The sequence below is a fragment of the Geodermatophilus ruber genome (genome assembly GCF_900114385.1).
GTDB classification, from domain to species: Bacteria; Actinomycetota; Actinomycetes; order Mycobacteriales; family Geodermatophilaceae; genus Geodermatophilus; species Geodermatophilus ruber.
Genome location: NZ_FOSW01000010.1, coordinates 114,785 through 172,001, shown reverse-complemented (window position 1 = coordinate 172,001; position 57,217 = coordinate 114,785). Strand labels below are relative to the sequence as shown.

General features: G+C 73.2%; 48 protein-coding genes (2 of these 48 cut by a window edge). 14 read left to right on the top strand and 34 right to left on the bottom strand.

Annotated features, from left to right (window positions below; all coding sequences use genetic code 11):
- The 3 genes in view from BMZ50_RS16515 to BMZ50_RS16505 are tightly spaced (at most 1 nt apart) and all read left to right on the top strand, a layout consistent with a single transcriptional unit that may run on beyond the window.
- A protein-coding gene (locus BMZ50_RS16515; protein WP_245753682.1) for a (2Fe-2S)-binding protein crosses the window boundary here: on the top strand, positions 1-582 show its 3' portion. 6 nt of this gene lie to the left of the window's left edge; 582 of the gene's 588 nt are visible here — the last part of the coding sequence; the start codon falls outside the window, past its left edge; its stop codon occupies positions 580-582.
- Between the two features lies 1 nt (position 583).
- Positions 584-2,905, top strand: a complete 2,322-nt coding sequence (locus tag BMZ50_RS16510; protein WP_091326674.1) for a xanthine dehydrogenase family protein molybdopterin-binding subunit — start codon at positions 584-586, stop codon at positions 2,903-2,905.
- A complete protein-coding gene (locus BMZ50_RS16505) occupies positions 2,902-4,317 on the top strand; it encodes an amidohydrolase family protein (RefSeq protein ID WP_091326764.1) in 1,416 nt (471 codons plus the stop codon). The genes BMZ50_RS16510 and BMZ50_RS16505 overlap by 4 nt, the downstream gene beginning before the upstream one ends.
- A gap of 96 nt (positions 4,318-4,413) precedes the next feature.
- Here the strand turns inward: BMZ50_RS16505 and cofC are convergent, their stop codons facing one another.
- The 7 genes from cofC to BMZ50_RS16470 all read right to left on the bottom strand — a co-directional run bounded on the left by cofC (position 4,414) and on the right by BMZ50_RS16470 (position 12,614).
- Positions 4,414-5,088, bottom strand: a complete 675-nt coding sequence (cofC, locus tag BMZ50_RS16500; RefSeq protein ID WP_091326671.1) for a 2-phospho-L-lactate guanylyltransferase — start codon at positions 5,086-5,088, stop codon at positions 4,414-4,416.
- Entirely contained in the window at positions 5,085-6,137 is a 1,053-nt protein-coding gene (gene dmpG / locus BMZ50_RS16495; RefSeq protein ID WP_091326667.1) for a 4-hydroxy-2-oxovalerate aldolase, read from the bottom strand. The genes cofC and dmpG overlap by 4 nt, the downstream gene beginning before the upstream one ends.
- Positions 6,134-7,084: an acetaldehyde dehydrogenase (acetylating) gene (locus BMZ50_RS16490; RefSeq protein ID WP_091326664.1), complete on the bottom strand. Its 951-nt coding sequence runs from the start codon at positions 7,082-7,084 to the stop codon at positions 6,134-6,136. The genes dmpG and BMZ50_RS16490 overlap by 4 nt, the downstream gene beginning before the upstream one ends.
- A complete protein-coding gene (locus BMZ50_RS16485) occupies positions 7,081-7,908 on the bottom strand; it encodes a 2-keto-4-pentenoate hydratase (RefSeq protein ID WP_245753681.1) in 828 nt (275 codons plus the stop codon). Before BMZ50_RS16485 ends, BMZ50_RS16490 begins: the two co-directional genes overlap by 4 nt.
- A complete protein-coding gene (locus tag BMZ50_RS16480; protein ID WP_245753680.1) occupies positions 7,905-10,487 on the bottom strand; it encodes a bifunctional FO biosynthesis protein CofGH in 2,583 nt (860 codons plus the stop codon). The genes BMZ50_RS16485 and BMZ50_RS16480 overlap by 4 nt, the downstream gene beginning before the upstream one ends.
- A gap of 8 nt (positions 10,488-10,495) precedes the next feature.
- Positions 10,496-11,578: an LLM class flavin-dependent oxidoreductase gene (locus BMZ50_RS16475; protein WP_091326662.1), complete on the bottom strand. Its 1,083-nt coding sequence runs from the start codon at positions 11,576-11,578 to the stop codon at positions 10,496-10,498.
- A gap of 307 nt (positions 11,579-11,885) precedes the next feature.
- Positions 11,886-12,614, bottom strand: coding sequence for a GntR family transcriptional regulator (locus BMZ50_RS16470; protein WP_218146302.1), 729 nt, complete (start codon positions 12,612-12,614; stop codon positions 11,886-11,888).
- 93 nt (positions 12,615-12,707) lie between these two features.
- On the opposite strand from BMZ50_RS16470, the gene BMZ50_RS16465 reads away from it, so the two are divergent.
- The 3 genes from BMZ50_RS16465 to BMZ50_RS16455 all read left to right on the top strand — a co-directional run bounded on the left by BMZ50_RS16465 (position 12,708) and on the right by BMZ50_RS16455 (position 16,137).
- Complete coding sequence (locus tag BMZ50_RS16465; RefSeq protein ID WP_091326659.1) at positions 12,708-13,916, top strand: CaiB/BaiF CoA transferase family protein; 1,209 nt, start codon at positions 12,708-12,710, stop codon at positions 13,914-13,916.
- Between the two features lie 43 nt (positions 13,917-13,959).
- The gene (locus BMZ50_RS16460) at positions 13,960-15,120 is read left to right on the top strand and encodes an acyl-CoA dehydrogenase family protein (protein WP_091326657.1); all 1,161 of its coding nucleotides are present in this window, start codon (positions 13,960-13,962) and stop codon (positions 15,118-15,120) included.
- Positions 15,121-15,192: 72 nt separating this feature from the next.
- Positions 15,193-16,137 carry a 3-carboxyethylcatechol 2,3-dioxygenase gene (locus tag BMZ50_RS16455; RefSeq protein WP_091326654.1) on the top strand — a complete coding sequence of 315 codons (945 nt, stop codon included), beginning with the start codon at positions 15,193-15,195 and terminating at the stop codon, positions 16,135-16,137.
- Between the two features lie 39 nt (positions 16,138-16,176).
- On the opposite strand, the gene BMZ50_RS16450 is transcribed toward BMZ50_RS16455, so the two are convergent.
- Positions 16,177-16,923 (bottom strand): SDR family oxidoreductase, encoded by a 747-nt coding sequence (locus BMZ50_RS16450; protein ID WP_091326652.1) that lies wholly within the window; start codon positions 16,921-16,923, stop codon positions 16,177-16,179.
- Positions 16,924-16,979: 56 nt separating this feature from the next.
- The gene (locus tag BMZ50_RS16445) at positions 16,980-17,834 is read right to left on the bottom strand and encodes an alpha/beta fold hydrolase (protein WP_091326650.1); all 855 of its coding nucleotides are present in this window, start codon (positions 17,832-17,834) and stop codon (positions 16,980-16,982) included.
- Between the two features lie 335 nt (positions 17,835-18,169).
- Between BMZ50_RS16445 and BMZ50_RS16440 the strand changes: the two genes are divergently transcribed.
- The gene (locus BMZ50_RS16440; RefSeq protein WP_091326647.1) at positions 18,170-19,282 is read left to right on the top strand and encodes an LLM class flavin-dependent oxidoreductase; all 1,113 of its coding nucleotides are present in this window, start codon (positions 18,170-18,172) and stop codon (positions 19,280-19,282) included.
- Between the two features lie 54 nt (positions 19,283-19,336).
- On the opposite strand, the gene BMZ50_RS16435 is transcribed toward BMZ50_RS16440, so the two are convergent.
- From BMZ50_RS16435 to hpaB, 7 genes are all read right to left on the bottom strand, one after another.
- The gene (locus BMZ50_RS16435; protein WP_091326645.1) at positions 19,337-20,350 is read right to left on the bottom strand and encodes an AraC family transcriptional regulator; all 1,014 of its coding nucleotides are present in this window, start codon (positions 20,348-20,350) and stop codon (positions 19,337-19,339) included.
- A 98-nt stretch (positions 20,351-20,448) separates the two neighbouring features.
- Positions 20,449-21,306, bottom strand: coding sequence for an alpha/beta fold hydrolase (locus BMZ50_RS16430; protein WP_091326644.1), 858 nt, complete (start codon positions 21,304-21,306; stop codon positions 20,449-20,451).
- Complete coding sequence (locus BMZ50_RS16425; RefSeq protein ID WP_091326642.1) at positions 21,303-21,920, bottom strand: cysteine hydrolase family protein; 618 nt, start codon at positions 21,918-21,920, stop codon at positions 21,303-21,305. The genes BMZ50_RS16430 and BMZ50_RS16425 overlap by 4 nt, the downstream gene beginning before the upstream one ends.
- A 53-nt stretch (positions 21,921-21,973) precedes the next feature.
- Positions 21,974-23,047 carry an LLM class flavin-dependent oxidoreductase gene (locus BMZ50_RS16420; protein ID WP_091326640.1) on the bottom strand — a complete coding sequence of 358 codons (1,074 nt, stop codon included), beginning with the start codon at positions 23,045-23,047 and terminating at the stop codon, positions 21,974-21,976.
- A 59-nt stretch (positions 23,048-23,106) separates the two neighbouring features.
- On the bottom strand, positions 23,107-24,045 hold the full coding sequence (locus BMZ50_RS16415) for a 3-carboxyethylcatechol 2,3-dioxygenase (RefSeq protein WP_091326638.1): 939 nt from the start codon (positions 24,043-24,045) through the stop codon (positions 23,107-23,109).
- A gap of 34 nt (positions 24,046-24,079) precedes the next feature.
- Positions 24,080-24,637 carry a flavin reductase family protein gene (locus BMZ50_RS16410; RefSeq protein WP_218146301.1) on the bottom strand — a complete coding sequence of 186 codons (558 nt, stop codon included), beginning with the start codon at positions 24,635-24,637 and terminating at the stop codon, positions 24,080-24,082.
- Entirely contained in the window at positions 24,634-26,127 is a 1,494-nt protein-coding gene (gene hpaB, locus BMZ50_RS16405; RefSeq protein WP_091326635.1) for a 4-hydroxyphenylacetate 3-monooxygenase, oxygenase component, read from the bottom strand. The genes BMZ50_RS16410 and hpaB overlap by 4 nt, the downstream gene beginning before the upstream one ends.
- A 132-nt stretch (positions 26,128-26,259) precedes the next feature.
- Between hpaB and BMZ50_RS16400 the strand changes: the two genes are divergently transcribed.
- The 3 genes from BMZ50_RS16400 to BMZ50_RS16390 all read left to right on the top strand — a co-directional run bounded on the left by BMZ50_RS16400 (position 26,260) and on the right by BMZ50_RS16390 (position 29,905).
- Entirely contained in the window at positions 26,260-27,036 is a 777-nt protein-coding gene (locus tag BMZ50_RS16400; protein WP_218146300.1) for a GntR family transcriptional regulator, read from the top strand.
- Between the two features lie 175 nt (positions 27,037-27,211).
- Positions 27,212-28,540, top strand: coding sequence for a bifunctional 3,4-dihydroxy-2-butanone-4-phosphate synthase/GTP cyclohydrolase II (locus BMZ50_RS16395; RefSeq protein WP_091326633.1), 1,329 nt, complete (start codon positions 27,212-27,214; stop codon positions 28,538-28,540).
- Between the two features lie 87 nt (positions 28,541-28,627).
- On the top strand, positions 28,628-29,905 hold the full coding sequence (locus tag BMZ50_RS16390) for an LLM class flavin-dependent oxidoreductase (protein WP_091326630.1): 1,278 nt from the start codon (positions 28,628-28,630) through the stop codon (positions 29,903-29,905).
- Positions 29,906-29,951: 46 nt separating this feature from the next.
- On the opposite strand, the gene BMZ50_RS16385 is transcribed toward BMZ50_RS16390, so the two are convergent.
- The 5 genes from BMZ50_RS16385 to BMZ50_RS16365 are packed head-to-tail and all read right to left on the bottom strand — an operon-like array spanning position 29,952 to position 35,653.
- Positions 29,952-30,419, bottom strand: coding sequence for an NUDIX hydrolase (locus tag BMZ50_RS16385; RefSeq protein ID WP_091326628.1), 468 nt, complete (start codon positions 30,417-30,419; stop codon positions 29,952-29,954).
- Positions 30,420-30,431: 12 nt separating this feature from the next.
- On the bottom strand, positions 30,432-31,043 hold the full coding sequence (locus BMZ50_RS16380) for an isochorismatase family protein (RefSeq protein ID WP_091326750.1): 612 nt from the start codon (positions 31,041-31,043) through the stop codon (positions 30,432-30,434).
- The gene (locus BMZ50_RS16375; RefSeq protein WP_091326625.1) at positions 31,040-32,914 is read right to left on the bottom strand and encodes a hydantoinase B/oxoprolinase family protein; all 1,875 of its coding nucleotides are present in this window, start codon (positions 32,912-32,914) and stop codon (positions 31,040-31,042) included. Before BMZ50_RS16375 ends, BMZ50_RS16380 begins: the two co-directional genes overlap by 4 nt.
- Positions 32,915-32,918: 4 nt before the next feature.
- The gene (locus BMZ50_RS16370; protein ID WP_091326623.1) at positions 32,919-35,003 is read right to left on the bottom strand and encodes a hydantoinase/oxoprolinase family protein; all 2,085 of its coding nucleotides are present in this window, start codon (positions 35,001-35,003) and stop codon (positions 32,919-32,921) included.
- On the bottom strand, positions 35,000-35,653 hold the full coding sequence (locus tag BMZ50_RS16365) for a GntR family transcriptional regulator (protein ID WP_281245443.1): 654 nt from the start codon (positions 35,651-35,653) through the stop codon (positions 35,000-35,002). The genes BMZ50_RS16370 and BMZ50_RS16365 overlap by 4 nt, the downstream gene beginning before the upstream one ends.
- A gap of 138 nt (positions 35,654-35,791) precedes the next feature.
- Between BMZ50_RS16365 and BMZ50_RS16360 the strand changes: the two genes are divergently transcribed.
- Positions 35,792-36,679 (top strand): isocitrate lyase/PEP mutase family protein, encoded by an 888-nt coding sequence (locus tag BMZ50_RS16360; protein ID WP_091326618.1) that lies wholly within the window; start codon positions 35,792-35,794, stop codon positions 36,677-36,679.
- A 30-nt stretch (positions 36,680-36,709) separates the two neighbouring features.
- Here the strand turns inward: BMZ50_RS16360 and BMZ50_RS16355 are convergent, their stop codons facing one another.
- The 12 genes from BMZ50_RS16355 to BMZ50_RS16300 form a co-directional block, all read right to left on the bottom strand.
- The gene (locus BMZ50_RS16355) at positions 36,710-36,973 is read right to left on the bottom strand and encodes a hypothetical protein (RefSeq protein ID WP_143087202.1); all 264 of its coding nucleotides are present in this window, start codon (positions 36,971-36,973) and stop codon (positions 36,710-36,712) included.
- Positions 36,974-37,314: 341 nt separating this feature from the next.
- On the bottom strand, positions 37,315-37,818 hold the full coding sequence (locus BMZ50_RS16350; protein ID WP_091326614.1) for an LppU/SCO3897 family protein: 504 nt from the start codon (positions 37,816-37,818) through the stop codon (positions 37,315-37,317).
- Between the two features lie 290 nt (positions 37,819-38,108).
- A complete protein-coding gene (locus BMZ50_RS16345) occupies positions 38,109-38,960 on the bottom strand; it encodes an alpha/beta fold hydrolase (protein ID WP_091326611.1) in 852 nt (283 codons plus the stop codon).
- Between the two features lie 81 nt (positions 38,961-39,041).
- Positions 39,042-40,088, bottom strand: coding sequence for a sugar ABC transporter substrate-binding protein (locus tag BMZ50_RS16340; RefSeq protein WP_091326608.1), 1,047 nt, complete (start codon positions 40,086-40,088; stop codon positions 39,042-39,044).
- A 123-nt stretch (positions 40,089-40,211) separates the two neighbouring features.
- The gene (locus BMZ50_RS16335) at positions 40,212-41,342 is read right to left on the bottom strand and encodes an ABC transporter permease (RefSeq protein WP_091326606.1); all 1,131 of its coding nucleotides are present in this window, start codon (positions 41,340-41,342) and stop codon (positions 40,212-40,214) included.
- Positions 41,339-42,967 carry a sugar ABC transporter ATP-binding protein gene (locus BMZ50_RS16330; RefSeq protein ID WP_091326604.1) on the bottom strand — a complete coding sequence of 543 codons (1,629 nt, stop codon included), beginning with the start codon at positions 42,965-42,967 and terminating at the stop codon, positions 41,339-41,341. Before BMZ50_RS16330 ends, BMZ50_RS16335 begins: the two co-directional genes overlap by 4 nt.
- A 5-nt stretch (positions 42,968-42,972) precedes the next feature.
- Entirely contained in the window at positions 42,973-43,779 is an 807-nt protein-coding gene (locus BMZ50_RS16325) for an alpha/beta fold hydrolase (protein ID WP_091326602.1), read from the bottom strand.
- Positions 43,772-44,215 carry a RidA family protein gene (locus tag BMZ50_RS16320; RefSeq protein ID WP_177212837.1) on the bottom strand — a complete coding sequence of 148 codons (444 nt, stop codon included), beginning with the start codon at positions 44,213-44,215 and terminating at the stop codon, positions 43,772-43,774. Before BMZ50_RS16320 ends, BMZ50_RS16325 begins: the two co-directional genes overlap by 8 nt.
- A gap of 81 nt (positions 44,216-44,296) precedes the next feature.
- On the bottom strand, positions 44,297-45,754 hold the full coding sequence (locus BMZ50_RS16315; protein ID WP_091326598.1) for a metal-dependent hydrolase family protein: 1,458 nt from the start codon (positions 45,752-45,754) through the stop codon (positions 44,297-44,299).
- Positions 45,755-45,869: 115 nt separating this feature from the next.
- Positions 45,870-46,559, bottom strand: coding sequence for a GntR family transcriptional regulator (locus BMZ50_RS16310; protein ID WP_091326596.1), 690 nt, complete (start codon positions 46,557-46,559; stop codon positions 45,870-45,872).
- Positions 46,556-47,461 (bottom strand): fumarylacetoacetate hydrolase family protein, encoded by a 906-nt coding sequence (locus tag BMZ50_RS16305; RefSeq protein WP_218146299.1) that lies wholly within the window; start codon positions 47,459-47,461, stop codon positions 46,556-46,558. Before BMZ50_RS16305 ends, BMZ50_RS16310 begins: the two co-directional genes overlap by 4 nt.
- A 48-nt stretch (positions 47,462-47,509) precedes the next feature.
- On the bottom strand, positions 47,510-48,655 hold the full coding sequence (locus BMZ50_RS16300; RefSeq protein WP_091326594.1) for an FAD-dependent oxidoreductase: 1,146 nt from the start codon (positions 48,653-48,655) through the stop codon (positions 47,510-47,512).
- Positions 48,656-49,021: 366 nt separating this feature from the next.
- Here BMZ50_RS16300 and BMZ50_RS16295 point away from each other — a divergent pair, with 366 nt between their 5' ends.
- Together BMZ50_RS16295 and BMZ50_RS16290 are read left to right on the top strand one after the other, a co-directional pair.
- Complete coding sequence (locus BMZ50_RS16295; RefSeq protein WP_091326592.1) at positions 49,022-55,072, top strand: DUF4011 domain-containing protein; 6,051 nt, start codon at positions 49,022-49,024, stop codon at positions 55,070-55,072.
- A gap of 76 nt (positions 55,073-55,148) precedes the next feature.
- The gene (locus BMZ50_RS16290) at positions 55,149-55,628 is read left to right on the top strand and encodes a hypothetical protein (protein ID WP_091326591.1); all 480 of its coding nucleotides are present in this window, start codon (positions 55,149-55,151) and stop codon (positions 55,626-55,628) included.
- Between the two features lie 122 nt (positions 55,629-55,750).
- Here the strand turns inward: BMZ50_RS16290 and BMZ50_RS16285 are convergent, their stop codons facing one another.
- Positions 55,751-56,545 carry an enoyl-CoA hydratase/isomerase family protein gene (locus BMZ50_RS16285; RefSeq protein ID WP_091326589.1) on the bottom strand — a complete coding sequence of 265 codons (795 nt, stop codon included), beginning with the start codon at positions 56,543-56,545 and terminating at the stop codon, positions 55,751-55,753.
- Positions 56,546-56,663: 118 nt separating this feature from the next.
- On the opposite strand from BMZ50_RS16285, the gene BMZ50_RS16280 reads away from it, so the two are divergent.
- On the top strand, positions 56,664-57,217 hold the 5' portion of the coding sequence (locus BMZ50_RS16280; RefSeq protein ID WP_143087201.1) for a serine/threonine-protein kinase. The gene runs 553 nt beyond the window's last position; 554 of the gene's 1,107 nt are visible here — the first part of the coding sequence; it begins with the start codon at positions 56,664-56,666; the stop codon falls past the right edge of the window.

Here is a 57,217-nt window from a genome sequence, read left to right as displayed (position 1 = left end):
GTGCCGCCCACCACCGCACCCACCGAACCGACCAGCGCGCCGGGCACGACCGGCCGGGGAAGCGAGCAGACGATGCATGTGGAGGACCGCCCGGCAGTGGCGACCCCGGCCGCGGAGAAGTCGATCCGGGTCACGGTCAACGGGACCGTGCACGAGCGCACCGTCTCGGTCCGACGCTCGCTGGTGGAGTTCCTCCGCGAGGACCTCGGCCTGACCGGCACGCACGTGGGCTGCGAGCACGGCGTGTGCGGGGCCTGCACGGTCCTGATGGACGGCGAGCCGATCCGGGCCTGCCTGATGTTCGCCGTCCAGGCCGACGGCGCGGAGTTCACGACGGTCGAGGGGCTGGCCGAGGGCGACCGGCTGCACCCGATCCAGCAGGCGTTCTGGGACCACCACGGCCTGCAGTGCGGCTTCTGCACGCCGGGCATCCTGCTCACCACCTACGACTTCCTGCGGGACAACCGCGGCGCCGACGAGGCCGAGATCCGGGAGGCGGTGTCCGGCAACCTCTGCCGGTGCACCGGCTACCAGGGCATCGTCCGCTCGGTCCAGGCCGCCGACGAGACCTGGGAGCGCTGACATGGGCGTGCAGACCATCGGCGCGAACGTCAAGCGCCTCGAGGACCCCCGGCTGCTGCGCGGCGAGGCCGCCTACGTCGACGACATCCAGGTGCCGGGGCTGCGGCACATGGCGGTGCTGCGCAGCCCGCACGCGCACGCCCGGGTGCTGTCGGTCGACGTCGGCGCCGCCCGCGCGCTGCCCGGCGTCGACGACGCCTTCTCCGCCGCCGACCTGGGCGCGCAGCCGCCGGCGATCCCGGCGCTGTTCGCGATGGACACCTTCCACCCGGCCCCGCAGTACCCGCTGGCCACCGACACCGTCCGGTTCGTCGGGGAGCCGGTGGCCGTCGTGGTGGCCGAGAGCCGGCACGTCGCCGAGGACGCGCTCGAGCTGATCGAGGTCGAGTACGAGCCGCTCGAGGCGGTGGTCGACGCCTACGCGGCCATCCAGCCCGGCGCGCCCGTGCTGCACGCCAACGCGCCGGACAACGTCGCGGCGCGGCAGGTCTACCAGACCGGCGACGTCGACGCGGCCTTCGCCGCCGCCGACCGGGTGATCCGCGAGCGGCTGGACATGCAGCGCTACACCGGCATCCCGATGGAGACCCGCGGCGTCGTCGCCTCGCGGGACGCCGTCACCGGGGAGCTCACCGTCTGGAACTCCACCCAGTGGCCGCACACGGTGCGCACGATCCTCGCCGGGATGCTCGCCATGCCGGCCCGCGCGATCCGGGTGATCACCCCCGACATCGGCGGCGGGTTCGGGGTCAAGGCCGACTTCAACTCCGAGGACTTCCTCGTGCCCTTCGCCGCGGTCCGCACCGGCAAGCCGGTCAAGTGGATCGAGGACCGCAACGAGCACTTCCTGTCCATCGCCCACTCCCGCGAGCAGATCCACGAGGTGGAGATCGCGCTGCGCGACGACGGCACGATCCTCGGCCTGCGGGCCCGGCACATCACCGACTGCGGCGCCTACCAGCGGCCGCTCGGCGTGATCAACGCCTCGCTCTCCGCCACCAGCCTCGGCGGGGTCTACCGGGTGCCGAACTACCGGGTCGAGGCGGTCTGCGCCTCCACCAACAAGGCCCCGGCCTCGCCCTACCGCGGCGCGGGCGCGCCCGAATCGACGTTCGCCCGGGAGCGGCTGCTCGACATCGTCGCCCGCGAGCTGGGCATCGACCGCGCCGAGCTGCGCCGCAGGAACCTGCTCACCCCCGAGGAGCTGCCCTTCGACACCGGGCTGGCGTCGGCGGAGGCGGCGGTGGTGCTCGACAGCGGCGACTTCCCGGCCGGGCTGGACAAGGCCCTGGAGATGATCGACTACGCCGGTTTCCCGGCCCGCCAGCGGGCGGCCCGGGACGAGGGCCGGCTCGTCGGCCTGGGGATCTGCGTCTACCACCAGATCACCGGACCCGGCCCGTTCGAGGGCGGCAGCGTGCGGGTGGACCCCACCGGCGAGGTCACGGTCGTCTCCGGCGCCGCCCCGATGGGTCAGGGCACCGCCACGATGCTGGCCCAGATCGCCGCCGACGAGCTGCAGGTGCCGTACGACTCGATCAAGCTCGTGTTCGGCGACACCGGCCGGCTGCCCTTCGGGATGGGCACCTACGCCAGCCGCAACGCGGTCATGGCGGGAACGGCCCTGGTGCTGGCCGCCCGCAAGGTGCGGGACAAGGCCGAGGAACTGGCCGCGCACCTGCTCGAGGCCGACCCGGCCGACCTGGTGCTCGAGGACGGCGCCTTCTCGGTCAAGGGCGTCCCGGCGTCGTCGGTGAGCTGGGCGCAGGTCGCCGCGGCCGCCAGCCCCGGCGGCAGCCGCCCGGCCGGCATGGAGCCGGACCTGGAGTCGGTGCAGTACTTCGAGAACCTGGCCGCGCCCTACTCCTACGGCATCCACATCGCCGAGGTGGAGGTCGACCCGCACACCGGCTACACGACCGTCGGCCGGTACGTGGTGGTCAACGACGCCGGGACGATCGTCAACCCGCGCAACGCCGAGGGGCAGATCGTCGGCGGGGTGGCCCAGGGCCTGGGCGGGGCGCTGATGGAGGAGCTGGTCTACGGCGAGGACGGCCAGCCGCAGTCGACGTCGTTCATGGACTACCTGATCCCCGGTTCGCTGGACGTGCCCGACGTCGAGATCGGCCACCTGGAGTCGAAGTCCCCGCTCAACCCGCTGGGCGTCAAGGGCATGGGCGAGGGCGGCGCGATCGGCGCCCACTCGGCGGTGGCCAACGCCGTCGCCGATGCGATCGAGCACCTGGGCGTCACGGTCACCCGCACCCCGCTCAAGCCGGCCGCGGTGTGGCAGCTGCTCCGGTCGGCGGGGGCGTCGGCATGACCTGCGCGGGGGGCCCGGTCACCGTCCTCTTCGGCGCGACCGTCGTCACGATGGACGACGCCCGGCGGGTGCTGACCGACGGGGCGGTGGCGTTCTCCGCCGAGGGCACGATCCTCGCCGTCGGGCCCTCCGCCGAGGTGCTCGCCGCCCATCCGGACGCCGACGTCGTCGACTGCGCCGGGAAGGTGGTGCTGCCCGGCTTCGTCAACACCCACACCCACCTGTTCCAGACCCTGCTCAAGGGGCTGGGCGATGACCGGGTGCTGTCGGACTGGTTCCTGACGATGACCGGTCCCTCGGCGGTGCAGCTCACCCCCGAGGACTGCTATGCCGGCGCGCTGCACGGCTGCGCGGAGGCGCTGACCACCGGCACCACCACGCTGCTGGACTTCATGTACGTGCACCCGCGGGCGGGGCTCGGGGACGCGGTGGCCGCGGCCATGAGCGACGTCGGCATCCGCGGGGTGATGGCCCGGGGCTACATGACGTCCGGGGCCGACGTCGGCGCCCCGCCGGAGCTGGTGCAGCCGCTGGACGCCGCGCTCGCCGACGCCGCGCGGCTGATCGACGAGTGGAACCGGCCCGGGTCGCGGGTGACCGTGGGGCTGGCGCCGTGCATGAGCTGGACGGTGGACGAGCCGACGCTGCGGGAGACCCGCGCCCTGGCCGACGCCACCGGGGCGCTGGTCACCATGCACCTGGCCGAGTCGCCGTTCGACGTCGAGGAGTCGATCCGCCGGTACGGGATGCGCGACGTGCCGTTCGCCGCGCACACCGGGCTGCTGGGCCCCGACCTGCTGGCGGCGCACTGCGTGCAGGTCGACGTCCGGGACCTGGACCTGATCCAGGAGTCGGACACGAAGGTCTCGCACAACCCGTGCTCCAACCTCTACCTCGGCTCGGGGTTCGCGCCGGTGCCGGCGATGCAGCGGCGCGGCATCACGGTGGGGCTCGCCTCGGACGGCCCGGCCTCCTCGTCGAACCACTCGATGCTGCAGGCCATGAAGTTCGCGGCGCTGATCCACAAGGGGGTGCACCGCGACCCGGAGATCATGACGGCGGAGAAGGCGCTGGAGATGGCCACCATCGACGGCGCCCGCGCCCTGGGGATGGCCGACTCGATCGGCTCGCTGGAGGCCGGCAAGCGGGCCGACGTGGTCGTGCTGGACCTGTCCAACCTGTGCGCGACGCCGGTGCACGCCGCGGTGTCCTCGCTGGTCTACAGCCAGCGCGGGGACGAGGTCGACCGGGTCTACGTCGACGGGCGGCTGGTGGTCTCCGGCGGCGCCCTGACCACGGCGGACGAGGCCGACGTGCGGGCCCGGTCCGCGGCCGCGGCCGCCGGGCTGACCGCCCGGGCCGGCACCGACCGCCTCGCCGTCCGGCCGTGGCGGTCGATGGTGGGCGCCTGACCGGTCACCCGGAACGCCCCCGTGCCGGTCGCGATGCACTCCCGCTGTGACGCCGCGGCCGGCACGGGCCCGGACGAACGCGCGGGCCGACCGGCGTCAGGCCCCGTACACGAGGGCCGCACCGGTCGAGGGCCGGTCCGGGTGACCGTCGAGCCACTCCCGGGTCCGCCGGCCACAGGGGCGGTGGCGCAGGGCGCGCAGATCGGCCGATCGATCGACGTCGGCGCGCACCGTAGGCGCCGGGACACCGAGCGGGTGCGCTCCCCCCGCCTGGTGGGCAGCGGCGGAACCGGGGCCGTATCGGGGCTCGAGTCGGTGCCCCGCACGAGCGGTGAGCAGCGTGGTCCCGACTCCCCCGGCATCGGCGAGGAAGGCCCGGGGATGGGCCGTCGCCGCCGACAGGGCGAGTTCGAGGTCGGCCGGGTCCAGCCCGGGCAGGTCTGCGGGGAGCACCGCGAGCCCGAGCCCGACCCCGGCGTCCGGCCCGGCAAGCAGCTCCGCGGCCCGGCCGACCGCGAGGTTGAGGACTCCGCCGCCGAGATCCGGGAGGACGGCGGCGCCCATCCCCACCGCCTCCGCCGCGACGAGCGGGTCCGCCGTGATCACGTGCACGCCGCCGACGCCGCCGGCCCGGCCGGCCGCCTCGACCGTGTCCAGGGCGAAGGCCAGCGCCAGCGCCGACGTGTCCCGGCCGGTGGACGCCCGCAGGCGGGACTTCGCCCGGTCCAGCGCCTTGACCGGCACGAGCACCGTCCAGCCGGGCAGGATCACCGCGGAGCGGCGGCCGCGCCTGCAGAGGGCTCCGCGCCGGTCGGGCGGGCGGCGACGAGATCGAGGGCGACGTCGACGATCATGTCCTCCTGGCCGCCGACCAGCCGCCGGCGGCCGATCTCGACGAGGACGTCGCGGGTGTCCAGGCCGTACTGCGCCGCGGCCTTCTCCGCGTGGCGCAGGAAGCTGGAGTACACCCCGGCGTAGCCCAGCGTCAACGTCTCCCGGTCCACCTGCACCGGCCGGTCCTGCAGGGGGCGGACCAGGTCGTCGGCGGCGTCCTGCAGGGCGAACAGGTCGCAGCGGTGGTCCCAGCCCTGGATCGAGGCGACGGCGATAAGCGGCTCGATCGGGCAGTTCCCGGCACCGGCGCCCAGGCCGGCCAGCGAGGCGTCGACCCGGTACACGCCCTCCTCCACCGCGACCACGGAGTTGGCCACCGCCAGGGAGAGGTTCTGGTGGGCGTGCACGCCGATCTGCGTGCCCTCGTCCAGGACGTCGCGGTAGGCGCGCACCCGCTCGCGGACGCCGTCCATCGTCAGCCGGCCGCCGGAGTCGGTGACGTAGACGCAGTGCGCTCCGTAGGACTCCATCAGCTTGGCCTGCCGGGCCAGCTCGGCCGCCGGCGTCATGTGGCTCATCATCAGGAAGCCGGAGACGTCCATGCCCAACTCGCGGGCCTTGCCGATGTGCTGCGCGGCGACGTCCCCCTCGGTGGAGTGGGTGGCCACCCGCACCGAGGTCACGCCGAGAGCGTGGGCGCGCTCGAGGTTCCCGATGGTGCCGATGCCCGGCAGCAGCAGGGTGGTCAGCCGCGCGTTCTTCACCACCTCGGCGGCGGCGGAGATCCACTCGTCGTCGGTGTGGCTGCCGGGCCCGTAGGTCAGGCTCGCGCCGGCCAGCCCGTCGCCGTGGGCCACCTCGATCGCGTCGACGCCGGCGGCGTCCAGCGCCGCGGCGATGGCCCGGACCCGGTCGACGCCCACGCGGTGCCGGACGGCGTGCATGCCGTCCCGCAGGGTGACGTCCTGGACGTAGATGCTGGTCATGAGCGGGTCTCCAGGAGCTGGGACGTGCCGGCGGCGATCCGCTCGGCCACCTGCAGAGCAGCCGAGGTCATGATGTCGAGGTTGCCGGCGTAGGCGGGCAGGTAGTGCGCGGCGCCCTCGACCTCGAGGAACACCGACACCTGCAGGCGGTCGACCGCGGGGGCGTCGTCCCCCAGCAGGGTGCGCAGCGACTCCGACGCCGGCAGCGGGGTGAACTGCACGGCCTGCTTGAGCCGGTAGCCGGGGACGTAGGCCTGGACCCGGGCGACCATCTCCTCCACCGAGGCGGTGACCGCGTCGCGGTCGCAGTCGTCGACGACGCACAGCACCGTGTCCCGCATGATCAGCGGCGGATCGGCCGGGTTGAGCACGATGATCGCCTTGCCGCGGGCCGCCCCGCCGACGACCTCGATCGCGCGCGCGGTGGTCTCGGTGAACTCGTCGATGTTGGCCCGGGTCCCCGGCCCGGCCGAGCGCGAGGAGATCGAGGCGACGATCTCCGCCCAGTGCACCGGCGCCACGGCGGCCACGGCGGCCACGACCGGGATCGTGGCCTGCCCCCCGCAGGTCACCATGTTCACGTTCCCCTCGGCCAGGTGCTGGTCGAGGTTGACCGTCGGCACGACGTAGGGGCCGATGGCGGCGGGCGTGAGGTCGATCAGCCGCTTCCCGTAGGGGGCCAGCGCCTCGGCGTTGGCCACGTGCGCCCGGGCCGACGTGGCGTCCAGGACGATCCCGATCTCCTCGAAGCCGGGCATCGCGATGAGCCCCTGCACGCCGTCAGCCGTCGTCCGGACGCCGGCGCGCCGGGCGCGGGCCAGGCCGTCGGAGTCCGGGTCGATACCGACCAGCGCGGCGACCTCGAGCTCCTCGGACAAGCGCTGGATCTTGATCATCAGGTCGGTGCCGATGTTGCCCGAGCCGACGATGGCGACCTTCGTGGTCACGGTGTCCCCCTATCGGTGAACGTGACGGTGACCGGCCCGAGTCCGGACACCTCGGCTGAGTAGGTCGCGCCGGGCCGGACCGGCACCATCGGGCCGAGGGCACCGGAGAGCACGACGTCCCCCGCGCGCAGCGGCGCACCCAGGTCCCGCGCGGCGGCCGCCAGCCAGGCCAGCGCGGCCAGCGGATCGCCCAGGCAGTCAGCGCCGGTCCCGGAGGAGACCTCCCGGCCGTCTTCCAGCATCGACATCTGCACTGCACGCAGGTCCAGGTCCTCCAGCGGCACCGGGTCGCCCCCGAGCACGAACCGGCCGCTGGAGGCGTTGTCGGCCACGGTGTCCACCAGGCTGATGTCCCATCCGGCGATGCGGCTGTCCACGATCTCCAGCGAGGCCACCACCCGGTCCACCGACGCGCGGACACGTTCGGGGGCCAGGTCCTCGCCGTCGAGGTCGGCGCCCAGGACCAACGCCACCTCGGCCTCGATCCGCGGCTGCAGCAGCCGGGCGACGTCCACGGTGCTGCCGTGGGGAACGGCCATGTCGTCGAAGAGCACGCCGAGGTCCGGGGTGTCGACGCCCAGCTGCGCCTGCACCTTCGGGTTGGTCAACCCGATCTTGCGGCCGATGATCCGCCGCCCGGCGGCCAGCCCACGGGCGGTGAGGACCTGCTGCACCGCATAACCGGCCTCCAGGCTCATCGGGAGCAGGTCGCGCACCGGCGCGCAGGGGACACCGGAGTCGGCGGCCTGTTGCAGGCGGGCGGCGGCGGCGTTGATGACCGGCGCGCCGGGGAGGTCGGCGGACGGCGGGCGGCGGGCGGTCACGAGTTGCTCTCCACGGGGACGAGGGGCAGCACCCTGGGCAGGCGCCGCTGGGCGGACAGGCGTTCGGCCGGCACGGGGCCGTACGTGGTGGTGCGCTGCCGGGTCGGGCGGCCGATCCCCGCGGCGATGGCCTCCAGCTCCGGGACGGTCCGCTCGGAGCCGTGCGCCGAGCCCGCCATCCGGCTGATGGTCTCCTCCATCAGCGTGCCGCCGAGGTCGTTGGCGCCCCCGGTGAGCAGGCGCTGCACCCCGCCGTCGCCGAGCTTGACCCAGGAGCACTGGATGTTGTCGATCCGGCCGTGCAGCAGCAGCCGGGCGACGGCGTGCACCGCCCGGTTCTGCGCCTCGGTCGGGCCGGGCCGGGCGATGCCGGCGAGGTACAGCGGGGCGTTGCCGTGCACGAACGGCAGGGGCACGAACTCGGTGAAGCCGCCGGTGTCGTCCTGCAGCGCGGCGAGCGTGCGCAGGTGCGCGACCCAGTGGGCGGGGGTGTCGACGTGGCCGTACATCATCGTGGCCGAGGAGCGGATGCCCAGCCGGTGAGCGGTGCCGACCACCGCCAGCCAGGTCGCCGCCGAGAGCTTGCCCTTGGTGAGCACCCAGCGGACGTCGTCGTCGAGGATCTCCGCGGCGGTGCCCGGGATCGTGTCCAGCCCGGCCTCCTTCGCCGCGACGAGGAAGTCGGCGACCGACAGCCCGGTGCGGGTGGCGCCGTTGACGATCTCCATCGGGGAGAACGCGTGCAGGTGGATGCCCGGCTGCCGCTTCTTCACCTCGCGGGCCAGGTCGAGGTAGGCGGTGCCGGGCAGGTCGGGGTGGATGCCGCCCTGCATGCAGATCTCCGTCGCCCCGGCCGCCCAGGCCTCGTCCACCCGGTCGCCGACCTGCTGCATCGAGAGGGTGTAGGCGTCGGCGTCGGTGCGCCGCTGGGCGAAGGCGCAGAACCGGCAGCCGGTGTAGCAGACGTTGGTGAAGTTGATGTTCCGGTTCACCACGTAGGTGACGTCGTCGCCGGTGACGTCCCGGCGGACGGCGTCGGCCAGCGCGGCCAGGGCCTCCAGCGCGGCCCCGTCGGCGGTCAGCAGCGCCAGGTACTCCGCGTCCGACAGCCCGGCCGGGTCGGTCTCGGCGTGCCGCAGCGCGGCCCGGACGTCGGCCGGCAGCGGCGCCGCGGCCGCCCCGGTGCGGGCCGCGTGACCGCGGACGGTGTCCCAGTCGCCGTAGACGGTGTCGAAGTCGCCGCGCCGGTCGTCGGTGCGACCGGAGGTGTCGACCTCGGCGTGCAGGTCGACCCGGCCAGTGCCCGTGGCGCCGAACTCGGGCTCCTGCCAGGGCAGACCGACCGGCACGGCGTCCTGGCGGGCGAGCCCGTCCGGCCCGGCGAGCGCGGCGACGTGCGCGGCCACCCGCGGGTCCAGCCAGGGCTCGCGCTGGTAGGGCGGGTACACCGTGAGCCGCTCCCGCAGGGTGAACCCCGCCTCGGCGGTCCGCGCCGCCAACTCCTCCAGGTGGGGCCACGGGCGCTCGGGGTTCACGTGGTCCGGGGTCAGCGGCGACACCCCGCCCCAGTCGTCGATCCCCGCGTCGAGCACCGTCCGGTACTCCTCGCCGATCAGGTTGGGCGGGGCCTGGATGCGCACGTCGGGCCCCAGCAGCAACCGGGCGACGGCGATGGTGGCGGCCAGGTCCTCGAGGTCGGCGTCGGGGTGCGCGCGCATCGCGGTGTCCGGCTTGGCCCGGAAGTTCTGGACGATCACCTCCTGCACCCCGCGGTAGGCGCGGGCGATCTCGCGCAGCGTGAACAGGGCGTCGACCCGCTCGGCCAGGGTCTCGCCGATCCCGACGAGGATGCCGGTCGTGAACGGGACGGCGGTACGACCGGCATCGTGCAGGACCTGCGTGCGCACGGCCGGGTTCTTGTCCGGCGAGCCGAAGTGCGGGCCGCCCGGCTCGGACCACAGCCGCTCGGCGGTCGTCTCCAGCATCATCCCCATCGAGGGCGCCACCGGCTTGAGCCGGGACAGCTCCTCCCAGGAGAGGACGCCGGGGTTGAGGTGCGGCAGCAGGCCGGTCTCCTCCAGCACCGCGATGGCGCAGGCCCGCAGGTACTCCAGGGTGCTGGCGTACCCCCGCTCCTCCAGCCACGTCCGCGCGACGTCCCACCGGTCCTCGGGCCGGTCCCCGAGGGTGAACAGCGCCTCCTTGCAGCCGGCCGCCGCCCCCGCGCGGGCGATCTCCAGCACCTCGTCGCGTTCGAGGAAAGGTGCCGGCACCCGGTGCGGGACGGTGGCGAAGGTGCAGTAGTGGCAGCGGTCCCGGCACAGCCGGGTCAGCGGGACGAACACCTTCCGGGAGTAGGTGATGACGCCCGGCCGGCCCGCGGCGAGCAGGCCGGCGTCGCGCACCCGGGCGGCGCTGGCCGACAGCTCGGCCAGCGCCTCCCCCCGTGCGGTGAGCAGCAGCTCGGCTTCGGTGCGGTCCAGGGCGACCGAGTCGCGGGCCCGGCGCAGCACCCGGCGCATCGCGCTGGGCGTGGGCCGCAGGTCGGTGCCGGCGAGCCGGTCGGGGTGTGCGTCCACGGCGCCCGTCAGATCCGGGCGAGGATCGATGACCCGATGTCGGCGATGTCCCGGCGGGCGGTGAACGGGTTGTAGAGGAACACGCTGAGCGCGTCGAGCCCGCTCTCCATCATGAGTTGGGCCTTCTCGAGGAGGTCGTCCGGCGACCCGTACAGGGTCCAGAAGTCGAGGATGTCCTGGGACATGTAGGGCATGTGCCGCTCGTCGAAGCCCTTGGCGTAGGTGTCCCACTGGTCCAGGTGGCTGGCGGCGCCCATCTCCTCGGGGGCGCCCATGATCGTGTTCTGGACCATGGCGATCGACTTGTCGACGATGTCCGCGCCGATCTCCTCGCGGAACTTCTTGAGGTAGCCCATGTCGCTGATCGTCGAGCCCATCGGCGCCGTGGTGCCGAAGCCCTTGGTGAGGGCGTCCTCCCAGGTCTCGCCGTTGCGCAGCTGGTAGAAGAAGGTGAGCCCGATCAGCTTCACGCTGCCCGGCGGGCGCCCCGCCGCGGCGACCTCCCGCTCCAGCTCGCGCCGGACGATCTTGATGAAGTTCGGGTTGGGTCCGACGCAGTAGAGGATCGCGTCGGCGTACCGGGCGGCGTTGGCGACGCCCTTGGGCCCGCCGGCGGCGATGTAGACCGGGAAGTCGGGATCGGTGCGGAAGAAGCCGGCGTCCGGGGCGCCCAGCAGTTGCGCCGCCTTGGTCTCGCCGCGCCACGTGTGGTCGGCCCGGCCGCCGCGCACCAGCGCGGAGATCACCTGCACCGCCTCGGCGAGCTCCTCCGGCTTGGCGCTCTTGCGGCCCATGGCGTGCAGCGCCGAGTTCGCCGTCCCGAGGCCGAGGAAGGCCCGCCCCTCGGAGACCAGGTTCAGCGTCGCCAGCGAGTTGGCGACCGAGGGCGGGATCCGGGTGAGCGGGTCCAGCACGTACGGGCCGAGCTTGATCGTGGAGGTCTCCCGCGCGGCCAGCGCCAGGAACTGGAAGGGGTCACTGGAGTGCAGCGGCCCCTGCCCCGCGCCGTAGTGGGTGATTCCCACGTCCTCGGCCAGCTTGACCTGGTCGAGCCCTTCGATGTGCGCGAGATTGCCGACGATGAAATCCACGTGCGCCTCTTCTCGGATCGGGTGCGGACAGGCAGGTCTCAGCCGCGCGGGAGCCCCGGGCGAGCTCGTCGAACAGGTCGCTGTGCGTGGTCGGGGCCCGGACGTCGAGCCGGTCGAGGGACCGGTCCCGGACCGGAGCCCCGCTCGTGGAGGGCACAGTAGAATGCTGGCATGCCAGTGACAAGAGGGTGATCTCCGCCACGCTCGAGCGGATCCCTCCGGCCCCCGCGGCCGCGGTCGGGATCAGGCGCGGCCGGGTCCGCCCCGGCGGGCAGGGCAGCTCCCCGCCACCCGGCGCCGGCGGAGCTCAGGCCGGGTCGTCGCCCCAGAAGCCCCGGCTCTCGAGGTGGGCGACCAGCAGCCGGCCGGCGTGGTTCACGTGGCTGCGCATGGCACGGCGGGCTTGCTCCGGGTCGCGCCGGCGCAGCGCGTCGATGATCGCGCCGTGCTCGGCGACGGACGCCCCCTGCCACCCCTGGATGCCGGCATAGAAGCGACGTGGGGCGTACCGGGCCAGGCTGCCCAGGACCCACGTCAGCTTCGGCGAGGCCGCCCCGCGGTAGATCGCCCGGTGGAACTGGAAGTTGAGTTCCTCCATCTCCTCCGTCGCGCCCCGCCGGGCGGCCTCCTCCAGCTGCTCCTGCAGCGCGGTGAGCCGGTCGACGACCTGCGGCGCCAGGCGCTCGGCGGCCCGGCCGGCCAGCTCCGCGGCGACGTCGGCTTGCACCTGGAAGAGGTCGGCCACGTCCTGCCGGCTCAGCGGGGCGACGACGAAACCGCGCCGGGCCTCGAGGCTGACGAACCCCTCGCCGCGCAGCGACAGCAGCGCCTCGCGCACCGGCGTGGCGCTGACCCCGAGCTCGTCGGCGATCCGCTCCAGCCGGAGGAACTCGCCCTCGCGCACCTGCCCGGACATGATCAGGTCGCGGATGTAGGACGCCACCTCGTCACTGAGGTGGGCGCGCGTGCGCTTGCGGAAGTCCGACGCCGAGGGCAGACCGTCCTGCCCCGACGGGTCGGGCGCACCTGGCTCCACGTCGGTCCTCCCCCAGCAGGCGGGCCCGGGGTCGCGCACCGGGAGGCCCCACTATCCCACGGAGCAATCTTTTATATTGTATGGTGCGCGACCATGGCCGGACCGCGGGTCACCCTGCCCCTGACCGGGCTGGTCGTCGTGACCATCGAGCAGGCCGTCGCCGCCCCGCTGGCCACCCGCCACCTGGCGGACCTCGGCGCGCGAGTGATCAAGATCGAGCGACCCGGGCGCGGGGACTTCGCCCGGGACTACGACACGACCGTCCACGGCCTGTCCAGCCACTTCGTGTGGCTGAACCGCTCGAAGGAATCGGTGGCGCTCGACCTCAAGCGGCCCGGGTCCCGGTCCGCCGTGGAGCGGCTGCTCGATCGCGCCGACGTGTTCGTGCAGAACCTCGCCCCCGGGGCGGCGGAGCGCCTGGGGCTCGGCTCGGAGACGGTCCGGGCCACTCGGCCGCGCCTGGTCACCTGCGACGTCTCGGGATTTGGGGCGGAGGGCCCGCACGCCGACCGCAAGGCCTACGACCTGCTGGTGCAGGCGGAGGCCGGGCTCCTGTCGGTCACCGGGACGCCGCAGCACCCGGCCAAGGCGGGGATCCCCGTGGCCGACATCGCGGCGGGAACGTACGCCTTCAGCGGCATCCTCGCGGCGCTCTACGAGCGCGAACGGACCGGCACCGGCCGGGCCGTGCGGGTGTCCCTCTTCGACTCCCTGGCCGAGTGGATGGGCTTCCCCTTCTACTACGGCGCCTACGGCGGGCAGGCGCCGGTGCGCAACGGTGCCGCGCACGCCGCGATCGCCCCCTACGGCCCGGTCCGCACCGGCGACGGGGAGCAGGTCGTCCTCGCCGTCCAGAACGACCGTGAGTGGGCCCGGTTCTGCGCCGTCGTGCTCGAGGACCCGGCGCTGGCCACCGACCCCCGGTTCGCGACGAACAGCCGGCGCGTGCAGCACCGGACCGAGCTGCAGGAGCGGATCGATCAGCGCCTCGGCCGGCTGCCCGCCGGGACCGTGGAGGACCTCCTGGACCGCGCCTCCGTGGCCCACGCGCGCATCGCGGACGTGACCGCCCTCGGCGACCACCCGGTCCTCACTGCACGGCACCGCCTGCGCGAGGTCGCCTCCCCGGCCGGCCCGCTGCGGGCGCTCGAACCTCCCCTGACCGGCCCCGACCGGCCGGCTGCCATGGGGCCGGTGCCGGAGGTGGGCGAGCACAGCGTCGCCGTGCTGCGCTGGGCCGGGCTGGACGAGCCGGAGGTCGCGGCGGCCCTCGGCCCGGCAGCTCCCCGGCCGGCGCCATGACCACCGCGCACCCCCCTCCCCACCCACGACCAGGAGATTCCGGATGCCCCAGCTGAGCGAGGACGAACGGGCCATCGTCGCGACGGTCCGCCGCTTCGTGGAACGCGAGGTGGTGCCGGTCGCGACCGAGCTCGAGCACAGCGACACCTACCCCGAAGCCCTCATCGAGCAGATGAAGGAGCTGGGCGTCTACGGGCTCGTCGTGCCCGAGCGCTTCGGTGGCCTCGGCGTCTCGACGGCGTGCTTCGCCGCGGTCACCGAGGAGCTCGCCCGGGGCTGGATGAGCCTGGCCGGGGCCATGGGCGGGCACAGCGTCGTCGTCAGCCTCCTCACCCGGTTCGGCACCGAGGAGCAGCAGCAGCGCTACCTCCCGTCCCTGGCGACCGGGCAGCTGCGCGCCACCATGGCCCTCACCGAGCCCGACGGCGGTTCGGACCTGCAGAACATGCGGACCGTCGCCCGCGCCGACGGCGACGGCTACGTCGTCAACGGCACCAAGATGTGGATCACCAACGCCCGCCGGTCGGGGCTGGTCGCGCTGCTGTGCCGGACCGATCCGGACGCCCGGCCCGCTCACCGGGGCATGAGCATCCTGCTGGTGGAGCAGGGGCCGGGCATGAGCGTCTCCCGCGACCTCGCCAAGCTGGGCTACAAGGGCGTCGAGACCTGCGAGATCGCCTTCACCGACTGCCGTGTGCCGAGCACCCAGCTGCTCGGCGGGGTGGCCGGTGCCGGCTTCGCGCAGATGATGCGCGGGCTGGAGCTCGGCCGGATCCAGGTCGCCGCCCGGGCCAGCGGGGTCGCCCGCGCGGCCTTCGACGCGTCCCTGGCCTACTCCCAGCAGCGGGTGGCCTTCGGGGTGCCGATCTGGCAGCACCAGTCGATCGGCAACTACCTGGCGGACATGGCGGTGAAGCTGGAGGCCGCGCGGATGCTCATCACCGCCGCGGCCGAGCGCCTGGACACCGGCGCCCGGTGCGACCTGGAGGCCGGGATGGCCAAGCTCTACGCCTCCGAGGTCTGCCTGGAGCTCTGCCAGCAGGCGGTGCGCATCCACGCGAGCAACGGCTACGCCGCCGAGTACCCCGTCGAACGCTTCTACCGCGACGCCCCGCTGATGGTCGTCGGCGAGGGGACGAACGAGATCCAGCGTTCGATCATCGCCCGCCGGCTGGTCGAGCGGGGCGGACTGCCGTACGCATGACCCCGCCCCACCACACCTGACACCGCCGACAGCCGCTCCCGCCGGAACGGCTGGGAACCGGAGCGCACCGCCATGTCCCTAGCTCTCTGCGCCCTGTCGCACACCCCGGTCATGGGCGTCCACCAGCCCGCCGACGACGTCGTCGACCGGGTGCAGGCGGCGATCGACGACGCCCGGAAGTTCGTGGTCGAGTTCGACCCCGAGCTCGTCGTGGTCTTCGCCCCCGATCACTACAACGGCTTCCTCTACGACCTCATGCCGTCGTTCTGCATCGGGGCCGCCGCGACGGCGGTGGGCGACTACGGGACCTCGGGCGGCCCCCTGCCGGTGGACGGCTCGGCGGCACGGGCCTTCACCGCGGCAGCGCTGGAGCGCGGGGTCGACGTGGCCTTCTCCGAGCGCATGACCGTCGACCACGGCTGCGTGCAGCCGCTGGACCTGCTCTTCGGCGGCATCGATGCGGTGCCGGTCGTGCCGGTGTTCATCAACTGCGTCGCCGAGCCGCTGGGCCCGGTGGGTCGCGCCCGCCTGCTCGGCGAGGCGATCGGCTCCGCCGCGGTCACGCTGGACCGCCGGGTGCTGCTGCTGGGCTCCGGCGGCCTGTCCCACGACCCGCCGGTCCCGCGGCTGGCCGAGGCCCCACCCGAGGTGGCCGAGCGGCTGATCGCCGGCCGCAACCCGACCCCCGAGCAGCGGGCCGCCCGTCAGGCGCGCGTGTTCGACGCCGCGCTGGCCTACGCGGCCGGGACGACGGACCTCATGCCGCTCAACCCCGAGTGGGACCGGCGGTTCCTCGCGGTCATGGCCTCCGGGGACCTCGCGCAGATCGACTCGTGGAGCAACGAGTCGTTCGTCGAGCAGGCCGGGCACTCCTCCCACGAGGTGCGCACCTGGCTCGCGGCCCACGCCGCCCTGTCCGCCCAGGGCTCCTACGAGGTCCGCTCCAGCTTCTACGAGGCCATCCCGGAGTGGCTGGCCGGCTTCGGCGTCACCACCGCGCAGCCGCGGCGGAGCTGAGCGGCCGGCCCCGGGCTCCCCCGAACCGCCCGCCGAGACCTACTGCAGGCCGCCGTAGAGCCCGCCGTCGACGGGGACGGCGGCCCCGGTGAGGTACCCGGCCGACCGCGAGCAGAGGAAGGCCACCACGGCGCCGAAGTCGGCCGGTTCGCCGACGGCGTTCGCCGGCACGTCCGCCGCGAGGTCTGCCAGCCGCTCCCCGGCCCAGGACTCGAGCCGTTCGGTGCGGTGGTAACCGGGCTGGACCGTGTTCACGGTGACGCCGTCCGGGGCGACCTCCAGGGCGAGGGTCTTCAGGAACGCGGTGAGACCCGACCGCCCGGTGTTGGACAGGATCAGGTCCGGGAACGGCTGCCGCACCCCCACCGACGTGATGGCCACGACCCGACCCCAGCCCCGGGACTGCATGCCGGGCACGGCCGCCTTGCACATCCCGACCGCGCTCAGCACGTGATTCTGCAGCGCGGGCCCGTACGCCTCGAGCGCCGTGGACCCGAAGGTCCCGGCCGGCGTCCCCGGCACGTTGACGACCAGGATGTCGACCTGGCCGAGGGCCCGCTGCGCCTCGTCCACGAAGCCGGTCGCACCCTCGGGCGTGCTGACGTCGGCCTCGATCGGCACGACCTCGCCCCCGATGGCGGCGGCAGCCTTCTCGACGCGCTCCCTCTGCCGCCCGCAGATCGCCACCTGCACGCCCTCGGCCGCGAGCGCCTGCGCCGCCGCGAAACCGAGCCCGCTGGTCGACGCGGCGACGGCCGCGCGCTTGCCGGCAATACCCAGGTCCATGGTCCACCCGTCTGCAGAAGGAAACTGTTCGAGCCGCTGATCGAGCGCCGGAGGACCTAGTCCAGCGTCGAGCGCAGGAACTCCAGGTGGAGGGCGTTGAACCGCTCGGGCTGCTCGTAGTGCGGCCAGTGGCCGGCGTCCTCGATCATCTCGAACCGGGCCCCGGGGATGGAGTCCGCCCAGAAGTGCCCCTCGGCGATCGTGCTCGTGGGGTCCTCGGCGGTCCACACGACCAGCGTCGGGGCCTGGATGCGGCCCAGCCGCTCCTCGGTCATGAGGTTCTGGGTGCGGACGTCCATGTCCTGCAGGACGAGGATGTTTCCGACGTTCTGCTTCATCTCCGGCTGCTGGTAGATCGCGTGCCGGATGGCGACCAGCTCATCGGTCACGCTGGTCTCGGGATCGGCCATCAGCCACTCGATCCTGCGGCGGGTACCGATCGGGTCGCTGTTCTCCACCGCGGCGAGCGTCGACGTGCGGATCTGGTCCATCACCTCGGGCTTCGCCACGGTGCCGCCAGGAGCGAGCAGCGAGAGGGAACGCACGCGGTCGGGGTGCTCGGCCGCCGCCCAGGCGGCGACCCAGCCACCCAGGGACTGCCCCGCCAGGTGCGCACGGTCCACGCCGCAGGCGTCCAGGTAGCCCAGCAGGTGCTCCACGTAGGCCGGGATCGTGTACGGCCGGTCCGGCTTGCCGGTGTAGCCGTGGCCGAGCATGTCGATGGCGTGCACGGTGAAGTGCTCCGCGTGCGCGGCGATGTTGCGGCTGAAGCCGTCGAGGTGCCCGCTGGTCCCGTGCAGGAAGACCAACGGCGGGCCGGACCCCGCCCGCAGGCTCCGGGTGGGGATGCCGTCGACATCGACGGAGCTGACGCTGAACTCCAGCCCCGTCAGGTCGGTCCACACGGTCATCGGTGATCTCCAGCTCTGGTCGGGGGCGACGTCGAGCGACCCGCGGCCACCCGGAGGGAAGGGCTCCGGCGTTCGCTCGCCACGCAGCCGCGGGCGGCCGGTTCATGGCCTGCCCTGCTCGCGCCAAGTTAGGCGGCGGCGTCGTCGTGGTCAAGTATTTTATACGAACCTGACCACAGGCCCCCCACCTGCGCTTTTCTGACCCCCGGACATGCCCGGAACCGGCTGCGCAGGGCGACCGGAACCGGCGTTTTTCGGCTCGGCTCCGGCGGCGACCCGCGGCTACCGTGCGCCCGGCTCAACCCCGCCGACCGGCACCGTCGACAGGAGACACCGTGGTCAAGTCCTGGATGTTCGACATCTTCAACTACCCCTACGACAAGCGGGCGGAGAACTTCAGCCCGGAGCTCTGCTCGCAGCTGTACGACTGGCACTTCGACACCTGGGTGGGCGCCGAGGACCAGGGCTTCGACGGGGTCTTCTTCAGCGAGCACCACTTCACCGCCTACACGGTGAGCCCGTCGCCGAACCTCCTCGTCGCGGCGGTGGCCGCGCGGACCAAGAACATCCGCCTGGGCGTGATGGCCAACATCATCCCGTTCCACGAGCCGCTGCGGCTCGCCGAAGAGGCGGCCATGCTCGACTACCTCACGCACGGCCGTCTGGAGGTGGGCCTGGGCCGCGGCGTGGATGAGCTGGAGTTCCAGAAGGCCGGCATCCCGATGGAGGAGACCCGCCCCCGGTTCGAGGAGGGCATGCAGCTCATCCACGAGGCATGGCACAACCCGTCGTTCACCCACCACGGCCGCTTCTGGGACTACGACGACGTCGCGGTCTGGCCGAAGCCGATCCAGCAGCCGAACCCGCCGGTGTGGATCACCGCGCTCAGCCCGGCGACGACCGAGTGGGCGGGCGCCCAGGGCTACAAGATGGCCCACACCTTCCTGCCGGTCCCGGACACCAAGGACATGTTCGACCGGTACCGCAAGGCGGCCCGCGAAGCCGGCAACTCGACGGCGCCCGACCGCGTCGCGGTGATGCGCAACATCTTCGTGGCCCCGACCGACGCCGAGGCCAACGACCTCGCCGAGCCGGCCCTGGACCACCTGTTCGGCCTCTTCCGGACGCACGCCATCTTCGAGGACCTGGACAACGTCCCGAAGGGCTACGAGTACTACCAGTCCTTCTTCCGCCCGTTCGTCCAGGACAATGTGAGCTGGAAGGACCTCAACGACGCCGGGATCATCTGCGTCGGGTCGCCGGAGACGGTGCGGGACAAGCTCGTCGCCCAGGCCGAGGAGCTCGAGTGCGGCAACATCATCGTCTGGGGCACGTTCGGCAACCTCACCGAGCAGCAGACGAAGCGCTCGTACGAGCTGTACTCCCAGGGCGTCATCCCGGCACTGAAGGGGCTGCGGCTCCCCGGTGAGGAGCCGAACGCCGGCTGAGCCACTCGAGCCCCGGGGCCCGCACGCCTTCGTCGCGGGTCCCGGGGCTCCCGGTCATCCTCCCGAGCGCAACGTGTCCGACGGGGAGCAGCCGTACTTGCGCCGGTAGGCCACAGCGAACCGGCCGAGGTGGCCGAAGCCCCAGCGCAGCGCGACGGCGGTGACCGTGGTGCCGCCGCCCGCGTCCGCCAGTTCCCGGTGCACGCGCTCGAGCCGGACGTCGCGCAGGAACTCCATCGGCGACATCCCGACGTGGCTGTGGAACGCCGCCTGCAGGGTGCGAACGCTCACGCCGGCGGCGGCGGCGAGGTCGGTCGTCGTCAGCGGGTCGTCGGGGCGCTCGGCCATGAGGTCCATCGCCCGCCTGACGTGCCGTGGCCGGCTCGGCCCTGGGGGTGCGGTGAGCACGTCGCTGAGGTTGTGCGGCTGGGCGGCCAGCAGCCCGCTCATGACGAAGTCCTCGACCTGGGCGACCATCAGCCGGCTGGACAGCCAGCTGCCGGCGGTCGTGTCGAGCTCGGTCACGAGGCTGCCCAGCAGGGACACGAAGCTGCGGACCGCCGGGCTCTCGGCGAGGGCGAAGCGGAAGGCGATCGGCCCGCCACTGGGGCGGCCGACGGTGCGTTCGAAGTGGCTCTGCAGCGCCTGCTGGTCGATGCGGACGGCGACCTGGGCGCAGTCGCCGCCCCAGCTCATCCGCCATCCCTCCCCCGGGGTGAAGACCACACCCTGACCGCGGCGTGACTGGTCCACCTCGTCACGACCGCGCCACGACCGGACGGCACCCCGGTGCAGGAGGTTCAGGTGGTAGCACGGGCCCATCGCCCCGAGCCCACCGATCTCCACCGGAGCGCCGTACCGCGAGTAGGCGAAGGTGACCCGGTCCAGTACGACGGCGTGCAGCCGGGCGGCCACCGCCCCCGGGCCGGCGACGTCGACGCGGTGGGGCACGAAGACGTTCCCGATGCCACGGCGGGCCTCGTCGAGATCTGCGGACGCCAGGACGACGTGGCGGGACAGCGGTTCCGTCCCGGGCCCACGCCCGCCGGTCAGCTCATCGCTTGCCATCTCACCGCTCCGAACGGCTCGCCCGGTGCCGGGCCGCGGTGGACGGCGAGTCCCCTGGCGAGGGGGCTCCCCGGCCACCACGGCGTCCCGGCCTCCGGTCACCCCTCCTTCGTCAGCCAGTCGATGACCAGCTGGTTGAACGTCGCCCGCTGCTCCCACTGCGGCCAGTGCCCTGCTCCGTCGATGAACTCGAAGCGACCACCGGGGATCTTCTCGGCCATGTCCATCCCCACACCGGCGGGCCCGGAGGGGTCGTCCGACGTCCAGATCACCATCGCCCCGTGGGGAACGGCAGCCAGCTCCTCGTCGGTGACGAGATTGCGGCGACGGATCTCCGGGTCCTGCAGGCACAGCAGGTGCCGCATGGACTCGGCGAAACCGGGACGGGCGTAGATGGTCCGCCGGATGGCCACCAATTCGTCAGTGACGGTTGCCGGGTCGGCCATCAGCCATTCCAGCCGGGCCCGGATGTTCGCCTCACTGGGATCGTCCGCGGCCGCCTGGGAGAGGCTGCGGATCCGCTCCATGACCTCCGGCCGGGCCATCGTCCCGCCCGGGGTGTTCAGCACCAGACGTCCGGTCCGGTCCGGGTGGGCGGCAGCGAACTTCAACGCCACCCACCCGCCGAGGGACTCCCCGCTGAGGTGCGCCCTGGCCACACCCAGGACGTCGAGCAGGCCGGCGAGGTGCTCGACGTAGTCGGGCAGCTCGAGGTCGCTCGTGGCAAGGGTGGTGTACCCGTGCCCCGGGTAGTCGTAGGCGATCACCCGGAAGTGCTCGGCCAGCGGTCCGATGTTGTGGGCGTAGGCCTCCAGGTGGCCGCCGGTGCCGGGCATCAGCACCAGCGGCTCCCCAGAGCCGGCCTGCAGCACCCGGGTGCGCCACGGACCGACATCGATGTGCTCGAGGCTGTGCGGTACGTCGCCGAGGGTGACCCAGACGGGGGTGTCGCTCATGCGGTCGCGCCCTCCGTGGCGCCCAGCGCCTGGGTCACCTCGGCGGCCGTGGTGATCTCGGCGAGCAGCCCCATGGAGCCGACGGAGGCCTGGTGCGCCTCGAGGGTCCCGGCCGAACAACCGTCCTCGACCAGGATCGTGCGGTACCCGTGGTCGCTGGCGCCACGAACGGTCGCCTCGACCGAGGCATTGGTCGCCACACCCGAGACGATGAGCGTGCTGACGCCCAGTTCCTCGAGCAGGCCCTGCAGGGGGGAGTCGACGAACGGGCCGACCCGCCGGTGCGTGACGACGTGGTCGCCATCGGTCGGCGCCACCTCGTCGATGATCTCGGCCGAGGGGCTGCCCTCCTTGAGGCAGCCGAACTGCGAGACCATGCCCAGCAGCGGAGAGTTGGCGTGCAGGTCGGAGTAGTCGGGCTTCCACGCGACCCGGGTGTAGATCACCGGGACGCCGGCCGCCCGTGCCGCGGCGATCAGATCGGCATTGACCGCCACGACGTTGCGGGCCACGACCTGCTCGTGGAAGAAGTCGGCGAAGGCACCGTCAGCGCCGACGACGTCGTTCTGCAGGTGCACGGCCAGCAGCGCGGTGGTGCGGGGGTCGAGCTCCATGGGGATTCCTCCTGGTCGGGGTGGATCGGCTGGGTGGATCGGGGACGGGCAGGTCAGGCGCGGGCGAGGATGCTCTTGCCGATGTCGTTGATGTCGCGCTCGGCCGTGTAGGGGTTGGACAGGAAGACCTGCACCATGTCGGCCCCGGACTCGGTGATGAGCTGCGCCTTCTCCAGCAGCTCGTCCGGGCTGCCGTAGAGGCACCAGTAGTCGACGAGCTCCTTGGTGATCAGCGGCAGGTGCTTGGGGTCCAGGCCGCGCAGGTACTGCTTCCAGACGTCGAGGTAGTGCGGCCGGTCAACGGCATTCGGGTCGCCGAGGTAGGCCATGGCCGCCTCGTTGGTGGCGTTGACGATGTCGCCGCCGAGCTCGTCGACGTGCTGGTTCATGAACCCGATGTTGGTCAGGCAGGAGCTGATCGGACCCGAGCCGAAGCCCTTGGTGATGCCGTCTTCCCAGGTCTCACCGTTGCGCAGCTCGTAGAACCAGGTGACGGCGACGAGCTTCACCGAGCCGACCGGGCGGCCCGCATCGGCGACCGCCTTGTCCAGCTCGCGGCGGACCAGGCCGATCATCTCGGGGTTCGGGCCGAGGCAGTAGACGACGGCGTCGGCGTACTTGGCGGCCTCGTGCAGCCCCTTGGGGCCACCGGCCGCGACCCAGATCGGCACCCGATCCTTGATGTTGTACCAACCGGCGTCGGGGTCGAGGAACTCGATCTCGCGCTGCTCGCCCAGCCAGTCGTGGACGACCCGCTCGCCGTTGAGCAGCCCGCGGGAGACCTCGAGGGAGTCGGTGAGCTCCTTGATCCGGGCGGTGCGGTGGCCCATCGAGCGCAAGGCGTTGTTGGCCGTGCCGATGCCCAGGAAGGTTCGCCCCGGCGCCAGGGCGTTGAGCGTGGCGATCGAGTTGGCGGTCACCGGCGCGATGCGGGTCAGCGGGTTGGTGACCATCGTGCCCAGTTGGATGGTGGATGTCTGCTGCGAGGCGATGGCGAGGAACTGGTACGGGTCGCTGAACAGAAGCGGCCCCTCACCGGCCCCGAAGTGCGTGACGCCGAGGTCCTCGGCCTGCTTCACCATGCCGATCTGGTCGATCTTCGCGCAGGTTCCGATCACGAATTCCACTGCTGCTCCTTTGCGGCTCCGGCTCGGCCGGCTGGGGGTGGGTGTGAGGAGTGGTGCGGTCAGGCGGTCCGTGCGGTCGTGACGGCGAAGCCGGCGATCCACTCCGGGATGGGTTCGTAGAAGGACTGGGTGACGACGTAGGGACCGGTCGCGGCGAGGGCGGCGTAGGCCGCGATCGACGTGCGCACCTCGTGGGACGAGTGGCCGGCCTGCTCGACGAACGACTCGTTGCTCCACGAGTCGAGTTCCTCCAGCCGCCCGGAGGCGAGGACGTCGAGCAGCGCCCGGTCCCACTCGGGGTTGAGTGGCTGCAGCGGCAGGGTGCCTGCGGCGAACTCCCGGGCGGCCGCGGTCACCCGCTTCTCCCGTTCGGCCCGCTGTTCACGCGTCGGGTTACGCCCGCTGATCAGCCGCTCGGCCACCTCGGGGGTGGCGCCGGCGAGCGCCGGCACCGGTGGGTCGTGGGACAGCCCGCCGGAACCGAGAAACAGGACCCGCCGGCCGAGCCCGGCCGCGGCCCGGCCGAGTGCGTCCCCGAGGAGCCGGGCACGGCTCACCGGACCGAGCGGTTCGGCGACGCTGTTGATGAAGACCGGGACGGTCGGCACTGCCGCGATCCCACCGAAGAGCAGGGTCAGTGGCTGGGTGAAGCCGTGGTCGACGTGCATCCGCTCGGAAACGGCCACGTCGATTCCCGCCGCGAGCGCCGCCGAGGCGAGGGTGTGCGCCAGGTCGCGGTCCACCTGCAGCGGGCCCTCCTCGTAGCCGTAGTCCCCCACGGACCGGGCCTCCGTACCGATGCAGAACGGCGGCATCATGTCGTAGAGGAAGCCGTTGTAGTGGTCCGGCGCGAGCACCACCACGACGTCCGGAGCGAAGTCGCCGATGAAGGCCCGGGCCTCGGCGAACGCGGCCTCCACCCGATCCCGCACACCGGGAGCCGGCTCGTTGCGGGTCATCAGGGGCGTGTGGGAGACGGTGCACACCGCCAGGGACATCGAGTTCACCTTCCGCGCGTCGGGGGTCGGGTCATCACCAGGGGGCCGAGAGCAGCCATTCGTGCCGGGCGTCGGCCGTCGCCCGTTCCCAGTCCTGCCGGGGCAGGTCGAGGAAGGCCCCCTGGCTGTAGAGCAGCGGCTCGCCGTCGCCGACGTGGAGGTCCCGGACCCGGCCGACGACGATGGCGTGGTCACCTCCGTCGAGGACGCCGTACCGATCGCACTCGATGTGCGCGATCGCGCCCTCGAGGAGGGGGACGCCGTGCCGACCGGAGCGCACCGCGACGCCGGCGAACCGGTCGGGGCCGGGACGGGCGAACGTCCCGGCGAGGGGCTCCTGGTCGGCGGCCAGCACGTTGACGGCATAGCCGGGGCCCTCGGTGAGCAGGGGGTGCATGGCCCGGCCCCTGCCGATGCAGACGAGCACCAGCGGCGGGTCCAGGGACAGCGACGTGAAGGCGTTGACGGTGCAGCCCGCGGGCGCGGAGCCCTCGGTGACGGTGGTGATCACCGTGACGCCGGTCGCGAACTGTCCCATCGCCCGCCGCAGGAGGCGCGGATCGACGTCGGCGACGGCCGCCGGCATCGTCATGCCCGGGGGGCGCGGGCGGCGGCCGCGGCCACCGCGTCCTCGGGCTTGCCGGCCAGCGCGAGGGCCCGGTCCACGAGTCGCTGGCCGGTCGACTTGTCGTAGGCCAGGTAGTTGCCCGCGTACAGCCGGACCGGGTCACCGGCGTAGTAGCGCTCGTACTGCACCGCCCGCTGGCCGAAGGCGTCACCGCAGAGGTCCCACGCCAGCTTGTAGAGGCGCACGCGGTCCTCCGCGGGCAGCCCGTCGGCGCCCACGAAGTACTTCGCGACGTCCGCGCCGATCTCGCTGCCGAAGTCCTCGGCCGAGGGCATCATCAGCAGCCCGCCGGCACCGAGGGTCTGCAGCGCCTCGATCACCTTGGGATAGCTGGCGGACAGGTGCATGCGGAGGGTCTGCAGGGCTTCGAACCGGGGTCGCACCGAGCCGTGGGGCCCGGTCTCGTACTCCGCCTCGGCGGCGACCAGGAGGGAGTGACAGATCTCCGTCGCGGCGATCGCCTCCCCGAGGGTCTTCTGCACGTGCAGGAAGCCGTCCACCTTCACGGCCTGGCACAGCGCCATCGCCACCCCGGTGGCGAACTGCATCTTCACCAGGCCCCGGACGCCGGTCTGGTGCCCGGTGTGCTGTCGCAGGTTGGTCCGGCTGTACATCGCGTTGGACAGCGCGACGTCCCCGTGCAGGAACACCCGGTCCCACGGGACCAGCACGTCGTCGAAGACCACCAGGCAGTCGGCCTCCTCGAAGTGGGCCGACAGCGGGTGGTCGAACGCGTTGCGGCTGCCGTCGTCGTACGGCTCGCGGGCGATCAGCCGCAGGCCGGGGGTGTCGATCGGCACGGCGAAGGCGGCGGCGTGCCGCTCGTCCCCCGGGCGCAGCCCGGGAAGGTTGTAGATGATCATCTCGTCGGCCATCGGCGCGAGCGTGGCGAGCATCCGCGCGCCCCGGACGACCAGCCCGTCGGCGTTCTCCTCGACCACGCCCATGTGCAGGAACTCGTCCGCCTGCTCCGACGACGTCCTCGACCGGTCGGTCTGCGGCGTGATCAGCGCGTGGGTGAGGAAGAGATCGTTGTCGCGTACGTACTCGAAGTAGTTCTGCACGTTCTCGGCGTAGCGGGCACCGAGCTCCGCGAAGATTGCCGGCTCCTCGGCAAAGGCCATCACCGTGGTGTTGAGGAAGTCCGGAGAGCGCCCCATGAGGCCGAGCGTCGCCTCCGCCCACAGCCGGAAGGCCTGCCGGCGGGCCACCAGGTCCTCGTAGGAGCGCGGGGGCACGAACGCGACGCCGACCGGCCCGCCCGGGCCGGGCCGGGTCAGCACCGGCGCGTACTCCGCATCGTGCTGCATGTCGTAGAGCCGCGCGATCTGCCGGACGGGCGCGGCGAAGGCGGGGTGGGTCGTGACGTCGTCCACCCGCGTCCCGCGGACCCACACCTCCCGGGGTGTGCTCCGGAGCCGGTCGATGTACTGGGCACCGGTACGGATCGGCATGGTTCGGTCTCCCCACTGGCATGCTAGCGTTTCGCGGAAAGTAGCGGGGGTCACATTGGAGCGCAAGCCCCTCCCGGACGCACACCTCCGAGGCGGCCCCGGAGGTTGCGCGGCACGACCGGAGGAGAGTCGATGAGCGATTACGCTGCCTCCATGGCCGGCGATCTCCCCCCGCGCAGGCCCCGCTCGCCGGAGGACACCGCGCTGACCCCGCCGACCGACCGCTCCGCCATGCGGATGGGGACGCTCGCCTACCGGCAGATCAAGGAGCAACTGCTCGAGGGACGCTGGGCGGCCGGCGAGCGCTTGTCGGTCGAGATGTTCAAGTCGGCTCTCGGCGTCAGCAAGCAGCCGGTCATGGAGGCTCTGCGCCGTCTGAGCGCGGACGGCCTCGTGGAGATCGTGCCGCAGGTCGGCTGCCGGGTGACGTCCTACGGCCCGCAGGACGTCGCCGACTTCTTCACCCTCTTCGGCGCCTTCGAGGGGGCCATCTCGGCCGTGGCGGCGCAGCGCAGGACGCCGGCAGACCTCGCCGTGCTCGACGAGGTGCACGCCCGGGTCGGCCACCTGTGCGGCGAGCGGGACGCCGCCGTGCGGGCACACGGCTACCGCGAGTTCAACCGCGAGTTCCACGGCATCATCCACCGCATGGCCCGCTCCGACATGGTCGAGGAGATGAGCCTTCGGATGTGGGACCTCAGCGACTTCCTCATCAACACCGCCGGCCCACCCCAGCCGCTCAGCGGTGCCCTCGACGAGCGGCACGCCGACCACGAGGAGATCCGCCAGGCCCTGGTGGCCGGCGACGCCGACCGGGCACGGGCCGCGACGGAGCGGCACATCGTCGGGACGGTGGAGCTCATCCGCTCCGGGGCACGCGGGGACGCCACCGAGGCCGCAGGCCGCTGACCCCGCTCGGCCCGGCCGCCGCCGCCGGACCGGCCGAAAGCCCCCGCCGCGGACCGCCGACCCGGGCCCGGTCCGGCCGGTCGCCCGGCCACCCCGGGGCTGCCATGCGATCGGGCCCTTGTGGCGCAGGTCTCATCCCACTACGGTTCGCACGCTAGCATGTCAGGAGGCGTCGATGGACCGTCTGCCAGAGCGCCGTGGGATCACCTTCCCGACCGGCGCGCCCGAGGTGCCCACGCCGGGTTGGTGCTCCGGCGGCCTGCCCGCTGCCGTGGCCGCGTTCCGGCGGGGGGAACCCGTCCTCGTGGTCGACGACGAGAACCGGGAGAACGAGGGCGACCTGGTGGCCGCCGCCGAACTGATGACCCCCGAGCTCATGGCGTTCATCGTCCGGCACACCGGCGGGGTGGTCTGCGTGGCGATGGACGCCGAGCGGTTGGCAGCTCTGCAGCTGCCGCAGATGGTCGAGGACAGCGAGGACCCGAAGGGCACCGCCTTCACCGTCTCCGTCGACCTGCGCACCGGCATCACGACCGGCATCTCGGCAGCCGACCGGGCAGCGACCGTGCGGGCGCTGGCCGATCCGGCGCACGCCGCCGAGGACTTCGTCCGGCCCGGTCACGTCTTCCCGTTGCGGGCCCGTCCGGGCGGAGTCCTGGAGCGTTCCGGCCACACGGAAGCCGCCGTCGACCTCACCCGGCTCGCCGGGCTGCGCAGCGCGGCGGTCATCTCCGAGGTCGTCAACGACGACGGGACGATGGCCCGCCGCGCCGACCTCCAGCGGTTCGCCGTGCAGCACGGCCTGCACCTGATCTCCGTCGCCGATCTGGCGAGGCACCGGCGTGCCGTCGAGTCCACCGTCCGGCGGGCGGCGCGGACGACGCTGCCGACCGACCACGGCACCTTCCAGGCCTACTGCTACGCCGGGACCGGCGACCCGATCGAGCACATGGCGCTGGTCATGGGCGACGTGCGCGACGGCGAGGACGTGCTCGCCCGCGTGCACTCGGAGTGCCTCACCGGCGACCTCTTCGGCTCGCACCGCTGCGACTGCGGCCAGCAGCTGGACGCGGCGCTGGGGCGGATCGCCGCGGCCGGCCGCGGGATCCTGGTCTACCTGCGCGGTCACGAGGGGCGGGGCATCGGGCTGGCGAACAAGCTGCGGGCCTACGAGCTGCAGGCGCAGGGCCTGGACACGCTCGACGCCAACCTCGCACTCGGACTGCCGGTCGACCTCCGCCGGTACGACGTCGCCGCGCAGATGCTCACCGACCTCGGTGTCCGTTCGGTCCGGCTGATGACGAACAACCCCGACAAGAGCCGCGACCTCGCCGAGCACGGCATCGCGGTGAGCTCGCGGGAGCCGATCCTCGTCGCGCCCGGCCCGGCCAACGTGCGCTACCTGCGGGCCAAGCGCGACCGGCTCGGCCACGAGCTGGGAGCACTCGGCGACGAGCCCGATGCCGGCGGCGCGCTGCCCGCGGCGGCGGGCCCGGAGCGCTGAGGGCCGCCGGCGCCCGATGTCCCTCGGACGGATCCCCACCTCGTCCGGCACCGCGCCGGCGACGACCACGAAGGGTTGACCTGGACCATGAGGCTTGGAACCTTCCTGCTGCCCAGCGCCGCTGCCTCGCCGGCCGACTTCCGCAAGGGCTACGCCGGCGCGAACCCGAACTACTACCAGCGGGCGCTGTTCGAGAACAGCGAGATCATCAAGCAGATCGACGATCTCGGCTTCGACTTCGTGGCCTTCTCCGAACACCACTTCCACCTCGAGGGCCTCGAGATGTCGAACAACCCGATCCTGTTGGGGGCGTGGGCGGCCGGCATCACCAAGCGGTTGCGGATCGGGCAGATGGCCACCGTGCTGCCCTCGCGCAACCCGATCCTGGTGGCCGAGGACCTCGCGATGCTGGACCACTTCAGCGGCGGGCGGATGTTCGCCGGCTTCGCGCGTGGCTACCAGTCCCGGCACGTCATGACCGTCGGTCAGAAGAACAACGCGTTCGCGACCTACGCCACCGACCCCGACTACGCCGCGCACGACAAGGTCAACCGGGAGCTCTTCGAGGAGAGCTACGAGATCATCCGCGGGCTGTGGGAGAACCGGGAGTTCGCCTTCCAGGGCGAGCACTGGAGCGTGCCGCCGGAGGGCATCTCCTGGCAGCACCCGGGGACGCAGTCGATGGCGCCGTCGACGGTCTCCCCGGACGGGACGCTGCGCAAGATCGGCATCGCGCCGAACACGCTGCAGGACCCGGCCAGCATCGAGCTGATGGTGCCGTTCACGCTCAGCCCGAACACCATCCGGTGGGCCGCGCAGCAGGCGGCCTGGCCGATCATCTTCAGCCCGATCAAGGAGATCGTCGACTCCTGCCTGGACGCCTACCACGAGGAGGCGCTGAAGCGAGACCCCTCGATCAAGCGAGGCGAGAACGTCGGCCACTTCCGCGAGATCGTCGTCGCCGAGACCGACGAGGAGGCCTTCGCGGTCGGCTCGGACGCGCTCGGGTTCATCTGGCCCGAGTGGCACGACTTCTTCGGCTTCAACGAGGCGCTGCGCTACCCCGGCGAGGAGGGCCCGATCCCGAACAACTACCGGAGCATGGTCGACCGCGGGTACTCCCTCACCGGGTCGGTCGACACCGTCGCCCGCAAGCTGGAAAAGGTGATCGAGGACTTCGACACCGACCTGCTCGTGCTGTGGCAGGGCATCGGGCCGGCGCCGATCGACAAGATGCTGAAGAGCAACGAACTCCTGGTGGACAAGGTGCTGCCGAAGCTCGGCATCAGCCTGGAGCAGTTCAAGCCGACCTTGCGGCCGGAGTTCGAGACGTCCCTGTGGACCGAGACACCGCCCGTCCGCTGATCGGCAGCCCCCGGCCGGCCGAGGTCCGCGTAGACCTCGGCCGGCCTCACGGCTGCAACAGCCGCTCGAGCAGCCGGTCGAGGTAGGGCACCTGCCCTTTCACCAGCCCGGCCCGCGCCTGCTCGATCCCGAACCACGCGGCGCGGTCGATCTCGGGGAACTCCTGGATTCGCCCGGACCGCGGTGGCCACTCCAGCTCGAACGTGTTGCTGCGGGTCCGGGCGGCGTCGAGGTCGCCCTCGGCGGCCCAGACGGTCAGCCGCTTGCCGCCGGCCTGCCGCACCTCGCCGAGCGGCACGAAGTCCGTCGCCGGCACCGGCGTCCCGAGCTCCTCCTCGAACTCCCGCCGGGCCACGGCGAACGGGTCCTCGCCGTCGCCGTACTCCCCCTTGGGGATCGACCAGGCGCCGTCGTCCTTGCGCGCCCAGAACGGCCCGCCCATGTGGCCGAGGAGCACCTCGACCCCCTCGTCCCGGCGCCGGTAGAGCAGCACCCCCGCGCTCGTCCTCGCCACCCGCCCACTGTCTCAGAGGTGGGCGAGCGCCTCGGGCAGGTCCACCACGTCGGCGTACTTGGCGTCGAGGTCGGCGAGGTTGCTGTCGTGCAGCGCCGGTGTCCGGTCGGCGCAGGCCTGCCGCACCACCTGCGGCCGGAAGCCGTAGTTCAGGGCGTCCGTCGCGGTGGCCCGCACGCACCCCGACGTCGAGACGCCGGCGACGACCAGGGTGTCCACACCCAGCCCGTGCAGGGTGGAGGCCAGCGTCGTCCCGAAGAACGCCGAGGCGTACTGCTTGACCACCACCGGCTCTCCCGCCCCGGGTTTCAGGGTCAGCTCGCCCCAGTGGCCGGGCGCGTCCTCGCCGAAGCAGGCCAGCGCAGGCACCTTGTGCACGAACAGCCCGGCGTCGGCCAGCCCGGGGGCGTAGCGGACCACGGTCCACACGACCGGGTGCCCGTCCGCCCGCGCGGCGTCCACCAGCAGCTGGGTGGCCGCCACCGCCGGCTCCGGGTCGGGCAGGCCGAACGGCCCGTCCCGGTCGGTGTAGGCGCGCACCAGGTCGACGACCACGACCGCGGGTGCGCGGCCCCAGCCGAGCCGGCCGGAGAACGCCGACCCGTGCGGCCGGAGGACGCTCATCCCGCCCACGCCGGGCGCTTCGGCGCGGGCAGGCCGGTCTCCTCCTCGCAGCGGGCCAGCAGCTCCTCGACCGGCGGGCCCATGTCGAACACCGGCAGCGGCGTCGGCCGGTCGGCCCGCAGCTGGTCGCGCAGCGTCTCGCTCGCCTGCGCGTCGACCTCGCCGCCGTCGCAGACGATCACCCCGTACCGGCGGGCGCCCTCCTGGGTCACCAGGCCGCGCCGGACCTCGGTGGCCACCAGCTCCGGGTCACGCTCCAGCGGGTCGCCCCACCCGCCGCCGCCCCAGGTGACGAAGTGCAGGACGTCGCCCGCCGCCACCGGCACCCCGTGGCACTTGGACGGCAGCATCTGCCGGGTGCCGTCGGCGCGGTCGATCCACTTGCGCCCGCGCGCGCCGGGCAGGCCGCCGTTGACACCCCACGGGTAGGTCAGCCAGCGGTCGTCGTGGATGGCGATCTCGCCGGGCTCCTCGAACACGTAGGCGACGTCGACGCCGTTGCCACCGCGGTGCAGGCCGGGCCCGCCGGTGTCGGCGATCGTCTCCCACCGCTCGATCCGCAGCGGGTAGTAGGACTCCAGGTACTCGCAGGGGATGTTGACGAAGCTCGGCCACAGCGAGTGCCCGTCCGGGCCGTCGCCGAGCGGCCGGCCGGGGATGCCGCCGAAGCCGATCGAGTACAGCTGGAACCACTCCCCCTTCCGCTCGCCGCCGGAGTAGTGCCCGGAGTACATGAAGTGCGGCGAGGAGGAGAACCCGGCGGCGTTGAGCAGCGCCGGGTTGGTCTGCCCGAGCAGCCCCCCGAACAGGTCGAACACCCGCCCGATGCCGTGGTTGCGGCCGTTGAGGGCGGCCGGGTGCGCCGGCTTCCAGTACGAGCCGTCCGGGATGGTGACGTCGACGAGCGGGTAGAACCCGTCGTTCCACAGGATCTGCGGGTCGGCGACGGTGATCATGTAGATCCCGAAGAACATCCGGGTCAGGTTCTCGTTGATGTAGTAGTTGATCGGCCCGGCCGCCTGCGGCGAGGAGCCGGTGAAGTCCAGGTGCACCTTCTCGCCGGTGCGGGTCAGCGACAGCTTCAGCTCGTAGGGACCGTTGCCGACGCCGTCGTCGCAGATGTAGTCGGTGAACGCGAGCGTGCGGCCCTCCTCGAACACCGTCTGCAGCAGCACCCTCATCGCGTCGTAGTTGCGCTGCAGCAGCGCGTCGAGCGCGGAGAGGTAGGTCGCCGTGCCGAACCGCTCGCACATCTCCACCACCCGCCGGGCGGCGGTGCGGCAGGCGGCGACCAAGCCGTTGAGGTCGGCGCGGTTCCAGTCGGGCATGCGGACCTGGTTGAGGATGATCCGCAGCGCGTCGGCATTCAGCTCACCCCGGCGGTAGAGCTTGAAGGGCGGGATGACCACGCCCTCCTCGTAGATGGTCCGCGCGTCGGTGGGCATGGACGACGGCGTCTTGCCGCCCACGTCGGACATGTGCCCGAACATCGACGCCCAGCCCACCACCCGGCCCTCGTGGAAGACCGGCAGGACCAGCAGCCAGTCGTTGGCGTGGCTGATCGCCGCCCCGCAGGCGTAGGGGTCGCTGGTCAGCAGGACGTCGCCCTCCTCGACGGTGTCGTCGAAGCCGTCGAGGAAGTCGGGGATGGACAGGCCGAACTGGCCGACGACCATCCTCCCGCCGGGGTCGCCGATCAGCGGGAACTCGTCGTGCTGCTCGCGGATGCCCGGGGACAGCGCGGTGCGGAAGAGCACCTCGTCCATCTCGTAGCGGGCGTTGCGCAGCCCGTTCTCGATGAGGTCGAGGGTCACCGGGTCGACGTCGACCCGCTCGACGGCGCCGGTCGCGGTCTCGATGATCCGTGCCATGTGATCAGCCCTCCACCGGGTTGATGAGCAGGCTGCCCGAGGGGTGCACGGTGGCGGCGTGCCCGGGCAGGACGAGGGTCGTGGAGTCCATCTCGGTGACGATCGCGGGGCCGGGCACCACGTCGCCGGCGCGCAGCCCGGCCCGGTCGTAGACGGCCGCGCTCACCTGTTCGCCGCCGACGTGGATCGGGTGCTCGGTGACCAGCGCCGCCTTCGGGTCGCCGTCCCCCGCCTCGAGGCGCACCGGTGCGACGTCCGGGCGCGGGCCGGTGACCGTGGCGCGGGCGTTGACCAGCTCGTGGTCGACGTCGAGGAGGAAGGAGAACAGCCGGTCGTGCTCGGCGTCGAAGGCCTTCCCCAGCTCGGCGAGCGCGTCTGTACCGCCCCCACCCGCCCCGCCGTCGCCGTCGAGCCAGGCCGGATCGACGTCGACCGGGATCTCGAAGCCCTGCCCGTGGTAGCGGACGTCGACCTGGAAGCCGACCGTCTGCTCGGCACGGGCCAGGCCCTGCCCGGCCAGCCGCTCGCCGGCCTCGTCGGCGAGGTCGCGCAGGATCAGCCCCAGCTCGGCGCCGGTCAGCTGGCCGAAGCGGCGCAGCACGGTGCGGGCGGACTCGTCGCGCCGGCTGGTGGTCGCGTCCCCGAGCGCGCAGAGCACCCCGGGGGACGGCGGCACGATGACCGGCCACGCGCCGGTGAGCCGGCCCAGCGCGTTGGCGTGCAGCGGGCCGGCGCCGCCGAAGGCGACGAGCGCGAAGTCGCGCGGGTCGAACCCCTGCTGCACCGAGACCAACCGCAGGCCGCCGAGCATGTTCTCGTTGACGATGTCGACGATGCCGGCGGCCGCCGCCTCCGGGGAGGCCAGCCCCATCGCCTCGGCCACCTTGCCGACGGCGGCGCGGGCGGCCTCGACGTCCAGGGTGATCTCGCCGCCGGCCAGCGCCGAGGGCAGGTAGCCGAGGACGACGTCGGCGTCGGTGACCGTGGGCTCGACCCCGCCCTTGCCGTAGGCGGCCGGGCCCGGATCGGCGCCGGCCGACTGCGGGCCGACCCGCAGCGCGCGGGTCAGCTCGGGCACGTGCGCGATCGACCCGCCGCCGGCGCCGACGGTGCGGACGTCGACGCTGGAGGCCCGCACGGTCAGGTCACCGACCCTGGTCTCCCGCCCGATCCGCGGCGACAGGTCGCGGACGAGGGCGACGTCGGTGGAGGTGCCGCCCATGTCGAAGGTGATCAGGTCGCGGTAGCCGCACTGCTCGGCGACCCACACCGCGCCGGTGACCCCGCCGGCCGGGCCGGAGAGCAGCATCGTGACCGGCGCGCCCACCGCGGCGTCGGGCGACTGCAGCCCGCCGTCGCTGCGCAGGATGGACAGCTCGCCGGCCACGCCACCCTCGCGCAGCCCGCCGGAGAGGTGCTGCACGTAGCCCTGCACCCGGGGCTGGACGTAGCCGTTGGCCACCGTGGTCAGCGTGCGCTCGTACTCGCGCAGCTCGGGCAGCACGTCGGAGGAGAGCGACACCGGCACGCCGGGCAGCACCTCGGCGGCGATCGCCGCGACTCGCTTCTCGTGCGCGGGGTCGGCGAAGGAGTTGATCAGGGAGACCGCGAGCGCCTGGATACCGCGGCCGGCCATCCGGGCCAGCTGGGCGCGGACGTCGGCCTCGTCCAGCGGCCGGACCACCGAGCCGTCGCTGGCGATCCGCTCGTCGACCTCGACGGTGTTCTCCAGGTCGGCCAGCGGCTGGGGCTTGGGCCAGATGATCCAGCCGGCCAGCCCGCCGGGCACGAAGGAGCGGGCGATCTGCAGGACCTGGCGGAAGCCCTGCGTGGTGACCAGCCCGACGGTGGCGCCCTTGCCCTCGAGGATCGCGTTGGTGGCCACCGTGGTGCCGTGCAGCACCGAGGCGACCTCGGCGAGCCCGATACCGGCCTCGGTGCACACCTTCTCGATGCCGTGCAGGACGCCGACGGCCTGGTCGGCGGGGGTGGAGGCGGTCTTGGCCCGCCAGGTGGCCCCGCTGTCCTCGTCGACCAGCAGGACGTCGGTGAAGGTGCCGCCGACGTCGACTCCGAGCCGGTAGCTCATGTGGTCTCCTCTTCTCGGGGGTGTGCGCTCCGCTGGCGGGCGGCGCGGACCATCACGGCCCGGGCGTTGGCGATGTGCGAGGTCATGACGGCGCGGGCCCAGTCGGGGTCGCCGGCGCGCATGGCCGCGACGATCTCCAGGTGGTGGGCCAGGCTGCGGCGCAGCGACGCCTCGTCGTAGGTGAGGAAGTTCCGCCGCACGATCGGCGGGTGGATCGCGGCGGCGAGCGCGGTGGCCAGGGTGGGGTGCGCGGCGAGGGCGACCAGCCGGTCGTGGAAGGCGCGGTTGAGCGGGACCAGCGCGTCGAGGTCCTGCCCCGGCCCGGGGCTGCCGACGGCGAGCATCCGCCGCGCGAGGTCCTCGAGCGCGTCGACGTCGGCGGGCGTGGCATGGGGGACGGCGTGGGCGGTCAGCTGCGGCTCGAGGCTGGAGCGCAGGTCGAAGACGCCCTCGAGCTCGGCCACGGTCCAGGTGACCACCCGGGCGCCGCGGTTGGGCACCACCTCGACCAGGCCCTCGGCGGCCAGCCGGGACAGCGCCTCGCGGACCGGCGTGCGGCTGACCCCGAGCCGCTCGGCGAGCTCGACCTCACCGAGCCGCGCGCCGGGGGTCAGCTCCCCGCCCATGATCAGGTCCCGGAGCGTGGACACCGCCCGTTCCGCGGACGTCATCGCACGTGTCAGCCGTCACACCCCCTCGGAGATTGTGTGCAAACCTAGGGGGCGCGCATTTCGTACGGCAACGGTTCTGCGTACCTTTCGGATGACTGCATACAAGGAGGGGGCGTCGTGGGGAACCTGCTGGGAAACGACCGCGCTCCGCGGGCCCGGCTGCGGGAGCTGCTGGCCGCCCCCGCGCCGCTGCTCGCGCCGGGCGCCTACGACGCGCTCTCGGCCCGGCTGGTCGAGCAGGCCGGCTTCGACGCGGTCTACATGACCGGCTTCGGGACGACGGCCTCGCTGATCGGCCGGCCCGACGTCGGGCTGCTCACCGGCGCGGAGATGGCCGACAACGCCCGGCGGATCGCCGCCGCGGTGGACGTCCCGGTGATCGCCGACGCCGACACCGGCTACGGCAACGCGCTCAACGTCGTCCGCACGGTGCAGATCTACGAGCAGGCCGGGATCGCCGGCATCCAGCTCGAGGACCAGGTGATGCCCAAGAAGTGCGGGCACATGAGCGGCAAGGCGCTGATCGGCGCCGAGGAGATGGCCGGCAAGGTGCGCGCGGCGGTGGCCGCCCGGCGCGACCCCGACCTGGTGCTCATCGCCCGCACCGACGCGGTGGCCACCCACGGCGTGGACGAGGCCCTGCGCCGGGCCCGCCGGTACGCCGACGCCGGCGCCGACGTGCTGTTCGTGGAGGCCCCGACGTCGGAGGCCGACATCGAGCGGATCGCGAAGGAGCTCTCCGGCGTCGCGCCGCTGGTGTTCAACTGGGCCGAGGGCGGGCGCACTCCCCCGCTGTCGCTGGAGCGGATGACCGAGCTCGGCTTCTCGCTGGTGATCTACCCGATCGGCACGCTGCTGGCCGCGACCGCGGGGATCCGCGCACTGCTGGCCGGGCTGAGGGCCGACGGCGTCCCCCCGCTCGACGGGCTGCCGGCGTTCGAGGAGTTCACCGACCTCGTCGGCCTGCCCGAGGTGCAGGAGCTGGAGCAGCGCTTCCGGGGCTGAGGGCTCCCGAGGGCCGAGGGCTCCCGGCGGTCAGGGGTGGCCGGGGCGGATCGCCGCCGTCCAGTCGCCGTCGGACCAGCGCGCGTGGCAGGTCCAGGCGCGGCCGCCCTCGTCGAAGCCGAGCACCGTCGCGGTGCCGTCGTCGAAGGTGGACTCGGTGGCCCGCCCGCCGACCGCGTCGACGCAGGCCTGGCGGGCGGCCTGCTCGGTGTCCGGCGCTCCCCCGCAGGCCATCAGGACCGGGAGCGCGAGGGTCACGAGCAGCGCCCGCCGGATCAGGGGAATGCCAGGCACGTGCACCACCCTGGCACGTCGCCCGGATCAGGCGGGGGCCAGGCCTCCCTCGACCGGCGGGCGCGGGGTGGGGATCCTGCGGGGTGGCAGCCGGACCGTCGTCGTCGCCAGGACGACGAACGGCAGCCGCCGGCCGCACCGGACGCAGAACCGTCCACGCTGCTGCTCGGCACCGCACTGGCCACACGACACGGTCGACCTCCGCTCCTCGGTTGCACGGACGGGGCCGACCCTGGCAGCACCGGAGCGCGAGCGGGCCCGCAGCGCTCCCGATGGGACGAGCCGTCAAGGAACCGTCATGTGCGGACGCGGGACGAGGACCCGCCTGCGTACCGGTCGGCTCAGTGCGGCTCGGCGCAGAAGACCGTGCCGGGCTCGGTCTCCATGCCACCGATCCACAGCGCGGCCTCCGTCGCGGGGAAGTCGGCGCAGGTGTCCACGTCGGCCATGAAGTCGGGGTAGGTCTGCTCCTCGTCCTCGATGCCGACGATGCGGTACTCGGCCTCCGCCGATCCGCAGTCGACGACCTCGAAGTCCGTGGTGCCCTGCATCTGCACGCAGTCGCCCACCTCGGGATCGCCCAGGCCGAGGGCGTTGCCGAGCACACCGGTCCCGACGACGCCGGCCACCACCACCGGGACGGCCACCCGCAGCCACTTCTTCGCCCGCTTCGGCGCGGGGGCGCCCTCCGCCGGGGCACCCGCCGGCTGCGGAGCCCATGCGCCCTGCTGCGGCGGAGGCCAGGCGCCCGGCTGCGGCGGGGGCCAGGCGCCCGGCGTGGGCGCGGGCTGCGACGGGTCGGCAGGCAGTCCGGACGGGTCGCTACCCGGGGTGGGGTGGGTCATTGCTGCTCCGTGGAAGGGTGGTGCGAGTACTCGGTCGTCCGCAGCCTCGCTGATCCCCGACGGCGACCAGCCCCGCACACGCGGGCGGCCGGCATCGATCCGGCGACGATCCGCCCCCTGCGTCCCATCCGCTCCCACCACCGCGCGGCGGCGTCGGCCCTCCCTGCGCTCTGTCCTCGACCGCGTGAGCACCATGGCGTCCGGCCCCGCCCCCCGGCCCAGGGCCAGCCCTCCGGCGACCGGCCTCCGGTCACTCCTTCACAGGATGCCGACCGCTCGTCGGGGGAGCGTCACGCCGGGAAGCGCCGCCGGCCGGTCATGATCTCGGCGAAGCGGTCGGGGTCCTCGAAGTACGGGGCGTGCCCGCAGCCCGTCATCACGGCCAGGTCCGACCCGGGCAGGGCCGCGTGCGCGGCCCGGCCCATCGCCAGGGGCGTCCAGCGGTCGTCCTCGCCCCACACCAGCAGCACCCGCTCGGCGAGCCCTGCCGCCTGCAGCGCGTCGACGACCAGGTCGTCGTTGCAGGGGCCGAGCAGGAAGTCGGCGACCGCGGTCAACGACTCCCGGGCACCGAGCGAGGAGTTGATCATCGACTCCTCCCGCACCCAGGCGTCGGTCACCATGGCCGGGTCGGCCACCAGCAGGTCGAGCTTGCGGCGCACGCCGGCGTCGCTGGCATCGGCCAGGACCTCGCGCGGGACCATGTTCTCCTCGGGCAGCGGGGCCAGCCCGATGGCGCCGATGAGCACCAGCGACGAGACCAGGTCCGGCCGGTCGAGGGCCAGGTGTGCGGCCACGTGGGCCCCCAGCGAGGTGCCGGCGACGGTGACGCCGGAGAGGCCCAGCTCGTCCAGGACGCCGGCGATGAAGGCGGCGAACCCGGCCGCGGTGTAGTCCGGTCCCGGTCCCTTGTCGGCGAGCCCGTGGCCGGGGAAGTCGACGGCGAAGACGCGGTAGCCGGCAGCCACCAGACTCGGGATCGCCGGGACGAACCGGTCGGCCCGGGAGCCGGCACCGTGCAGGCAGACGAGGGGCTCCCCGCCGCCGGTGGACTCCACGACACGGGTGCGGATCCCGGCCGCGGTGACCGGATAGCTGATGACCTGGTCACGACCGGAGGTGAACGGGCGGGCGTCTGACATGTGGGCTCCTGGTGGGGATGGTGGTTCGGGAGGAACCGGCCCCGGTCCGGCCGCGCTGGCCGGACCGGGGCCGTGGCGCGGTCAGCAGTCGCCGGCGGCGATGAGCGCCTCGACGTCCTCGTAGCTCTCCGTGGTGATCAGCTGGCTGGGCACGTCGACGAACCGCTCGTCGGGCTTCTGCCCGTCGCGGACGAAGGCCACGAGGGTGTCCATCGCCAGCTTGCCGGTGGCGACCCCGCAGAGGGTGATCGTCATGTCGAGTTCACCGTTGGCCACCGCCTGCCGGGCCGGCTCGCCGCCGTCGGTGCCGATGATCACGATGTCCTCCATCGCGATCCCCCGCTGCTGGGCGGCGAGGACCCCACCCAGAGCGATGTCGTCGTTGTCGAAGTAGAGGGCGTCGACGTCCGGGTTGGCGGTCAGCACGTTCTCCGCGGCCGCCAGGCCGGCGTCGGAGCTGAACTCACCGGTGTAGGGACCGTCGATGACGGTGATGCCGGGGTTCTCGGCGAAGACCTCCATCGCCCCCTGCCCCTGCAGCTCGCTGAAGAGCAGGCCGCGGATGCCGTGGATCATGGCCACCGTGCCCTGCCCGCCGAGGGCGTCGACGATGTACTGCGCCTTCTCCCGGCCGACCTCGAAGTACTCCTTGCCGACGTGGCCGACGACGTACGGCCACCCGTCCTCCTCGATGTCGTTGACCGCCGTGAGCACGGGGAGCCCACCGTCCGACGCCTGCTGGAACACCGGGACCAGGGCGGCCGGGTCGACCGGGACCACGATCACGCCGTCCGGCGACTTGGTCAGTGCGTTCTGCACCTGGTCGTACTGCAGTTGCGGGTCGGTCTCGCCGTAGGTGACGTTCAGCGTGACGCCCTCCGCCTCGGCACGCTCCTGGGCACCCGCGACGAAGTCCTGGAAGTAGGGCAGCGACCGCGAGTAGACGTTCACCTCGACGGTCATCGGGTCGTCGCCGCCACCGGCCGATGCCTCCCCACCGCCGCCGGAGCAGGCCGCGAGTGACAGGGCCAGACCCGCGGCGGCGACGGCTCCGACACCGCGCCGGGAGCGGGAGTCGAGGGGGTGGGCAGACGAGGAACGCGGGAGGAGCAGGGATCGGGTGCGCACGGATGCCTCCTGGAGGGGTGGTGGACACCGGCCGGGGGGACGGCGGTGTCCTTGACCGGGGCGGTACGGGCAGGCGGGGACCTGCGGACGCGCGCGGCGGAGCGAGCCAGGCGCGGGCTGGGGTCAGCGCGCCGGCGCGGCGGCTGACGACGGTGGGACGGTTCCGGTGGCTGCAGGCACCTGGCCCGGCGTCGTGTCCGGCGCCCCCGGGGAGGAGAGGGTCGGACCGGCGCTCGACGGGGTCACCCGCCGGCGGACCAGGCGGCGCCGCAGGAAGTCCACCGACGCGGCGAGGATGAACACCGTGCCGAGGACGACCTGCTTGTAGTCCTCGCTGATGCCGCTGAGGTCCAGGCCGTTGCGCAGGACGGCGATCAGCAGCACGCCCCAGAGCGTCCGCACGACCGAACCGCGACCCCCGTTGAGGCTGGTGCCGCCGACGACGACCGCTGCGATGGCCTCGAGCGCGAGCGTGCCGTTGGCGTTGGGCTGCCCGGACTGCACGCGGACCAGCAGCGCGATCGCCGCCAGCGCGGTGGCCACTCCGGCCAGGACGAACACCAGCAGTCGCACCCGGCCCAGGGAGATGCCCGACAGGCGGGCCGCCTCGGCGTTGCCGCCCACGGCGAGCACCTGGTAACCGAAGACCGTCTGCCGCTGCAGCCACCACAGCAGCAGGAAGATCGCGGCGGTCCCCCAGACCAGGACCGGCAGGCCGAGCAGGCGGAGCGTGGCGATCTCGCGGAAGCCCGCCGGCAGGCCGCTGACCACGCCGCCGTTGGTCATCGCCAGGGCGATGCCCCCGCAGATGATCATCGTGCCCAGCGTGGCGATGAACGAGGGCACGTGCAGGGCCGTGACCACGACGCCGTTGACCAGGCCCAGCAGCAGCCCCGCGAGCAGGCAGGCGCCCAGGCCCAGCAGGACCGATCCGGTGTCGACCATCACCGTCGCTCCGATGACGCTGATCAACGCCGAACCGGTGCCCATGGAGAGGTCGAGTTGCCCGGCCATGATCACGAAGGTCGCACCGAAGGCGACGATCGCCAGGATCGACGCCTGCATCAGCACGTTGGTGACGTTGATCCGGGAGAAGAAGGCGTCGTTGGTGGCCGACAGGTAGACGACGAGGGTCACCAGCACGGCCGGCACGAACAGCCGGTCGAACAGGGCGCCGCGGACCCGCACCTGGGGCCGGGGGGTCCGCTCCCCCGTCGGGTCGCTGCGAGCCGGGCGTTCACGCATCGCGGTCATCGGGAGCTCTCCATCCGGACGGTCGGGCGGGAGGACGGGATCGGGGTCGACAGCGGGGCGGCGGAGGACGGGACGGCGCCGTCCGCCCGCAACCCGAGGGCCGCGGACGAGTCGTCCTCCCCCGCGGTCAGCGCGGTGAGCCGCGCCTGGTCGAGATCGTCGAAGGCGTGGACGCGGGACAGGCACCCGTGCCGGAACACCGCCACCCGGTCGGCGAGGGCGAGCACCTCGCGGACGTCGGTGGAGAAGAGCACCACGGCACCGCCCGCGGCGGTGAACTCCCGCAGCAGGTCGTGGATCTGCGCCCGTCCACCGATGTCGACGCCCTGGGTGGGCTCCTCGACCGCGATCAGCCGGACGCCGGAGGCGAGCCACTTGGCGACCAGCACCTTCTGCTGGTTGCCGCCCGACAGCGCCGACGCCGGCGCGCCGAGCGAGGGCATCCGGATGTCCAACCGGTTCCGGTACTCCTCGGCGCGGCGCAGGAGCCGGCGCCGGGACACCCGACCTGCGGTGGACACCCGGCCGAGCGACGCGAGCGAGATGTTCACCGCGCACGAGTGCTCGAGCACCAGGCCACGGGCCTTGCGGTCCTCGGGGATGAAGCCGATCCCCTGGGCCTGGGCGTCCCGCGCGGTCCGCAGCCGCACCTCGTGGCCGTCGACCTCCGCCCGGCCGCGCAGCGGGACGTCCCCGCCGACCATGGACACGAAGGTCGCCGCGCCCGAGCCGACCAGCCCGGTGACCGCCAGGATCTCCCCGGCGTGCACGTCGATGTCGAAGGCGTCGCCGTCGTCGGAGCAGCGGACGTCGTGCATCCGCAGCAGCACTTCCGAGCGCACCGTCGAGGTGTCCGGCCGCACCGACTCCTGCGGCCGGTCGCCCACCATGAGGCGGGCCATCTCGGCGGTGGTCAGCCCCGCGCTGGCGCGCTCGGCGACCCGTTGCCCGTCCCGCAGCACGGTCACCCGGTCGGCGGTGGCCGCCACCTCGTCCAGCCGGTGCGAGACGAAGGCGAGCCCGACGCCGTGACCGCGCAGCGTGCGCATGAGCGCGAGCACCCGATCGGCGGCGGCCGGCTCCAGGGAGGCGGTGGGCTCGTCGAGGATCAGGAAGCGCGGCTCGGTCACCATCGCCCGCGCGATCTCGACGAACTTGCGCTCGGCCGGGCCGAGCGCCCCGACCAGAGCCCGGGGGTCGAGATCGACCCCGAGACGGTGCAGCAGCTCCTGCACCTGCCGCCGCCAGGACCGGTGGTCGACGGCGCCGAGCCTGCTGGCCCGCCGCGGGACGTCCGCGGCGCTGGCCAGCAGGGTCTTCTCGACCGAGAGATCGGGGAAGAGGTTGTAGTTCTGGTGCACGACCGCGACCCCGGCCGCCTGCGCCTGCTGCGGCGTGGCGAAGTGGACGGGCTCGCCGTCGAGGAGGAGCGTGCCACCGGTCGGCCGCACGGCTCCGGTGAGCACCTTGATCAGCGTGCTCTTCCCCGAGCCGTTCTCCCCGAGCAGCGCGTGGATCTCCCCGCCGCGCAACTCGAAGTCGACCTCGCGGAGCACGACGACCCCGGAGTAGTCGTGGACGGCGGCACGCACGCCGAAGCGCGGCGCACCCGTGGTCGCGGTCATGGCGCTCAGCCCGCCGACCTGCTGAGGAACTCCTCGACGGCCTTGTTCAGCGCGGCCGGCTGCTCGAGGAAGGCCAGGTGACCGGCGCGCGGGATCTCCACGTACTCCGCGCCCGGGATGGCCGCGGCGACCCGCCGGTTGTACCGGGGCAGGGTGATCCGGTCCTCGTCACCGTGGACGACCAGCACCGGCGTGTCGATCGAGGGCAGCCGGTCGATGGCGTCGTGCGCAAGGTCTGCGGTGAAGTGGCCGATGAACCCGGAGACGTCCTTCGAGCCGGTCCACCCGCGCAGCTCGGCCTCCAGCGTGGTGATCCGCTCGTGCTCCTCCTCCAGCAGGGTCGGCGACCACATCCAGAAGGCGAACTTGGAGAAGACGTCGAGCGGGCCGTGCTGGAGCGCGTAGCGGCGGGACTCGTAGTGCCGGCGGACGTGGTTCTCGTCTGCGGTCCGGCTCCAGGTGGACAGCAGCACCACCGAGCGGACCCGCTCAGGGTGGTTGAGCACCATCTCCTGCGCGGTGCAGGAACCGAGGCTGAAGCCCATGACATGCGCGGACTCGATGCCCAGGGCGTCCAGCAGCGCGACGGCGTCCTCGGCCAGCAGCGCCGGCGTGTAGTCCGAGTCGGGGCAGTCGGCGGTGCCGACGCCCCGCATGTCGTAGGTGATGCAGCGGTACTGCTGCGACAGGTGCTCGACCTCGTGCGCCCAGGCCCGGCCGCTCATCCCCGTGCCCATGATCAGCAGCAGGGGTTCACCGCTGCCGGCCTCCCACCAGGTGGTGGTGTGGCCGTTGACGGTCACCTCAGGCATCGTCCACCGCCACCTGGGCGGCGCCGGGGACGGCGGCGACGGCCTCGATCTCGATGAGCAGCGGCTCCTCGACCAGGCGCTCGACGAACAGCAGCGTGTTCGGCGGGTAGCCACCGTCGGGGTAGATCTCGGCGAAGACCTCACCGCGGACGCTCATGAACTCCGGCAGGTGGGTACCGCCACCCACCAGGTAGGTGGTCATCTTCACGATGTCGGCGAACGTGCCCCCGACAGCGGCCAGGGCGGTGCCGAGGTTGGCGTAGGCGCCCCGGACCTGGTCGGCGAAGCTGCCGTCGCCGTAGAGCTGGCCGTCCTCGGCCATGCCGACCTGGCCGGCGATGAAGACCGGGTCGCCGTCGGCGACCACGCCGACGTGCGAGTAGCGGCCGAGCGGCTCGCCGAGGCCCTTGGGCTTGCGGTGCAGGTGGACAGTCACGGGTGGTGTCTCCTCACGACGTGCGGACAGGTGGGGGATCGACGCGCGGCGCGGGCCGGCATCGGGGGTGGGTGCGGGGGGTCAGTCGTGGACGGCGCCGTCCTCCGGGACCAGGTCCTCCGTGGCGAGGGCCTTCTGGCCGCGGTCGATCTCGTGGGCGATCTCGACGCCGTCGGCCATCGACCACGGCAGCACGCTGTAGGGCTTCTCCGGGTTGTCGCCGGTGACCATGTCGTAGGTCAGCTCGGTCTGGCTGTAGATCAGCGGGTCGCGGTCGTTGTGGTACCGGACCATGTCGAGGTCGTCGGGGAACGTCTGCACGACGCCGTCCTTGATGACGATCTCGACGTTGCGCTTGTCGACCAGGACGTGCAGGTTCTCCGCCGGGTTGCCCTTCACCACGATGACGTCGGCGAGGTAACCGGGCAGCAGCTTGCCGAGCGTGCCCTCGAGGTTGAGCATCTTCGCGCCGTTGGCGGTGGCAGCGACGATCGCCTCCATGTTCGACAGGCCGGCGTAGACCTGCAGCAGCTCCAGCTCCCGGGCGTGCCACTCGCCGTAGGGGGTGATGGCGAAGCCGGAGTCGGTGCCCATGGCGAACGTGACGCCGGCCTCGTGCGCCCGGTGCAGGCTGTCGACGCTCTTCTCGAGCATCCGCCGGCAGCCGTGGTACTGGCCGTACGGGGCGCCGGTGAGCTCGGGCCAGTCGGCCAGGTTGGCCAGCAGCAGCAGCGTGGGGACCAGCGTGACGTCGTTCTCGAGCATCTTCTCGATGCCCTCGTCGGTCATCACGTTGCCGTGCATGATCCAGTCGAAGCCGGCGTCGGCCGCGGCGCGCACCTCGCCCGGGCCGCGGGCGTGGATGGTGACCTTCTTGCCGAGCTGGTGGACCAGGTCGGCCACGGCCTTCATCTCGTCGTTGGTGAAGGCCTGGAAGTCGCCGTAGGGGCTGTCGGCGAGCTTGATCAGGTCGACACCGTTCTTGACCTGGTGGCGGATCTCCACCTTCATCTGGTCCACGGTGTTGGTCAGCGTGCCGATGTTGCCGTCGGGCACGCCGACCGAGTCCGGGTACCAGTCGGTGAGACCGTTGCTGGTGGTGAGGTACCGGCCGGCGGCGCTCATCCGAGGGCCCTGGACCAGTCCGGCGTTGATGCCTTCGCGGATCCCGACGCCGATGTAGTAGCTGCCGCCGGGCTGGGAGATGCTGGTGATGCCGGCCCGGAGCACCTTGCGGGCGTTGGCCGCCGCGATCAGGGTGCGCATCTCCGCGCTGGTGTAGAGGTCGATCTCCTCCTCGTACCGGGCCTCGCCGTAGGTCATGTGGCAGTGCACGTCGATCAGGCCGGGCATGACCGTGCGCCCGGTGGCGTCGATCCGCCGCATCTTCTCCTTGGGCGGCATCTGGATGCCGGTGGTGTCCTCCCCGACGGCGATGATGGTGTTGCCGTGCAGGACGACGTCGGTGTTCGGCCGGGGGTCGGCGCCGGTGGCGTCGATGACCGTGCCGCCGGTGATCAGGGTCCAGTCCTCGTACACGGGGACTCCTCTCCTGGCTGTCGAAGGGTGTGCGGGACCCCGACACGCCCTGATCGCGCCGGCGCGGGGGCCGGGCGGAGGCGTGTCGTGGAGGTGGTGCGGGAAGGCTGGGGGCTCAGCCGCCGTCGGACTCGAGGGTGGGGGCGACCTGTGCTGCGGTGCGGTGCAGGTGGGAGCGGATCGCCGCTTCCATCGCGTCGGGATCGCGCTGGGTGAGCGCGGCGAGCATCTCCCCGTGTTCGTCGTGCGCGACCGCGGCGGAGGGTCCGGTGGAGACGAGGATGCGGACGTAGAACTTGGCCCGGGCCGAGAGCGTGTTGATGAGGGTGATCAGTTCCCGGTTCTCGCACGGCGCGTAGAGCGTCGCGTGGAACTGCTGGTTGAGCTGGGCCCACGCCACCGGGTCGGTGAGGCCGTCCATCGAGTCGTGCAGCTCCTGCACGGCCGCGATGTGGGCGTCCGTGGTGCCGGCGACGACCTTGCGGCCGGCCAGCACCTCCAGCTGCTCCCGGATCTCGTAGAGGTCGAGCAGCTGCTGCACCGACGGCCGGGTGACCACGGCACCGCGGTGGGCGTCGAAGGTGACCAGGCCCTCGCTGGCCAGCGCGTGCAGGGCCTCCCGCAGCGGGGTGCGGCTGATGCCCATCCGGGCGGCGAGCTCGTCCTGGCGCAGCGGGGTGTCGACCTCCACGCCGCCGCTGATGATCAGATCGCGCAGGGCGTCCCGGGTCGCGTCGCGGATCGTGCCGCGCTGGATCGGGGAGAACCCGGCCAGCGCGCCGGCGGCCGTGGGGTCAGTGCTCATGCGGGCTCTCCCTCGCCGGTCTGCGGCGGGCCCCCGACCGTGTTGATCAACGTACCCAGCCCGGTGATGCTGACCTCGACAGTGTCGCCTGCGCTCAGGAACCGCGGGGGGTCGAAACCGATGCCGACACCCGCAGGCGTGCCCGTGGCGATCACGTCACCGGGTTCCAGGGTCATGCCGGCGCTGATCGTGGCGATGAGCGTGGGGACGTCGAAGATCAGGTCGGCGGTCTTCGCGCTCTGCCGCAGCTCCCCGTTGATCCGGGTCTCGACGAGCAGATCGGTGAGGTCCACCTCGTCGGCGGTGACCGCGAACGGCCCCATGGGGCAGGCGCCGTCCAGCGACTTGCCGAGGAACCACTGGCGGTGGTCGCGCTGGACGTCGCGGGCCGTCACGTCGTTGATGATCGTGTAGCCCCAGACGTGGCTGAGCGCCTCCTCGGCGGGGATGCCGCGCCCGCCCTTGCCGATGATCACGCCGAGCTCGGCCTCGTAGTCCAGCTCGGTGGTCAGGTTGTCGTGCAGCGGGATGACCTCGCCCGGGCCGATGACCGAGCTGGGCGCCTTGGTGAAGACGACGGGGCGGTCGGGCACGCCGTTGCTGGGCGTGGAGTTGTACCCGGAGGCGTCGAACTCCAGCGAGTGCTGGTGGTAGTTCTGGCCGACGCAGATCACGTTGCGGGGCGGCCGCGGGATGGGCGCCAGCAGCCGGACGTCGGCCAGCGGGAGGGGCGTGGTCGAGCAGGGCACGGAGCCCGGCGTCCCCCGCTGGATCAGCTCGAGGAGCCCCATGGGGGCGCCGTCGGAGCTGACCGCGTACCCGTGGGGAACGGGGAACACGTGGTCGCCGAGCACCACCCCGACGCCGGGACCGGCGTCGCCGAGGAACGACACGTACTTCACGAGGCAGCCTCCAGGTCCGTGCGCGCGGCACGGGGTCGGATCACGGGATCAGGCGGGGGTCAGGGACGTGGTGCGGGCGCCGGCGGGCACGTGCCGGGCCCCCTTGTTCAGGCCGTTCTGGAAGGGCCGGCTGCCGGACACCGAACGCAGCAGACGGGCACGCACGCCGTCCATCCGCTCGGGGACCTTCGCCACGACGAACCCGTAGAGGTAGGACCACCACTGCACGTGGTCGGTGAGCGCGCGGTTCTCGCGCTCCCACCGGCCCAGGGCCGTGGGGACGTCCTTCTCGCGCTCGAGGGTCATGGCCAGCGCCATCGCGTTGATGAAGGCGGTGTTGGCGGCCTGGCCGAGGTTCGGGGGCATGGCATGGGCGGCGTCGCCGATGACTGCGACGTGCCCCTTGGACCAGTAGCGGCAGCGGACGTTGACCAGGCGGTCCCAGCGGCTGGCCTCGGCGAACCGGTCGACGAGGTGGGCAGCGGCGGGGAACTGCGTCCGCCACAGGTCGCGGTCGACGGGCATCCGGCTCGCCCGCTCGTCGGACACCGGAGCGCTCAGGAAGATGTAGTCCTGACCGTCGGTGCAGGGGTTGTACAGCAGCCGACGCCTACCGTGCCAGTACTCGATGATGGTGTCCTCGGGGTCACCCTCGTCGCGCTCGATCATCATCCGGATGCCGGCCTCGGTGCCGAAGTCCATCCAGGCGGTGGAGAAGATCGACTCGCGCAGCCGGGAGTAGGCGCCGTCCGCGGCGACCACGAGATCCGCCGAGTACTCCTTGCCGTTCTCCATCTGCAGGCGGCCCTCCGGCGAGGCCCCCACCGCGAGGGACGAGGTCTCGATCTGCACGCCGAAGTGCTCGGCCTGGGTGATCAGGGCCTCATAGAGGTCGGCCCGCGGCGGGAGGAGCAGCCGGTCGTCCGGAGTCGTGCGCCGGGACATGAGGACGCCGCCGTTGCGGTCGGCGATCCGCCACTCGGCGATGCTCCGGGCCTTGGCCGTCGCCTGGTCGAAGGCGCCGATGGTCTCCAGCGTCCGCAGGCCGCTCTCCCAGATCCAGATGCCCGCACCGAACATCCGCAACTCCGGGTTGCGCTCGTGCAGCCGCACCTTCCACCCGAGCTGAGCCAGCCTCGTGGCGAGCACGAGACCGGACAGCCCCGCACCGGCGATTTCCGCTGTTCTGGGCACGCGCTACCTCCGCGTCTAGGTCACTGACCTGCACGTTTGCGTCTTGGATCCAGGATCCCGGATCTGGGAGAGCAGAAGGTAGCGCTGTGAAGTACGACATTGGAAGGGGTTGGCGTAAACCCGCTGAAAGTTCTTGGTTGCCGTTGTGTTAAGGCACCCGGCCAGTCCCCGACGCGCGGTCCGGGCACCCTCGTCGTCCGGCCGCGGCCGGAGCACTCCCGTTCGGCGCCTCGGCATCGCTCCGTGACCCTCCGAGCGGTGTCCGGGACGGAAATCACCACCCGTCCGGACGCTCCCGCCACACCCGCCCCAGACGCGCCCCGCGCCTGTCCGGACCGGTCCGTCCGGACCGGTAGACACGTCGCCATGAGCACCACGGACCTCCGGCCCACCGAGACCGCCGACCGGCCGGCCGTGGCGATCCAGGCGACGTCGACCCCGGTCCTCAGCTACGCCCTGGCGCACAACCGGGTGCCGGTCGTCTCCCGGCTGGCCTTCACCAACCACGGCGGCGCGGTGCGCGCGGCGACGGTCCGGCTGGGCGTCCGCGACGCCGAGGGGCCGATCGGCACCCCCGTGGAGCTGCTGGTCGATCTCGACGCCGGCCAGACGACGGTGCTCAGCGACGTCGGGCTGGTCATGGACCCCGCGGCGATGCTGCAGATCGAGGAGCAGCGCCCCGGCTCGATCGAGATCGACCTGCTCGTGGACGGCGAGGACGTCGGCGGCACCGCCGTCCCGGTGCAGGTGCTGGCGGCCAACCAGTGGCTGGCCGCGCCGATCCCGCTGGCGCTGGAGATGCTCGCCGCCCACGTGCTGCCCAACCACCCGGCCATCACCGCGCTGATCGGCGAGGCCAGCACGCTGCTGGAGGAGCGCACCGGCAGCGCGTCGGTGCAGGGCTACCAGTCCGGGCCGGAGCGGGTCGACGAGATCGTCGCCGCGCTGGTGGAGGCGATGCGGCGCCGGGAGATCCGCTACAGCGAGCCGCCGGCCAGCTGGGCCGACGTCGGGCAGAAGGTGCGCAACCCCGGCGACGTCCTCGACGGCCGGGTCGGCACCTGCCTGGACACCGTCGTCACCCTCGCCGCCGCGCTGGAGCAGGCCGGCATCCGGCCGCTGCTGTGGCTGGCCGAGGGGCACGCCTTCCTCGGCTACTGGCGCGAGGAGCGCGGCGCGGAGAGCGCCGCCACCACCGACGTCGCGCCGCTGGTCAACCTGGTCGACCTCGGCCTGGTCCGCCTGGTCGAGACGACGCTGCTGACCAGCCGGGCGCCGGCCGCGGACGCCGATCTGCACCAGGCCGCCTACTCCGCCTGGCTGGCCGGCGACCTCGACCGGGTCCTCGGCGTCACCGACGTCCACCGCGCGCGGCGCGACGGCATCGTGCCGCTGCCGGCCCGCACCCGCGGGCGCGACGGCGTGGTGCAGGTGTTCGAGTACCGGCCGGCGGTGCACAGCGTCGCCGCGAAGCCGGTCGAGCGGGTGCCCGTGCCGCCGGTGGCCGGCGGCCGGCCGGAGGCCCCGGCGCGGATCCAGCAGTGGAAGAACAGCCTGCTGGACCTGTCGCTGCGCAACCGGCTGATCAACTACACCGAGCGCGGCGGGCTGCCGCTGGCCGTCCCCGCCGCGCACCTGGCCACCCTGGAGAACCTGCTGCACAACGGGACGGCGATCTCGCTGCTCCCGGCCGACCGGATCGCCGCCGTCCAGCACGAGCGGGGGCTGCGCTCGGCGCGGGAGCTGCCCGCCGACCAGCTCGCCGAGCTGCTGGTCGAGCGGCGGTCGGTGCACGCCGACGTCACCGAGGGCGGCTACCTGCCCCGGCTGCGCAACCTCGCCTACAAGGCCAAGACGGTGCGCGAGGAGACCGGCGCCAACAACCTCTACCTCGCGCTGGGCAGCCTGGCGTGGGAGCTCGACGGCCGGCCGCTGCGCTCCCCGCTGGTGCTCGTCCCGGTGACGCTCACCCCGACCAGCCGCAACGGCGTCTACCGGCTCGCCCTCGACGACACCGGCACCAGCACCCCGAACTACTGCCTGCTGGAGAAGCTGCGCCAGCTGCACGGGCTGACCGTGCCGGGGCTGGCCGAGCCCGCCGAGGACGGCGCCGGCATCGACCTCGACCGCGCGCTGCAGGCCACGCGCCAGGCCCTGGCCGACGCCGGCCTCCCCTACCGGGTCGAGCCGACCGCCGACCTCGCCGTCCTGCAGTTCGCCAAGTACCGGCTCTGGAAGGACCTCGACGAGCACTGGGCCGACTTCGCGGCCAACCCGCTCGTCGCCCACCTGGTGCACCGGCCGACCGAGGCCTTCGCCGACCCGGCGCCGGACACCGCCGGCCGGGTCGACCTGGACGAGCTGGCCGCGCAGTGCCCGGTGCCCGCCGACGCCTCGCAGCTGCGCGCGGTCGCCGAGGCCGCCGCCGGGCGCACCTTCGTGCTCGAGGGCCCGCCCGGCACCGGCAAGTCGCAGACCATCACCAACCTGCTCACCCGCGCGGTCGCCGACGGCAAGCGGGTGCTGTTCGTCGCCGAGAAGCGGGCGGCCCTGGACGTCGTCGCCCGCCGGCTGGACGCCGTCGGCATGGGCCCGTTCGCCCTCGACCTGCACGACAAGGGCAGCAAGACCCCGGTGGTGCGGGCGCAGATCAAGGCGGCGCTGGAGCACGCGGTCGCCGTCGACGAGCAGGGCCTGGCCGCCGACAGCGTGGACCTCCGCGCGGCCCGCCGCACCCTGGCCCGCTACGCCGACCGGCTGCACGCGGAGAACGCGGCCGGGCTGTCGTTCTACTCGGCGCGGACGGCGGTGCTCTCGGCGCGGGAGGACACCCCGACGCTGCCGCTGCCGTCGGTGTTCGTCGCGGCGGCCACCGCCGAGACGATGACCGCGGTGCGCCGGGCGCTGGCGCTGCTGCCCGACATCGCCGACCTGGTGCGCCCCTCCCCCCGGCACGCGTGGGCGTTCGTCGACACCGCGCAGGTCGACCTGCTCGCCGCGCAGCAGGCCGCGGCCGCCGTGGACGCGGCGATCCGCGACCTGCCCACCGAGCCGCACCTGGCCCGCGCGCTGCGCGAGGTGCGCACGCCGGGCGACCTCGACGCCCTCGCCCACCTGCTCGCCGGCCCGGTGACGAGCCTCGACGTGCTCGACGAGGTGCCCACCGAGCGGTGGACGGCGGCGACGACGGCGCTGCTCGGCGAGGTCGCCGCGTTCGCGGCCGCCGTGCACCCCGGCCTGGAGCTGGCCACCCCGGCGGCGCTGGAGCTGCCGCTGGCGGAGCTGTACGTCGCCGCCCAGACCGCGCAGGCCGGGCGCTGGTTCACCCGCCGGAAGGGGCTCAAGGCGGTCCGCGAGCAGCTCGCCCCGGTGCTGCGGGAGGGTGTGAAGGTCCCGCTCGCGGACGTCCCGCAGCTCACCGCGTCGCTCTGGCACGTGCAGCAGGCGGCGCAGGCGCTGGTGGCCCGGGCGGCGGTCATCCCGGGCCTGGCCGTCCCGCCGGCGTGGAACCCGCTGGTCGAGCCGGCCCTGCTCGACGGGCAGGTCGCGTGGCTGCGCACGGCCGGCGCCGCCACCGACAGCGCCAGCGAGTTCGCCGTCGCGCTGCGCCGCTACGTCGTGGCCGGCCCGGGCCCGGACGGTGCGGCCGCCGCGGCCGTCGCCCGGCTGCGGGACGCCGTCGCGGCGCTGCTGCAGGTGGTCGGCAGCGACGACCGGCGGCTGGCCGACTGGTCCGGGGACGACGGGCTGGTGCTGCGCTGGCAGATGACCCGCCCCGAGCGCGGGGTGGAGCACACCGGGCTGATGTCGCTGCGCCGGTGGGCGGACTTCATCGACACCCTGGAGCCGCTGCGCGCGGCCGGGCTGCACGAGGCGCGGGCGCTGCTGCGGAGCGGCGAGCTGCCCGCCGACGACGCCGTCCGCGCGTTCGAGCACGGCGTGGCGCTGTCCTCGGTGACCGAGCGGCGCGACGCCAGCGGCCTGGAGGCGTTCGACGCGCAGGCGCACGAGAAGGCGATCCACCGGTTCACCGCCGCCTCCCGCGCGGTTCGCGAGCACCTGCGGACGGCGGTGCCGGGCGCGGTGCTCGCCGCGCGGCCGTTCGACGCGCAGAGCGGCAACGGGCAGGTCGGCGCGCTGCAGCGGGAGCTGGCCAAGTCCCGCCGCGGGCTGGGCGTGCGCGGGCTGCTGGCGCAGTACGGCGAGCTGGTCACCGCGGTCATGCCGTGCGTGCTGGTCAGCCCGGACTCCGTCGCCCGGTTCTTCCCCGCCGAGGCCGGCCTGTTCGACCTCGTGGTGTTCGACGAGGCCTCGCAGATCCGGGTGGCCGACGCGGTCGGCGCGCTCGGCCGGGCGAAGGCCGCCGTCGTCGTCGGCGACAGCCGGCAGATGCCGCCGACGTCCTTCGCCGAGCCGTCCTCCGGGTCGGCCGAGGACGACCTGATCGAGCTGCTGGGCACCGCGGTGGAGGACGAGGAGTCGATCCTCTCCGAGTGCGTGCAGGCCCGGGTGCCGCGGCAGTGGCTGTCGTGGCACTACCGCAGCCAGGACGAGTCGCTGATCGCGTTCAGCAACGCCAACTACTACGAGAACCGGCTCTCCTCGTTCCCGGCGCCGACCCACGGGCGGCCGTCGGCCGACGTCGACGGGCGGGGCATCTCGCTGGTGCGGGTCAACGGCACCTTCCACCGCTCCGGCGCCGGGCGGCTGCTGCGCACCAACCCGATGGAGGCCAAGGCGGTGGTCGCGGAGGTCCGCCGCCGCTTCGAGGCCTCGCCGTGCGAGCTGCCGTCGATCGGCGTGGTCACCTTCAACGCCCAGCAGCGGACCTACATCGAGGGGCTGCTGCGCGACGCCGGCGACGAGCGGCTGGTCGAGGCGCTGGACCGCACCGACGGCGAGGGGCTGTTCGTCAAGAACCTGGAGAACGTGCAGGGCGACGAGCGGGACGTCGTCCTGTTCTCGACCGGGTTCAGCGTCAACGACCGCGGGTTCCTGCCGCTGAACTTCGGCCCGCTCAACCGGGTCGGCGGCGAGCGGCGGCTCAACGTCGCCGTCACCCGCGCCCGGCGCCAGGTGGTCGTGTTCTCCTCGTTCGACCCCGCGCAGCTGCGCGCCGAGCAGACCGCGTCGGTGGGCATCAAGCACCTGCGCGCCTACCTGGACCTGGCGGCGCTGGGCACCGACGCACTGCCGCGCGACGCCCGCCCGGTCGCCGTCCCGGACCGGCACCGCGAGGAGATCGCGGCCGCGCTGCGGTCGCGCGGGCTGGTGGTGCGCACCGACGTGGGGCTCTCGGAGTTCCGGGTCGACCTGTCGGTCGCCCGCGCCGACGCCCCGGACGCGCCGGTGATGGCGGTGCTGCTCGACGGTCCCGCCTGGGCCCGCCGGCGGACCGTCGGCGACCGGGACGGGCTGCCGGTCGACGTGCTGGCCGGGATGCTGCGCTGGCCGGCGGTGGAGCGGGTCTGGCTGCCGACCTGGCTGCGCGACCGCGCCGCGGTCCTCGACCGGCTGGTGGCGGCGGTGGACGCCGTCCCCGCTCCCACCCCCACCCCGGCGGCGCCCGAGGAACCGGCGGCGCCCGAGGAACCGGCCTGTGTGGCCACACCGGCCGCCGACGAGCCCACGGACCCCGCGCCGGCCGCCGACGAACCCGCGGACCCCGAGCCGGCCGTCGAGGTGGCTTCCGTCGTCCCCGCGCCGGCCGCTCCCCCCGCAGATCAGCTGCCGCCGCTGCGCGCCGCGGCGCCGGCGGTGATCGAGCCGCTGCCGGCCCCGGCCCCCGTGGCGGAGACGGCCGAGGTCGCGCCGCCGGCCCGGCCCGCCCGGCGGGCGCCGCGGAAGGTGCCCGCCGCGGCGCCGCTGGACAGCGAGATGCCCTTCATCCCGTGGGAGCCCAAGACCGCCGGGGACCGCAAGGTGCTCGACCAGCTCGCCGACGCCCGGATCGCGCGCACCGTCAAGCGGGTGCTCACCGCCGGTCTCAAGGCCGAGGGGCCGGTCCACCGCGACCGGCTGGCCCGGCTGACCGCGAGCGCGTTCGGGCTCTCCCGGGTCAGCGAGGCCCGCCGCGACGCGCTGCTCGCGCTGCTGCCGCCGTCGGTCCACGTCGGCGACTTCGTGTGGCCCGAGACCCTGGACCGGTCGAACTGGGCGTACTTCCGCCGCCAGGCGGCCAGCGCCGACCGGCCGCTGGAGCACGTCGCGCCGGAGGAGATCGGCAACGCGATGGTCGCGCTGTGCCGTGCCAGCGCCGGGATGAGCCAGGAGGAGCTGTTCCTGCGGACGACGGAGGTCTTCGGCTACCGCCGCCGCACGCCCTCCCTGACGCCGCTGCTCGAGGCCGCGCTGGCACCCGTGGTCGACGCCGGCCGGCTCACCCTGCAGGACAACGGCCTGCTGGCTGTCAGCTGACCGGACACCGGCTCGCCCACCGGTACGGCGGACCGTCCGGCCCCTCACCGGCCCGCCGGGCCGCTACCGTCGACAGATGGCGCTGCCGAGGTTTCTCCTGCGGGTCGTCGACCCCGCGCAGGTGTACCTCGAGCACTACCGGCGCGACCTGGAGGCCGGTCGGCATGCCGCCTCCTGGCAGCTCGCCCTCCCCGCGCCTGGCGCGCCGGGTAGCCCCCCGGCGGCCATCGGCGCCCGACGCGCGGAACCGGCAGAGCAGGCCGCCCGGTACGGCGACCGCGAGACCGCGCTCGCCGACGCGAAGCGGCGCTGGGCGCCCCAGCTGAGGCGAGGCGCGGAGGAGCTGCTCACCACCGGCGCCACGGAGCTCCGCCTCGACCAGCGAACGATCACCGCCCGCGTCATCACGTTCTGGCGTGGCGACCATCTGCTGCAGACCACGACCGAGAGCCCCCACGGCAGGGGTGCATCGCTCTCGCGGATCAGCCGGAACCCGCGCCGCGGCGGCGCCGGAGTTCTCGTCGAGTACCTGGCCAGAGCCGCCATCAGGGGCTGACGGTCCGGCACCCGGAGGGGGACGGACCACCTGTGTCCGCCGAACCTCGTGCTCTGCCCACCCTGGTGGGCAGAGCACGAGGTTCGGCAGGAGAGGTTCCGCGGCCCGGACGCCGCGAGCGGCTAGCGGCCGGACCAGCGGGGGGCGCGCTTCTCCAGCCGCGCGGCGATCCCCTCGCGGCGGTCCTCGCTCAGGTAGGGGTTGGGGCCCACGTCCAGGCGCAGCGCCTGCCACAGCGGCAGCTCCAGCCCCTTCACCGCGGTCTCCTTCATCCGGCGGACCGAGAGCGGCGCGTTGGCCGCGATCCCCTCGGCCAGCTCCAGCGCGGCCGGCAGCACCTGCTCGCGGGGCACCAGCCGGTTGACCAGCCCCCAGCGCTCGGCCACCTCGCTGGTCACGTTCTCGCCGGTGAACAGCAGCTCCAGCGCGATGCCCATCGGGATCCGCTTGGGCAGCACGACCGACCCGAAGTTCGCGCCCATCCCGATCCGCGCCTCCGGCAGCCCCATCGGGATGCCGGAGGCGGCCACCCGCAGGTCGCAGGCCAGCGCCAGCTCGAACCCGCCGGCCACCGCGGCCCCGGCCAGCGCGGCGATCACCGGCACCGGCGTCTCGGTGACCACCTCGAACAGGTTCCGTCCGGGCCGGTTCATCGGCGGCCGGAACGGCTCGCCGCGCTCGTCGGCCTCCCGGATCTCCTTGAGGTCGAACCCGGCGCAGAAGGCCGGCCCGTTCCCGGTGAGGACGACGGCCCGGGTGCGCCCGTCGGTCGCGACGGCGAGGAACTCCTCGACCAGGTCGGCCTGCAGCGCGGTCGAGAGCGCGTTGCGCCGCTCGGGCCGGTCGAGGGTGAGCAGGCGGACGTGCCCGCGCTGCTCGACGACCAGTCCGGACCCGTACCGCTGCGCATCGCTCATACCGGCAACCTGACCTGCGCCGACGGCCGAAGGCAAGCCGACGGGCGCCGAACCCGTGGGAATTCACAGCTTCGCGCTCTACCGTCGCCCCACCTGCCGCCGACGGGAGGGCCGGACCGTGGACGACGCGCTGGACTCCGCCGGGACGGTCGCGGCGCTGGCCGGCACCCGCCGGCTCGAGCTCCTGGAGCCCGGCGACCCGGAGCGGATCGGCCCGTACGGCCTGCTCTGCCGGCTGCCCCGGGGCGGCCAGGGCGCGGACGTGTTCGTCGGCTCGGTGTCCCCCGGCAGCCCGCTGGTGGTCATCAAGCGGCTGCCGGAGGGCGCCCCGAACCGCGCCCGCCGCCGGCTGGCCCGCGAGGTGGAGAACGCCGGCCGGGTCAAGAGCCCGCGCGTGGCGCGGATCGTCGACCAGGACCTGGCGGCCGGGGCGCCGTACTACGTCCAGGAGTACGTCGCGGGCACCCCGCTCGACGAGTTCCTCGCGCAGCGCGGCTCGGCCGGGCTCAACGCCGAGGAGCTGCGCCGGATCGCGATCGGCCTGCTGCGCGCGCTGCGCGACGTGCACGCCGCCGGGGTGGTCCACCGGGACGTGAAGCCCGGCAACATCATCATCTCCGGCACCGACGTCTACCTGGTCGACTTCGGCATCAGCGCATCCCTCGAGCCGGA

What these genes read in the sequence shown, in the direction of transcription:
- BMZ50_RS16290 (WP_091326591.1), top strand. Translation starts at nt 55,149, where the DNA reads ATGGCGCTGCCGAGGTTTCTCCTGCGGGTCGTCGACCCCGCGCAGGTG.
- dmpG (WP_091326667.1), bottom strand. Translation starts at nt 6,137, where the DNA reads ATGACCAGCATCTACGTCCAGGACGTCACCCTGCGGGACGGCATGCAC.
- BMZ50_RS16460 (WP_091326657.1), top strand. Translation starts at nt 13,960, where the DNA reads ATGCCCCAGCTGAGCGAGGACGAACGGGCCATCGTCGCGACGGTCCGC.
- BMZ50_RS16410 (WP_218146301.1), bottom strand. Translation starts at nt 24,637, where the DNA reads ATGACGATGCCGGCGGCCGTCGCCGACGTCGATCCGCGCCTCCTGCGG.
- BMZ50_RS16335 (WP_091326606.1), bottom strand. Translation starts at nt 41,342, where the DNA reads ATGACCGCGATGCGTGAACGCCCGGCTCGCAGCGACCCGACGGGGGAG.
- BMZ50_RS16505 (WP_091326764.1), top strand. Translation starts at nt 2,902, where the DNA reads ATGACCTGCGCGGGGGGCCCGGTCACCGTCCTCTTCGGCGCGACCGTC.
- BMZ50_RS16330 (WP_091326604.1), bottom strand. Translation starts at nt 42,967, where the DNA reads ATGACCGCGACCACGGGTGCGCCGCGCTTCGGCGTGCGTGCCGCCGTC.
- BMZ50_RS16370 (WP_091326623.1), bottom strand. Translation starts at nt 35,003, where the DNA reads ATGAGCTACCGGCTCGGAGTCGACGTCGGCGGCACCTTCACCGACGTC.
- BMZ50_RS16445 (WP_091326650.1), bottom strand. Translation starts at nt 17,834, where the DNA reads ATGACCGTGTGGACCGACCTGACGGGGCTGGAGTTCAGCGTCAGCTCC.
- BMZ50_RS16400 (WP_218146300.1), top strand. Translation starts at nt 26,260, where the DNA reads ATGAGCGATTACGCTGCCTCCATGGCCGGCGATCTCCCCCCGCGCAGG.
- BMZ50_RS16435 (WP_091326645.1), bottom strand. Translation starts at nt 20,350, where the DNA reads ATGGCAAGCGATGAGCTGACCGGCGGGCGTGGGCCCGGGACGGAACCG.
- BMZ50_RS16425 (WP_091326642.1), bottom strand. Translation starts at nt 21,920, where the DNA reads ATGGAGCTCGACCCCCGCACCACCGCGCTGCTGGCCGTGCACCTGCAG.
- BMZ50_RS16430 (WP_091326644.1), bottom strand. Translation starts at nt 21,306, where the DNA reads ATGAGCGACACCCCCGTCTGGGTCACCCTCGGCGACGTACCGCACAGC.
- BMZ50_RS16465 (WP_091326659.1), top strand. Translation starts at nt 12,708, where the DNA reads ATGGCCGGACCGCGGGTCACCCTGCCCCTGACCGGGCTGGTCGTCGTG.
- BMZ50_RS16295 (WP_091326592.1), top strand. Translation starts at nt 49,022, where the DNA reads ATGAGCACCACGGACCTCCGGCCCACCGAGACCGCCGACCGGCCGGCC.
- BMZ50_RS16450 (WP_091326652.1), bottom strand. Translation starts at nt 16,923, where the DNA reads ATGGACCTGGGTATTGCCGGCAAGCGCGCGGCCGTCGCCGCGTCGACC.
- BMZ50_RS16390 (WP_091326630.1), top strand. Translation starts at nt 28,628, where the DNA reads ATGAGGCTTGGAACCTTCCTGCTGCCCAGCGCCGCTGCCTCGCCGGCC.
- BMZ50_RS16310 (WP_091326596.1), bottom strand. Translation starts at nt 46,559, where the DNA reads ATGAGCACTGACCCCACGGCCGCCGGCGCGCTGGCCGGGTTCTCCCCG.
- hpaB (WP_091326635.1), bottom strand. Translation starts at nt 26,127, where the DNA reads ATGCCGATCCGTACCGGTGCCCAGTACATCGACCGGCTCCGGAGCACA.
- BMZ50_RS16415 (WP_091326638.1), bottom strand. Translation starts at nt 24,045, where the DNA reads ATGTCCCTGGCGGTGTGCACCGTCTCCCACACGCCCCTGATGACCCGC.
- BMZ50_RS16375 (WP_091326625.1), bottom strand. Translation starts at nt 32,914, where the DNA reads ATGGCACGGATCATCGAGACCGCGACCGGCGCCGTCGAGCGGGTCGAC.
- BMZ50_RS16455 (WP_091326654.1), top strand. Translation starts at nt 15,193, where the DNA reads ATGTCCCTAGCTCTCTGCGCCCTGTCGCACACCCCGGTCATGGGCGTC.
- BMZ50_RS16285 (WP_091326589.1), bottom strand. Translation starts at nt 56,545, where the DNA reads ATGAGCGATGCGCAGCGGTACGGGTCCGGACTGGTCGTCGAGCAGCGC.
- BMZ50_RS16380 (WP_091326750.1), bottom strand. Translation starts at nt 31,043, where the DNA reads ATGAGCGTCCTCCGGCCGCACGGGTCGGCGTTCTCCGGCCGGCTCGGC.
- BMZ50_RS16345 (WP_091326611.1), bottom strand. Translation starts at nt 38,960, where the DNA reads ATGTCAGACGCCCGCCCGTTCACCTCCGGTCGTGACCAGGTCATCAGC.
- BMZ50_RS16510 (WP_091326674.1), top strand. Translation starts at nt 584, where the DNA reads ATGGGCGTGCAGACCATCGGCGCGAACGTCAAGCGCCTCGAGGACCCC.
- BMZ50_RS16395 (WP_091326633.1), top strand. Translation starts at nt 27,212, where the DNA reads ATGGACCGTCTGCCAGAGCGCCGTGGGATCACCTTCCCGACCGGCGCG.
- BMZ50_RS16325 (WP_091326602.1), bottom strand. Translation starts at nt 43,779, where the DNA reads ATGCCTGAGGTGACCGTCAACGGCCACACCACCACCTGGTGGGAGGCC.
- BMZ50_RS16350 (WP_091326614.1), bottom strand. Translation starts at nt 37,818, where the DNA reads ATGACCCACCCCACCCCGGGTAGCGACCCGTCCGGACTGCCTGCCGAC.